59 protein-coding genes (2 of these 59 only partly in view) are annotated in these 57,671 nt (G+C 35.1%); 10 read left to right on the forward strand and 49 right to left on the reverse strand.

The window, feature by feature from the left end; all coding sequences use genetic code 11:
- From KWG70_RS15750 to KWG70_RS15760, 3 genes are all read left to right on the forward strand, one after another.
- Positions 1 to 706 carry the 3' end of a urocanate hydratase gene (locus KWG70_RS15750; RefSeq protein ID WP_230936997.1) on the forward strand. Its footprint begins 1,295 nt before the window's first position, so only the last 706 of its 2,001 coding nucleotides appear in the window; its start codon lies off the left edge, out of view; it ends in the stop codon at positions 704 to 706.
- 22 nt (positions 707 to 728) lie between these two features.
- A complete protein-coding gene (locus KWG70_RS15755; protein WP_230936998.1) occupies positions 729 to 1,289 on the forward strand; it encodes a DUF4136 domain-containing protein in 561 nt (186 codons plus the stop codon).
- Positions 1,290 to 1,416: 127 nt separating this feature from the next.
- Positions 1,417 to 3,096 (forward strand): SulP family inorganic anion transporter, encoded by a 1,680-nt coding sequence (locus KWG70_RS15760; RefSeq protein ID WP_230936999.1) that lies wholly within the window; start codon positions 1,417 to 1,419, stop codon positions 3,094 to 3,096.
- Positions 3,097 to 3,150: 54 nt separating this feature from the next.
- Here KWG70_RS15760 and KWG70_RS15765 read toward each other — a convergent pair whose 3' ends face one another.
- The 20 genes from KWG70_RS15765 to KWG70_RS15860 form a co-directional block, all read right to left on the reverse strand.
- A complete protein-coding gene (locus KWG70_RS15765; RefSeq protein WP_230937000.1) occupies positions 3,151 to 3,522 on the reverse strand; it encodes a hypothetical protein in 372 nt (123 codons plus the stop codon).
- 60 nt (positions 3,523 to 3,582) lie between these two features.
- On the reverse strand, positions 3,583 to 5,649 hold the full coding sequence (locus KWG70_RS15770; RefSeq protein ID WP_230937001.1) for an alpha-ketoacid dehydrogenase subunit alpha/beta: 2,067 nt from the start codon (positions 5,647 to 5,649) through the stop codon (positions 3,583 to 3,585).
- A gap of 149 nt (positions 5,650 to 5,798) precedes the next feature.
- A complete protein-coding gene (locus KWG70_RS15775; RefSeq protein ID WP_230937002.1) occupies positions 5,799 to 5,990 on the reverse strand; it encodes a hypothetical protein in 192 nt (63 codons plus the stop codon).
- Positions 5,991 to 7,298, reverse strand: coding sequence for a dihydrolipoamide acetyltransferase family protein (locus KWG70_RS15780; protein ID WP_230937003.1), 1,308 nt, complete (start codon positions 7,296 to 7,298; stop codon positions 5,991 to 5,993). It lies immediately after the preceding gene.
- A gap of 2 nt (positions 7,299 to 7,300) precedes the next feature.
- Positions 7,301 to 7,897 (reverse strand): acyltransferase, encoded by a 597-nt coding sequence (locus KWG70_RS15785; protein WP_230937004.1) that lies wholly within the window; start codon positions 7,895 to 7,897, stop codon positions 7,301 to 7,303.
- Positions 7,894 to 8,244 (reverse strand): hypothetical protein, encoded by a 351-nt coding sequence (locus KWG70_RS15790; RefSeq protein ID WP_230937005.1) that lies wholly within the window; start codon positions 8,242 to 8,244, stop codon positions 7,894 to 7,896. Before KWG70_RS15790 ends, KWG70_RS15785 begins: the two co-directional genes overlap by 4 nt.
- Positions 8,245 to 8,247: 3 nt before the next feature.
- Positions 8,248 to 9,000 carry an enoyl-CoA hydratase/isomerase family protein gene (locus tag KWG70_RS15795; RefSeq protein WP_230937006.1) on the reverse strand — a complete coding sequence of 251 codons (753 nt, stop codon included), beginning with the start codon at positions 8,998 to 9,000 and terminating at the stop codon, positions 8,248 to 8,250.
- A gap of 3 nt (positions 9,001 to 9,003) precedes the next feature.
- Positions 9,004 to 11,541 (reverse strand): phenylacetic acid degradation bifunctional protein PaaZ, encoded by a 2,538-nt coding sequence (gene paaZ, locus KWG70_RS15800; protein WP_230937007.1) that lies wholly within the window; start codon positions 11,539 to 11,541, stop codon positions 9,004 to 9,006.
- 9 nt (positions 11,542 to 11,550) lie between these two features.
- Complete coding sequence (locus tag KWG70_RS15805) at positions 11,551 to 12,153, reverse strand: short chain dehydrogenase (RefSeq protein WP_230937008.1); 603 nt, start codon at positions 12,151 to 12,153, stop codon at positions 11,551 to 11,553.
- Positions 12,154 to 13,362 carry a 3-oxoadipyl-CoA thiolase gene (pcaF, locus tag KWG70_RS15810; protein WP_230937009.1) on the reverse strand — a complete coding sequence of 403 codons (1,209 nt, stop codon included), beginning with the start codon at positions 13,360 to 13,362 and terminating at the stop codon, positions 12,154 to 12,156. It abuts the gene before it with no gap.
- A gap of 13 nt (positions 13,363 to 13,375) precedes the next feature.
- A complete protein-coding gene (locus KWG70_RS15815) occupies positions 13,376 to 13,900 on the reverse strand; it encodes a hypothetical protein (protein ID WP_230937010.1) in 525 nt (174 codons plus the stop codon).
- Positions 13,893 to 14,303: a PaaI family thioesterase gene (locus KWG70_RS15820; RefSeq protein WP_230937011.1), complete on the reverse strand. Its 411-nt coding sequence runs from the start codon at positions 14,301 to 14,303 to the stop codon at positions 13,893 to 13,895. Before KWG70_RS15820 ends, KWG70_RS15815 begins: the two co-directional genes overlap by 8 nt.
- A complete protein-coding gene (locus tag KWG70_RS15825; RefSeq protein WP_230937012.1) occupies positions 14,304 to 15,479 on the reverse strand; it encodes a 3-hydroxyacyl-CoA dehydrogenase NAD-binding domain-containing protein in 1,176 nt (391 codons plus the stop codon).
- Position 15,480: 1 nt separating this feature from the next.
- The gene (locus KWG70_RS15830; protein WP_230937013.1) at positions 15,481 to 16,263 is read right to left on the reverse strand and encodes an enoyl-CoA hydratase-related protein; all 783 of its coding nucleotides are present in this window, start codon (positions 16,261 to 16,263) and stop codon (positions 15,481 to 15,483) included.
- A gap of 325 nt (positions 16,264 to 16,588) precedes the next feature.
- Positions 16,589 to 17,089, reverse strand: a complete 501-nt coding sequence (paaD, locus tag KWG70_RS15835) for a 1,2-phenylacetyl-CoA epoxidase subunit PaaD (protein WP_230937014.1) — start codon at positions 17,087 to 17,089, stop codon at positions 16,589 to 16,591.
- A 14-nt stretch (positions 17,090 to 17,103) separates the two neighbouring features.
- Entirely contained in the window at positions 17,104 to 17,859 is a 756-nt protein-coding gene (gene paaC, locus KWG70_RS15840; RefSeq protein WP_230937015.1) for a 1,2-phenylacetyl-CoA epoxidase subunit PaaC, read from the reverse strand.
- Between the two features lie 52 nt (positions 17,860 to 17,911).
- The gene (paaB, locus tag KWG70_RS15845; protein ID WP_230937016.1) at positions 17,912 to 18,199 is read right to left on the reverse strand and encodes a 1,2-phenylacetyl-CoA epoxidase subunit PaaB; all 288 of its coding nucleotides are present in this window, start codon (positions 18,197 to 18,199) and stop codon (positions 17,912 to 17,914) included.
- Between the two features lie 11 nt (positions 18,200 to 18,210).
- Positions 18,211 to 19,167, reverse strand: a complete 957-nt coding sequence (gene paaA, locus KWG70_RS15850; protein WP_230937017.1) for a 1,2-phenylacetyl-CoA epoxidase subunit PaaA — start codon at positions 19,165 to 19,167, stop codon at positions 18,211 to 18,213.
- A 70-nt stretch (positions 19,168 to 19,237) separates the two neighbouring features.
- Positions 19,238 to 20,311: a 1,2-phenylacetyl-CoA epoxidase subunit PaaE gene (gene paaE / locus KWG70_RS15855; RefSeq protein WP_230937018.1), complete on the reverse strand. Its 1,074-nt coding sequence runs from the start codon at positions 20,309 to 20,311 to the stop codon at positions 19,238 to 19,240.
- A gap of 69 nt (positions 20,312 to 20,380) precedes the next feature.
- Complete coding sequence (locus KWG70_RS15860) at positions 20,381 to 20,950, reverse strand: TetR/AcrR family transcriptional regulator (protein ID WP_230937019.1); 570 nt, start codon at positions 20,948 to 20,950, stop codon at positions 20,381 to 20,383.
- A 117-nt stretch (positions 20,951 to 21,067) separates the two neighbouring features.
- Here KWG70_RS15860 and KWG70_RS15865 point away from each other — a divergent pair, with 117 nt between their 5' ends.
- Positions 21,068 to 22,813, forward strand: coding sequence for an aromatic amino acid hydroxylase (locus KWG70_RS15865; RefSeq protein ID WP_230937020.1), 1,746 nt, complete (start codon positions 21,068 to 21,070; stop codon positions 22,811 to 22,813).
- Between the two features lie 10 nt (positions 22,814 to 22,823).
- Positions 22,824 to 23,129, forward strand: coding sequence for a rhodanese-like domain-containing protein (locus tag KWG70_RS15870; protein WP_230937021.1), 306 nt, complete (start codon positions 22,824 to 22,826; stop codon positions 23,127 to 23,129).
- Here KWG70_RS15870 and KWG70_RS15875 read toward each other — a convergent pair.
- The 3 genes from KWG70_RS15875 to gldB all read right to left on the reverse strand — a co-directional run bounded on the left by KWG70_RS15875 (position 23,124) and on the right by gldB (position 25,179).
- Positions 23,124 to 23,738 carry a DUF4230 domain-containing protein gene (locus tag KWG70_RS15875; protein ID WP_230937022.1) on the reverse strand — a complete coding sequence of 205 codons (615 nt, stop codon included), beginning with the start codon at positions 23,736 to 23,738 and terminating at the stop codon, positions 23,124 to 23,126. The genes KWG70_RS15870 and KWG70_RS15875 overlap by 6 nt on opposite strands.
- A gap of 143 nt (positions 23,739 to 23,881) precedes the next feature.
- Complete coding sequence (gene gldC, locus KWG70_RS15880) at positions 23,882 to 24,220, reverse strand: gliding motility protein GldC (RefSeq protein WP_230937023.1); 339 nt, start codon at positions 24,218 to 24,220, stop codon at positions 23,882 to 23,884.
- Positions 24,220 to 25,179, reverse strand: coding sequence for a gliding motility lipoprotein GldB (gldB, locus tag KWG70_RS15885; protein WP_230937024.1), 960 nt, complete (start codon positions 25,177 to 25,179; stop codon positions 24,220 to 24,222). The genes gldC and gldB overlap by 1 nt, the downstream gene beginning before the upstream one ends.
- A gap of 105 nt (positions 25,180 to 25,284) precedes the next feature.
- Between gldB and nadE the strand changes: the two genes are divergently transcribed.
- Positions 25,285 to 26,073 (forward strand): NAD(+) synthase, encoded by a 789-nt coding sequence (nadE, locus tag KWG70_RS15890; protein ID WP_230937025.1) that lies wholly within the window; start codon positions 25,285 to 25,287, stop codon positions 26,071 to 26,073.
- A gap of 137 nt (positions 26,074 to 26,210) precedes the next feature.
- Complete coding sequence (locus KWG70_RS15895; protein WP_230937026.1) at positions 26,211 to 26,840, forward strand: response regulator; 630 nt, start codon at positions 26,211 to 26,213, stop codon at positions 26,838 to 26,840.
- On the opposite strand, the gene dnaG is transcribed toward KWG70_RS15895, so the two are convergent.
- The 5 genes from dnaG to KWG70_RS15920 form a co-directional block, all read right to left on the reverse strand.
- Positions 26,837 to 28,804 carry a DNA primase gene (gene dnaG / locus KWG70_RS15900; RefSeq protein WP_230937027.1) on the reverse strand — a complete coding sequence of 656 codons (1,968 nt, stop codon included), beginning with the start codon at positions 28,802 to 28,804 and terminating at the stop codon, positions 26,837 to 26,839. The two genes, KWG70_RS15895 and dnaG, sit on opposite strands and share 4 nt — an antisense overlap.
- A gap of 88 nt (positions 28,805 to 28,892) precedes the next feature.
- The gene (locus KWG70_RS15905) at positions 28,893 to 29,966 is read right to left on the reverse strand and encodes a hypothetical protein (RefSeq protein WP_230937028.1); all 1,074 of its coding nucleotides are present in this window, start codon (positions 29,964 to 29,966) and stop codon (positions 28,893 to 28,895) included.
- 26 nt (positions 29,967 to 29,992) lie between these two features.
- A complete protein-coding gene (locus KWG70_RS15910; RefSeq protein ID WP_230937029.1) occupies positions 29,993 to 30,826 on the reverse strand; it encodes a hypothetical protein in 834 nt (277 codons plus the stop codon).
- Positions 30,813 to 31,379: an RNA polymerase sigma factor gene (locus tag KWG70_RS15915; RefSeq protein ID WP_230937030.1), complete on the reverse strand. Its 567-nt coding sequence runs from the start codon at positions 31,377 to 31,379 to the stop codon at positions 30,813 to 30,815. Before KWG70_RS15915 ends, KWG70_RS15910 begins: the two co-directional genes overlap by 14 nt.
- 106 nt (positions 31,380 to 31,485) lie before the next feature.
- Positions 31,486 to 32,463, reverse strand: coding sequence for a polyprenyl synthetase family protein (locus KWG70_RS15920; RefSeq protein ID WP_230937031.1), 978 nt, complete (start codon positions 32,461 to 32,463; stop codon positions 31,486 to 31,488).
- A 157-nt stretch (positions 32,464 to 32,620) separates the two neighbouring features.
- On the opposite strand from KWG70_RS15920, the gene KWG70_RS15925 reads away from it, so the two are divergent.
- Entirely contained in the window at positions 32,621 to 34,273 is a 1,653-nt protein-coding gene (locus tag KWG70_RS15925) for a T9SS-dependent choice-of-anchor J family protein (protein WP_230937032.1), read from the forward strand.
- A gap of 49 nt (positions 34,274 to 34,322) precedes the next feature.
- Here the strand turns inward: KWG70_RS15925 and rlmN are convergent, their stop codons facing one another.
- The 15 genes from rlmN to KWG70_RS16000 all read right to left on the reverse strand — a co-directional run bounded on the left by rlmN (position 34,323) and on the right by KWG70_RS16000 (position 49,388).
- Positions 34,323 to 35,363, reverse strand: coding sequence for a 23S rRNA (adenine(2503)-C(2))-methyltransferase RlmN (gene rlmN / locus KWG70_RS15930; RefSeq protein ID WP_230937033.1), 1,041 nt, complete (start codon positions 35,361 to 35,363; stop codon positions 34,323 to 34,325).
- A 206-nt stretch (positions 35,364 to 35,569) separates the two neighbouring features.
- Entirely contained in the window at positions 35,570 to 36,619 is a 1,050-nt protein-coding gene (gene queA / locus KWG70_RS15935) for a tRNA preQ1(34) S-adenosylmethionine ribosyltransferase-isomerase QueA (protein ID WP_230937034.1), read from the reverse strand.
- A gap of 136 nt (positions 36,620 to 36,755) precedes the next feature.
- Positions 36,756 to 37,982 (reverse strand): 3-phosphoshikimate 1-carboxyvinyltransferase, encoded by a 1,227-nt coding sequence (locus KWG70_RS15940; protein WP_230937035.1) that lies wholly within the window; start codon positions 37,980 to 37,982, stop codon positions 36,756 to 36,758.
- A gap of 29 nt (positions 37,983 to 38,011) precedes the next feature.
- Entirely contained in the window at positions 38,012 to 38,338 is a 327-nt protein-coding gene (locus tag KWG70_RS15945; protein WP_230937036.1) for a nucleotide pyrophosphohydrolase, read from the reverse strand.
- A 1-nt stretch (position 38,339) separates the two neighbouring features.
- Positions 38,340 to 40,358 (reverse strand): DUF3857 and transglutaminase domain-containing protein, encoded by a 2,019-nt coding sequence (locus KWG70_RS15950; protein WP_230937037.1) that lies wholly within the window; start codon positions 40,356 to 40,358, stop codon positions 38,340 to 38,342.
- A 16-nt stretch (positions 40,359 to 40,374) separates the two neighbouring features.
- Positions 40,375 to 42,276, reverse strand: a complete 1,902-nt coding sequence (locus KWG70_RS15955) for a DUF3857 domain-containing protein (protein WP_230937038.1) — start codon at positions 42,274 to 42,276, stop codon at positions 40,375 to 40,377.
- 86 nt (positions 42,277 to 42,362) lie between these two features.
- Positions 42,363 to 42,890: a metal-dependent hydrolase gene (locus tag KWG70_RS15960; protein WP_230937039.1), complete on the reverse strand. Its 528-nt coding sequence runs from the start codon at positions 42,888 to 42,890 to the stop codon at positions 42,363 to 42,365.
- Positions 42,890 to 43,342, reverse strand: coding sequence for a D-aminoacyl-tRNA deacylase (dtd, locus tag KWG70_RS15965; RefSeq protein ID WP_230937040.1), 453 nt, complete (start codon positions 43,340 to 43,342; stop codon positions 42,890 to 42,892). The genes KWG70_RS15960 and dtd overlap by 1 nt, the downstream gene beginning before the upstream one ends.
- Positions 43,343 to 43,362: 20 nt before the next feature.
- A complete protein-coding gene (locus KWG70_RS15970) occupies positions 43,363 to 43,674 on the reverse strand; it encodes a hypothetical protein (protein ID WP_230937041.1) in 312 nt (103 codons plus the stop codon).
- A complete protein-coding gene (gene rsgA, locus KWG70_RS15975) occupies positions 43,667 to 44,611 on the reverse strand; it encodes a ribosome small subunit-dependent GTPase A (protein ID WP_230937042.1) in 945 nt (314 codons plus the stop codon). Before rsgA ends, KWG70_RS15970 begins: the two co-directional genes overlap by 8 nt.
- 71 nt (positions 44,612 to 44,682) lie before the next feature.
- A complete protein-coding gene (locus KWG70_RS15980) occupies positions 44,683 to 45,339 on the reverse strand; it encodes a T9SS type A sorting domain-containing protein (protein ID WP_230937043.1) in 657 nt (218 codons plus the stop codon).
- Between the two features lie 132 nt (positions 45,340 to 45,471).
- Positions 45,472 to 46,554: a bifunctional 3-deoxy-7-phosphoheptulonate synthase/chorismate mutase type II gene (locus KWG70_RS15985; protein WP_230937044.1), complete on the reverse strand. Its 1,083-nt coding sequence runs from the start codon at positions 46,552 to 46,554 to the stop codon at positions 45,472 to 45,474.
- Between the two features lie 9 nt (positions 46,555 to 46,563).
- Complete coding sequence (locus KWG70_RS15990) at positions 46,564 to 47,415, reverse strand: prephenate dehydrogenase (protein ID WP_230937045.1); 852 nt, start codon at positions 47,413 to 47,415, stop codon at positions 46,564 to 46,566.
- A gap of 3 nt (positions 47,416 to 47,418) precedes the next feature.
- Positions 47,419 to 48,564 carry a pyridoxal phosphate-dependent aminotransferase gene (locus KWG70_RS15995; RefSeq protein WP_230937046.1) on the reverse strand — a complete coding sequence of 382 codons (1,146 nt, stop codon included), beginning with the start codon at positions 48,562 to 48,564 and terminating at the stop codon, positions 47,419 to 47,421.
- Positions 48,561 to 49,388: a prephenate dehydratase gene (locus KWG70_RS16000; RefSeq protein WP_230937047.1), complete on the reverse strand. Its 828-nt coding sequence runs from the start codon at positions 49,386 to 49,388 to the stop codon at positions 48,561 to 48,563. Before KWG70_RS16000 ends, KWG70_RS15995 begins: the two co-directional genes overlap by 4 nt.
- 293 nt (positions 49,389 to 49,681) lie before the next feature.
- Here KWG70_RS16000 and gldA point away from each other — a divergent pair, with 293 nt between their 5' ends.
- Both gldA and KWG70_RS16010 read left to right on the forward strand, forming a co-directional pair.
- Positions 49,682 to 50,563: a gliding motility-associated ABC transporter ATP-binding subunit GldA gene (gene gldA, locus KWG70_RS16005; RefSeq protein ID WP_230937048.1), complete on the forward strand. Its 882-nt coding sequence runs from the start codon at positions 49,682 to 49,684 to the stop codon at positions 50,561 to 50,563.
- Positions 50,564 to 50,576: 13 nt separating this feature from the next.
- Entirely contained in the window at positions 50,577 to 50,783 is a 207-nt protein-coding gene (locus KWG70_RS16010; protein WP_230937049.1) for a hypothetical protein, read from the forward strand.
- Here the strand turns inward: KWG70_RS16010 and KWG70_RS16015 are convergent, their stop codons facing one another.
- From KWG70_RS16015 to KWG70_RS16040, 6 genes are all read right to left on the reverse strand, one after another.
- Positions 50,784 to 51,536, reverse strand: coding sequence for a head GIN domain-containing protein (locus tag KWG70_RS16015; RefSeq protein ID WP_230937050.1), 753 nt, complete (start codon positions 51,534 to 51,536; stop codon positions 50,784 to 50,786).
- A complete protein-coding gene (locus KWG70_RS16020; RefSeq protein WP_230937051.1) occupies positions 51,533 to 52,630 on the reverse strand; it encodes an acyloxyacyl hydrolase in 1,098 nt (365 codons plus the stop codon). Before KWG70_RS16020 ends, KWG70_RS16015 begins: the two co-directional genes overlap by 4 nt.
- Positions 52,631 to 52,664: 34 nt before the next feature.
- Positions 52,665 to 53,621, reverse strand: coding sequence for a methylenetetrahydrofolate reductase [NAD(P)H] (metF, locus tag KWG70_RS16025; protein WP_230937052.1), 957 nt, complete (start codon positions 53,619 to 53,621; stop codon positions 52,665 to 52,667).
- A gap of 172 nt (positions 53,622 to 53,793) precedes the next feature.
- Entirely contained in the window at positions 53,794 to 56,472 is a 2,679-nt protein-coding gene (gene metH / locus KWG70_RS16030) for a methionine synthase (protein ID WP_230937053.1), read from the reverse strand.
- Positions 56,472 to 57,473, reverse strand: coding sequence for a homocysteine S-methyltransferase family protein (locus tag KWG70_RS16035; protein WP_230937054.1), 1,002 nt, complete (start codon positions 57,471 to 57,473; stop codon positions 56,472 to 56,474). Before KWG70_RS16035 ends, metH begins: the two co-directional genes overlap by 1 nt.
- 5 nt (positions 57,474 to 57,478) lie before the next feature.
- Positions 57,479 to 57,671, reverse strand: the end of a protein-coding gene (locus KWG70_RS16040) for a homoserine dehydrogenase family protein (RefSeq protein WP_230937055.1). The gene runs 890 nt beyond the window's last position; the window shows 193 of its 1,083 coding nt (coding positions 891-1,083); the start codon falls outside the window, past its right edge; it ends in the stop codon at positions 57,479 to 57,481.

Raw genomic sequence — 57,671 nt, forward strand, 5'->3', positions numbered from 1 at the left:
TATGGGACCTATGTGCTTTGACTATGGCTTTGGACCATTTAGATGGGTTTGCGCTTCAGGTAAACCTGAAGACTTAGCAAAAACAGATGCCATTGCGTGTAAAGTTCTTGAAGACATTAAGAGAAATTCTCCAGAAGAAATACAACAACAAATGGCCGACAATATCCAATGGATTAAAGGCGCCCAAGAGAATAAACTTGTCGTAGGTTCTCAAGCTCGAATTCTATATGCTGATGCCGAAGGACGTATGAAAATAGCTGAAGCGTTTAACGATGCAATTTCTAAAGGAGATATAGGAACAGTTATCTTAGGTCGTGATCACCATGATGTCTCTGGAACGGATTCGCCATATCGTGAAACAAGTAATATTTACGATGGTTCGCGATTTACGGCAGATATGGCCATTCACAATGTTATAGGAGATAGCTTTAGAGGAGCAACTTGGGTGAGTATTCACAATGGTGGAGGCGTTGGATGGGGAGAAGTTATCAATGGAGGATTTGGTATGGTTCTTGATGGTACTAAAGAAGCATCAACGCGTTTAAAACGCATGCTTTTTTGGGATGTTAATAATGGAATTGCTAGACGAAGCTGGGCAAGAAATGACGAAGCTATTTTTGCCATTAAACGTGCAATGCAATCTGAACCAAATTTAAAAGTAACATTGCCTAACAAAGTTGATGATGATCTATTAAACTCGTTATAACCATTTAATAAAAAAAAGAATTATGAAAAAACTACTCAAATTATTACCAATCGTGATGGTAACATTGGTTATCACATCTTGTAGCACAGTAAGAGTTGCATCAGATTACGATAAAAATGCAGATTTCAATAATTACAAAACATTCGCGTTTTTTAAAACTGGAATTGATAAAGCAGAAATTAGTGATTTAGATAAACGTAGAATCCTGAGAGCGATTGAAACAGAATTATTAGCACAAGGCTACACCAAATCTGAAAATCCAGATCTATTGGTAAGTATTTTCACCAAATCTGAACAGCGTATCAATGTTTACAATAATGCCTGGGGCTGGGGAGCTTGGGGCTGGGGAGGCTGGGGAGGCTTCGGACCTGGTTGGGGCTGGGGTTGGAACCAACCATCAGTATCTACTAGAACGCAAGGTGCTCTATATGTCGATCTAATAGATGCCAACAAAAAGGAATTAGTATGGCAAGGAAAAGGAACTGGACTTTTAACACAAAGAAGTGTTGAAAAGAAAGAAGAAAAAATCAAAGAATTTGTGACAAAGATTATGCAAGCATATCCGCCACAAATTGCACAATAAATCTTATCTTAATAAGACTATAAAGCACCAGTAGATTTCTCTGGTGCTTTTTTTATGTGTTTATACCAGTACATTTTCTGCTTCATTTCTAAAAGCCTATCTTTGCCGACTTTTAAGTGCAAGAATTATGATATTAGGTCAAACAACTCGAAAAAACTTTACGCAAAACCCAAAGAATGATATTCTTTCAGGTTTAACAGTAGCTCTAGCCTTAGTACCAGAAGCTGTTGCCTTTGCCTTTGTTGCTGGTGTCGACCCATTGGTTGGACTATATGGTGCCTTTATGATGGGAATCGTGACCGCTCTTTTTGGTGGTAGACCAGGTATGATTTCTGGCGCAACTGGAGCCATGGCTGTTGTAATGGTGCATCTTATACAAAAAGGAAATGAAACTGGTCTCAGTCTAGAAACACCTATTGAAAATCTTGGTTTACAATGGCTTTTCATCACGCTACTCTTCGTTGGAGGTATCCAAATACTGGCTGGTATTTTTAAGCTTGGAAAGTTTGTTCGTCTTATCCCACATCCCGTAATGATGGGATTCGTGAATGGTTTAGCCATCGTGATTTTTATGTCTCAGCTAGGCCTGTTTCCAAATGCAGTACCCAAGGATATTTCAATTTGGAATAACACATCTGAATGGTTCTCACACCTATTCTCTAACCTTACTCTATGGAAAATGTTAGGTTTTATAGGACTTACAATGGGTATTATGTATGGCTTACCAAAGCTCACTAAAAAAATTCCTGCAGCTCTCATTGCTATTATTGTAGTGGCTTGTATTACCATTTTTGGTGGCATCGAAATGAGTACAGTAGGCTCTTTTATCCAAGAAGGTGGAGGAAAAGGTTTAGAAGGTAGCTTACCGACATTTCAAGATCAAATTTTTGGTTTATTTGGCACACTTGATGGTCATTTCCTAAGTACAATTCTACCAACGGCATTTATATTGGCAGCTATCGGACTTATAGAATCACTAATGACATTGAACCTCATAGATGAAATCACTGAAACAAGAGGAAATGGCAATAGAGAATGTATCGCTCAAGGAGGTGCTAATATGCTCAACGGACTCTTTGGAGGTATGGGAGGATGTGCCATGATCGGACAATCTATAATAAATGTCGATTCTGGTGGACGTGGTCGTCTATCAGGAGCTATTGCAGCCATCGCCTTATTGTGCTTTGTATTGTTTGGAGCACCTTTAATTGAACAAATCCCAATTGCTGCTCTAGTTGGTGTCATGTTTATGGTTGTTATTGGAACCTTCGCTTGGAGTAGTTTTAGAATTATTAGAAAAATCCCACTTTCTGATGCCATTGTTTTAATTGCTGTATCGGCCATTACTGTATGGAAAGATTTAGCTGTTGCTGTTATTGCAGGTGTCATTATTTCTGCTTTAGTATTTGCCTGGAAAAATGCCACAATGATTAGAGCACGTAAGCGCATTCAAGCAAATGGCACAAAAACATACGAAATTTGGGGGCCATTATTCTTTGGTTCGATTCAAAACTTTAATGCCAAATTTGATGTTAAAAACGACCCTGAACATATTGAAATTGATTTTGTAGAATCTAGAGTGAGTGATCATTCTGCTATTGAGGCCATTTTCAATTTAGTAAACAAGTATAAAGCTGAAGGTAAATCGATCAAATTAAAACATTTAAGTTCAGATTGTAAAATATTATTACACAAAGCTAGTCCGATTTTTCAAGACGTCATTATAGAAGATATTGATGATCCGAGATATCATTTGGCAGCAGATCCTGAAAAGTTCACTAAACCACTTTCTGAATATAAGATGTAACAAAAAAAAGCGACCAACATTGGTCGCTTTTCATTTATTTATAAAAGACGTTAACTATTTTGCAGCAGTCTTCTTTTTGTAAATATCGTATTGCGCAGGCGTGAATATTTGTTGTAATTTTTTGTCAATATAAGCACGCATTTTTTTCTTCTTAGCTTGACGCTCTGTAGCATCTTCTATACTAGCAATACCATTCATTTTTTTCTCTACTGCAGTAAACACATCGTGTAACTTTTCTTTTTGAGTTGCATCTAATTTTGCTTCTCGCTCCAATAAGTTAATCACTTTCTGGGCACTTTTCTCAGCAGAATAATCAGAATTGGTTATAACTGTATTTTGTTTCTTCGTTGTAGTTTGAGCAAATGACAATTGGCTACCAGCAAATAAAAAACAGGCAAAGCACAATAAAAGTAGTTGTTTTTTCATGATATTAGTTAATAAATTAAAGGTTCAATATACGAAGAATTTATTTGAAATTAATTCGTTTTAATAATTTAACAAGGCTTCTATTTTAGCCTTTACCTTTTCTGTAGAAGGAATCATAGTTTGTTCCAAAGTCGAGTTTAATGGTATAGCTGGCATGTTTTCACTACCAATAGTCATGACTGGCGCATCTAAATATTTGAAGCATTCTTCTTGTATTTTTCCCGTAAGTGCTCTGGCAAAACTATTATTAGACGGTTCTTCTGTAACAACCAAACACTTTCCTGTTTTCTTAACAGAAGCCATTATTGCATCTTCATCTAAAGGATATAGAGTTCTTAGATCGATAATTTCTATTTGATCTCGCATATCTAATTCCCCTGAAGCGTTATAAGCCCAATGCACACCCATTCCGTAGGTAACAATCGTACAAGTTTCAACGTCTTCCTGTTTCCATATTTCTTGTAGGACCCAAGCTTTTCCAAACGGTAATACATAATCTTCTGAAGGCTCTACAGAAGTCGCTGTTAACGTACCTGGTACTTTAGACCAATATAGACCTTTATGTTCTAGGATTACTACAGGATTAGGATCGTAATAGGCTGCTTTCATCAAGCCCTTTAAATCGGCTCCATTACTAGGATAAGCTATTTTAATACCACGTATGTTTGTGATTACACTTTCTACAGAAGACGAATGATAAGGGCCTCCACTACCATAAGCACCAATAGGCACACGTAAAATCATACTTACAGGCCATTTTCCGTTAGAAAGATAACAGCTACGGCTAACTTCTGTAAACAATTGATTTAATCCTGGCCAAATATAATCTGCAAACTGAACCTCAACAATAGGCTTCAAACCTACAGCACTCATTCCAACTGTAGATCCTACAATAAAAGCTTCTTGAATTGGCGTATTAAATACACGATCATCACCAAATTTTTGTGCAAGTGTCGCGGCTTCTCTAAACACACCTCCTAATCGTCCACCTACATCTTGTCCATAAAGCAAGCATTCTTTATGCTTTCTCATCAATTCTTCAACAGCAAACAACGCACAATCTACCATAACCACTTTATCAGCACCTTCTGGTGTACGTTCACCTTTTTCTTCGGAAATTGGCGTAGGCGCAAAATCATGCGTAAACAAATCCTCAGGCTTTGGATCTTCAGCTTGTAGTGCTTTTTCAAAATCGGATTGCACTTTTGCTTTTGCAGCGTTTTCTATTGCATCGATCTCTTTAGCTGTAAACCCTTGATCTTCAAGTTGTTTCTTTAACACTGGATAAGGATCACGAGATCGAGCCTCTTCTAAGTCATCACGATACCATTCCATTCGTACACCTGATGTATGGTGATTTAGTAATGGAACTTTAGCGTGAACTAAAAATGGTCGACGTTCTTTACGTATGGTCTTGATTACTTTTTCTATAGCCTCATAGCTTTCGGTAAAATTAGCACCATCTATAGAAATGGCATCCAAACCATGAAACCCTTGTGCATACTCATAGGCATTTTGTGCTCTAGTCTCAGCAGCATTAGCCGAAATATCCCAACCATTATCCTGAACTAGATACAAAATTGGCATTTGCTTGAGCGCTGCCATTTGAAAGGCTTCGGCAATTTCACCTTCGGTAACAGAAGCATCTCCCAAACTACACACCACTAGTGGTGATTCTATTATCTCACTCTTATTGGAATTGTTGTGAGGTATACCTTGAAGTTCTTTATACTGCATTCCCATAGCAACACCTGTAGCAGGAATTGCCTGCATACCAGTCGCAGAAGACTGATGCGGAATCTTAGGCTTATCATCATCTTTTAAACTTGGATGTGAATAATAGGTACGTCCTCCAGAAAATGGATCCTCTTTTTTTGCTAGCAACTGTAGCATGACATCATATGGTTCTAAACCAAATGACAGCAACATGGCATCATCTCGATAATAAGGAAAGGCATAATCTTGAGGTAATAACTGCATACCTAAAGCTGTCTGAACAGCTTCATGCCCTCTTGATGTAGCATGCACATACTTAGACACTTGTTTGAAATTAGCCTCGTATAATTCTGTCATTGCTTTCGCAGTACACAGATTTAAAAATCCTTTATATAATATGTCTTTATTCATCAACTTATTTACTTGAATTAAATAACTTTTTAAACCAAGATTCTTTTTTCTCTGTTTCAATTTTAGGTTTCTTTCCTCTTTTAAATATTCCAAAACTTCAGAAGTAACCCTATGTTTATATTTATTTATTTCCCTTTTATATCTGTCGACTAGTTTTTTGAATCGGTGTTAGCATTAATTAAAAAGTAGTAATACTCTAAAGCGGATAAAACTTCAATTTCTTCTTGACTAATCTCCTTTAAAACCTTTTTAGCGTTAACAAAACGCGGATCGTACATCAACTCAAAATCGTCGTAATACTTCCAAAACGCTTTCAACTTATCAATTCCTATAAGTTCCATTTAGATTTTTCTATCTACATCAAATTGCTCAAAATAATCAGCAACACGACGTACAAAACTTCCGCCTAAAAATCCATCAACGACGCGATGATCAAACGATAATGACAAGTACATCATACTTCGAATAGCGATTTCATCACCTTTTTCTGTAGTAATCACTTCTGGACGTTTTTTAATAATTCCTAGAGCAAGAATAGCCACTTCAGGTTGATTAATAATAGGTGTTCCCATGACACTTCCAAAAGTTCCTACATTAGAAATAGTGAAGGTACTTCCTTGAATATCGTCAGCCTTTAGGTTATTTTCTCTGGCTTTATTAGCCAATTCATTAACATTTTCGGCTAATGCTTTCAAATCTTTTGTATCTGCATTTTTGACCACAGGAACAATTAAGTTCCCACTTGGTAATGCTGTGGCCATTCCAATGTTGATATTCTCTTTAACGATAATAGTGTTACCATCGACAGAGGCATTAATATTTGGAAAATCTTTAACAGCTTTAGCAACAGCTTCTACAAATAATGGTGTAAACGTAAGGCGTTCGCCATATTTTTCCTGAAATGCTTTTTTATTAGCATTTCGCCAGTTTACCATAGTAGTCATATCGGCCTCAACATAAGCCGTAACATGAGGAGAAGTATGTTTTGAATACACCATATGATCTGCAATCATTTGACGCATACGATCCATTTCTATCACTTTTCCTTTTCCTTTATCAAAACTTAGTTGTGGAATACGATACGCTGTTGGATCTTGTTGAGCAACTGGCTGTGCGAACTTATAAGGTCGCCCCTCTTCTATATACTGAAACACATCACTTTTACGTAATCGTCCCTCATGACCTGTTGCAGGGATTCTAGCTAATTCTTCAAAACTGATATGATGTTCCTTTGCTATTTTTATAATTAAAGGTGAGAAGAACGTATTCGAATTAGACACACTAAATTGCTCGGAAGAAGCTGCTGGATTAAGTTTTGGTCGCTTTGGTGCTTTAGGTCTCTCTGTTTTCCTTTGTTCAGGCTTCCGATCTTCTTTTTTAGATTGTTTTTTCGATACAGTAACATCTCCATCAGCCTTAATAATTGCAATAGTCTCCCCTATTTTAATGACCTCATTGGCATCAAATAAAATCTCTTCAATAACTCCAGAAACATTTGAAGGCACTTCAGAATCAACTTTATCTGTCGCAACTTCTAGAAGCATTTCATCTTCTTCAATAGTATCACCAACATTTTTGAACCATGTGATGATAGCCGCTTCTGTAATACTTTCACCCAATTTGGGCATTTTAAATTCTACTTTTGACATCTTTATTTTTTCATAAAATCACGAAGTGTTTTATACACATCTTCCTGTATTTTCATATGTTTTGGAACCTCTCTTAAAGGCTCGACTTCTTTCAAGCTCTCATGGCAATCTGCTGGTAATTGCTGATATAATTGAGTGCCTTTTGTTTTCCAGGCTATCATATCATCATTTATCTCTTTGATTACTTTTGCTGGATTACCAACTACTAAACTTCGCTTTGGAATTTTAGTTTCAGCCTTTACAAATGCCATGGCACCAACAATACATTCATCTCCAATTTCAGCATCATCCATAATAACAGTATTCATACCAATGAGGCAATTTCTACCTAAGTTTGCACCATGAATAATAGCGCCATGACCAACATGCGCACTTTCTTTAAGGGTAATAGATTTTCCAGGAAACATATGTACAGTACAGTTTTCTTGCACATTAACACCATCTTCTAAAATGATCTGTCCCCAATCACCTCGAATGGCAGCTCCAGGACCTATATAACAGTTTTTACCAATAATCACATTACCTGTAACGGCAGCCAAAGGATGCACAAAACTACTTTCGTGGACCACTGGTATAAATCCTTTAAAACTGTAAATCATAATTCTAAATATTCATCCTTAACATCATCATCAACAATGACTCCTTGATTACCACCATAAAGCCTGTCATTTTTATCTTTTCTAGGTCCAGAAATCCAAAATTCATCTCCATTTTCAATATCCTGATAGTTTGATTTATAACCGTTTCCTTTCAAACTTCTAAACATTCTACCATGATAATAAAGTGTTTTTCCCGTTTTTGAAAAATAGACTCTTCCTATTCGAGCATCACCTTCTAATCCACCAGATTTATCTTCTATATACATAATCCTAGAGCGTTCTAACTTAAATTCAGAAGGTAATGTTTCATTTATTTTTTGACCATATTGATTTGTCCTAGAATCCATAAATCACTTAAACCCTTTTAGTTTTTCTTTTGTAAAATCACTCAAGACTAAACGACCACTTGTTTGTGCGCGTTCTGCTAAAAGTTCATCCCAGTCATCAGTACCTTTCCAAAATACTTTCTTCATTTCCGTCATAGCTTCAGTATTGTAAGTACATAAATGCTCAGCAGTAGCTTTAACAGCTTCATCAAGTGCTTCGGTACTTTCAAATACGTGCGTAAAAAGGCCTTTTTGTTTAGCCCATTCCGCAGGATAAAACGAATTGGCGTCAATAGCAATTTGAGACATTGCGCTCAATCCCATTTTACGTTCTATGGCTGGGCCAACTACAAATGGTCCAATACCTATATTCAATTCACTTAGCTTAATAGCGGCGAATTTTGTTCCCATGCAATAATCGGTCGAAGCCGCTAAACCAACACCACCTCCAACAGTTTTACCTTGGATTCGTCCTATAATAAACTTTGGACATTTTCTCATGGCATTAATCACATTGGCAAAACCTGAGAAAAATACTTTCCCAGTTGCAGCATCATTAATATTGATAAGCTCTTTAAAGCTTGCTCCTGCGCAAAACGTTCTATCTCCTCCACTTTTTAGAACAATAACTTTAATAGCGTCATTTTGGCCAGCATCAGTAATTGTTTTCGCTAGTTTTGCTAATATATCTCCAGGTAGAGAATTGTGAGCAGGATGAAAAAATTCGATATATCCTACTTCGTTTTCTATAGTTTGCTTAACGTATGGTTGTGTCATAATTTATAGTAATCCAAATTGTTCAAAGTGGTGATTTAAATGTTTACGTTCCATTAAATACCACTCATATTTATTTAATTCTCCAAATACCATATTGTTTAATTTGGCTTCTGGGTTCTCTTTGAAATAATTTAAATAGGCCTCTCTTTGTGTATTAAAGCTTTCAATTGCTGTTGCTAGATCTTCATGCTTCAATTCATCAAGCGTATCTTTTTCTAGCAATGGAAACTGTGAATTTTGTGGAAATTTCCTGTAATTATATAAACTGTTCTTTACTTTCTCAAGAATTTTTTCAGGTGTAGAAATTTCAAAATCTTGAATCTCGCCAGCTGCAATTTTGTAGGTATACTCTAAATGCTCAATCATGTGTTGAGGCGTCATAATTCCCCATTGTGGTTTTGTATCTTCAGAAAGCTTACTCAAACATTCAGCTATTTTGTCATCAGTCATTTCAACAAAGGTTTCTTGTTTTTTCTGAACCATAGTTAAAATAGTTGCAACGGCAACTAAAGGACTATCTTTTTCGTTTTTTTGACTTTCAGGTCTATTTTCAAAATTGGCATCAAACACTTCAACATGCCACTTTACAATACCACTTGGGTGTTCTGCTGAAGCGACATCACGATCTACTTTTTCCTTACAAGTTAATCGCACATAGATAGTATCATTATGATACAACGGTCGTAAAAACCGAATACTATCTAAACCATAATTTGCTGCAACTGGTCCTTTATTTGGATATACAAAAAGTCCTGCTGCTGCAGAAATGATAAAATAGCCATGAGCGGTTCTTTTTTCAAAAATACTTCCATCTAAAGACGTAATATCTGTATGCGCATAAAAATGATCCCAAGTAAGGTTTGCGAAGTTGATAATATCAGTATCGGTGAAGGTACGCTTATGCGTTTTAAGCGACATTCCAGGCTGGATATCTTCCCAATGGTACTTAAACGGATGCTGTTCTGCTTCCTTATACTTTGCATTTTGCTGATAAATTCCTGTGATTTCTGTTATTGTTGTTGGCGAACCTTGAATAGCAGTACGTTGTAAATAGTGTTTAATACCTCGCATTCCTCCCATTTCTTCACCGCCTCCTGCGCGTCCAGGACCTCCATGAACTAAATATGGTAATGGCGAACCATGACCAGTACTTTCTTTAGCACTTTCACGATTGAGCACTAATATTCTTCCATGGTGACTTGCCGCATTTACAACATAGTCTTTTGCAATTTTATCATCATTAGTAGCGATTGAAGACACTAAAGATCCTTTACCCATTTGAGCTAGTGTAATTGCTTCATCTAAATTCTTATATGGCATGATGGTACTTACTGGTCCGAAGGCCTCACGCTCATGAATAATTGTATTTTGAAACGGATGATCTGTTCTTAGTAAAATAGGGCTAATGAAAGCACCTTTTTCAGCATCAGCACCAACAGTTTCGATAGTATCCAAATCACCATAAACAATTTGTGCTTCTTTAACCAAATCGTTTACAGAATCTCTTACGGCTTGGACTTGTTGTCGACTCACAAGTGACCCCATTCTCACTTCTTTCAACCTCGGATCTCCAATAGTGACTTTATCTAATGCTTTTCCTAATGAAATTTGAACATCTTCAACTAAATTCTCTGGCACAATAATTCGTCTAATCGCCGTACATTTTTGTCCAGCTTTCACTGTCATTTCCTTACGAACTTCTTTAATAAACAAGTCGAATTCTGGTGTTCCAGGAATAGCATCTTCACCTAAAATAGAAGCATTCAATGAATCGGCTTCCATAGTGAATGGCACAGATTCTTGTATTAATCTTGGATGTGCTTTAAGCAAACGTCCTGTAGCTGCTGAACCTGTAAATGTAACAACATCTTGAGATTCGACGGTATCTAAAATAGTTTTTACAGTGCCATTAATAATTTGAAGGGCTCCTTCAGGTAAAATTCCTGAATTAATAATTTCTCTAGCGACAGCTTCAGCTAAATAAGACGATGAAGGTGCAGGTAATACAACTGCTGGCACTCCTGCCATCCAATTCACTGCGCACTTTTCTAACATACCCCAAACTGGGAAGTTAAAAGCATTAATATGTACAGCTACACCTTTTTTAGGTACCATGATATGGTGTGCCATAAAGCGTCCGCCACGTGAAAGATCTATTGGATCACCTTCAACATGATACGGCTGATTAGGAAACAATTTTCTTAAAGATGCATTAGCAAATAAGTTTCCAAACCCTCCTTCTATATCTATCCAACTATCTACTTTTGTTGCTCCAGTACGATAACTTAACTCATAAAATGCTTCTTTTCTTTTAGTAAGATACAATGCTAATTTTTTCAGCATATTTCCGCGTTCTTGAAAGGTCATTTTACGAAGTTGTTCACCTCCTTTGGTTCTTCCGTAATTTAGAATTTCTGGGATATCTAATCCTTCAATTGCAACGCTAGTGAATGCCTCACCAGTAATAGCATCGCGAATTGGCGTACCTTCTTCTTTTCCTGTTGTCCAAGTGCCTTGAACATAATGTTGTATTTTTTCCATTATAACTCGTTAAGCCATTATTCTTAATATTCTTCCTGTAATTTTACCTTCTATAGATTTCACATAACCATCTACAATTTTGCGCATTGGAACTGGTGTGTTTCCTGGAAAATAGTCCTTATATTTTTCAAATGAATCTTCTACCAAATCAGAGCATACGACATTGATACGCTTTCCTTGATCCAACTCTAAAGCCACAGCTTTAACAAAACTATTGATAGCACCATTTACCATTGCAGCACTAGTGGTCATATCTACGGGATCATCGGCTAGAATTCCCGTAGACAAGGTTATAGACCCATTTGAATTCAAATAGTCCTTGCCAATTCTTACCACATTAACCTGTCCCATCATTTTGCTTTTGATTCCTATGTAAAAATCGTCTTCGGAAAGGTTATCTAACTTATCCCACTTAGCATCTCCAGCAATAGCTACGATAGCATCTAATCGTCCTACAGATTCAAACATAGCTTTTATGGATCCTGAATCTGAAAAATCGACAGTTACATCACCTGAAGTTCTACCAGCGATTAATACTTCATGTTTTTGAGCTAAGCGTTCACTTACCTTTTTACCAATTGTTCCGTTTCCTCCTATAATTAAAATTTTCATCTAAACTCGTTCTATAATAGCGGCATACCCTTGACCAACACCAATACACATCGTAATTAGAGCATATTTCTTTTGTTGTTCATGCAATTCTAAAGCTGCTGAGTAAGCAATTCTTGCCCCTGTAACTCCAAGCGGGTGCCCAATAGCAATCGAACCTCCATTTGGATTTAATCGCGGATCATCATCTGCCAATCCCCATGCTCTTGTGCATGCGAGGGCTTGAGCCGCAAAGGCTTCATTTAGTTCTATAACATCTATATCATCCATGGTTAATCCAGCTTTTTCCAACGCCTTGTTTGACGCTTGCACTGGACCAATACCCATAATTCTTGGTTCTACACCTACCACAGCAGAACTTACAATTCTTGCCAATGGTTTTAGATTATATTTTTTAACAGCATCTTCAGAAGCAATAATTGTAGCGGCTGCGCCATCGTTTAATCCTGAAGAGTTTCCAGCGGTTACACTTCCACCTTCTTTTTTAAAGGCCGCTCTTAATTTTCCTAAAACGTCCAGTGATGTATTTGGTTTCACAAATTCATCCTTTGAAAATTGGATTGGATCTTTTTTTCGCTGTGGAATTTCTACTGTTACAATTTCTTTTGCTAATCGACCGTTTTCTTGAGCCTTTGATGCTTTCATCTGGCTCCAGTATGCAAATTGATCTTGATCTTCACGTGAAATATTATATTTTTCTACAAGGTTTTCAGCGGTATTCCCCATACCATCTGTTCCGTACATTTTATGCATTTTAGGATTGATAAAACGCCATCCAAACGTAGAATCATACATTTTAGAATCACCTCCAAATCCAGTTGATGGTTTTGCAATTACGTATGGACCACGAGTCATATTTTCGACACCACCTGAAATAAATAAATCGCCATCGCCAGCTTTTATAGCGCGATTGGCGTGAATAATGGCAGACAATCCAGAACTGCATAAACGATTAACTGTTTCTCCTGGAACTGTAAATGGTAATCCTGCTAATAATGATGCCATTCGTGCCACGTTACGATTATCTTCTCCTGCTTGGTTGGCACATCCCATAATCACATCGTCATAAGCTTCTTTGGGAATATTAGGATTACGTTTAACGACTTCTGAAATCACTAAAGCTCCTAAATCGTCTGTTCGAACAGCAGATAGAGTACCTTTATAATTTCCTATTGGTGTACGAACACCATCAATGATATATGCGTCTTTCATATAATATTATCTTTTATTCTTTCTCGACAAGTTTAGCCGATTTTATTGCTTTTTCACCATATTTCTTAAAGGCCTCATCCTGATTTTTTTCATAAAATGCAGTCACCATAATACTAGCTTCATCAGTATGTTCCTTGGCAAACATGAGCATATAGTAAGTCTTACCTTCACGCTCTATGGATTGTTTTAAAAATAAAATACGTTTGCCGTCATTTTTAAGTTCGCCTTTATCAAGTATATCTGTATCCTTATCTTCTGTGAGTTCGTTTTTTAAATCCTGCTCCAACTTTTCAAAAGATGATGGTACAAGCATAGCTACAATACCTGATTTTTGATCTTCAGTAAAATGAGAATTGCCTTGAGACATCGTAAATATACTTTTATCGATATCCATCTCTATGACAGAATTGAATAACATATTAAAGTCTTCTTTAATCTCGATTTCTTCTTCTACAACGTCATCTTCTTGTGTAAATCCGATACTTGTAAATAACATTGAAACAAATACAATGAGGTACTTTGCGTTTAATTTAATCATGTGTCCAATCTTTTTGAGTTCTATATACAATGCCTTTAAATAAGGCTACTAATTCTTCTCCACGTTTTACTTCTATAATATTGAAGCCTAATTTATTGTTTACTTTTTCTATAACCGATTCTGCTACCAAATAATCCCCTTCATCTAAGGCTTCTATGTGGTTAATACTCGTTTCAATAGATACGGCATACTTACCATGGGTATTCGCTGCAAAACCAAATGCAGTATCTGCTAATGAATAGCTAATACCTCCATGTGCTTTGTTCATACTATTGAGCATTTCTTTACGAATAGTCATTGCAACTTTACAGCGGCCAATTTCACATTCTAAAATCTCAATACCTAACCATTGACTGTAGGCATCTTGACTTAGCATTTTATATGGGATTTGTTCTCCTTTCATTTAAAAGAACGTTTTATTCTCTCTATTCATTTTACGCAACAACGGGCTACAACGATAGCGATCTTCATGGTACTCATCGTACAATTCATCTAGTTTTGACACACACCAATCGATTCCTTTTTCGTCTGCCCAAGCCAATAAACCTTTAGGATAATTCACTCCTTTTGTCATCGCATTATCTATATCTTCTGCTGATGCAATATTTAAAAACAAAGCATCTGCGGCTTCGTTAATTAACATGACTAACACACGATTAAAAATTTTCTCTGATAGCTCATTATTCTGGGATTCTGAAACAAGTTCAGGATGACGCTGAATCAATTTGCCATTATCGTCATAGTCATAATACCCTTTACCAGATTTTCTACCTAAATAGCCTGCTTCAGCAAATCGTTTTTGTGTGAACGCTGGTTTATATCTTGGATCAAAATAGAACGCTGTAAACACAGTTTCTGTCACTGTATAGTTAACATCATTTCCAATAAAATCCATGAGTTCAAATGGTCCCATTCTGAAGCCACCTAAAGTCTTTAAACTCCGGTCAATCGTTGCAAAATCGGCTATACCTTCTTCATAAATCCTCAAAGACTCACCATAAAACGGTCTCGCCACTCTATTTACAATAAATCCTGGTGTATCCTTAGCCACAGCGACTACTTTTTTCCAATCGGCAATCATCTGTACTGAAGTCTCTAAAACTTCTTTAGAGGTTTGAATCGCTGGAATAACTTCAACTAATTTCATTAAAGGCGCTGGATTAAAAAAGTGAATACCTATACAGCGCTCAGGCTTCTCTAAAGATGCTGCAATTGAAGCAATTGATAAACTAGAGGTATTTGATGCAATGATACAATCATTGGCCACATAACTTTCTAATTCTGAAAACACCTTTTTCTTGATCTCCAAGTTTTCGATAATGGCTTCGATTGTTAAATTTGAATCTGATAATGCTTTTAAACTATCTACATAAGAGATATTAGATTGAATTCGTTCTTTTTCAACAGTATCGATACGTCCTTTTTCGATGAGACGTGATAATATTTTTTCTAGAGCGGCTTTGGCTTTATCTAAAGCGGCTTGATTGGTATCGTATAATTTAACGTGACAACCAGCAGTGGCAGCAACTTGTGCGATGCCGCTTCCCATGGTTCCACTTCCAATGATTCCTACGTTCATATTATTTCCCTTTGAATTCTGGTTTACGTTTTTCGATAAATGCGGCTACACCTTCTGCATAATCTTCACTCTGTGCCGCTTCTATTTGTAATTTTGACTCAAGCGCTAGTTGTTCTTTTAATGTATTGGTCATGGATTGATTAAATAATTCTTTAATAAACCCTAAAGCTTTAGTTGGCATATGAGCTAGTTTATAAGCCAGTTTATTTACGTCATCTTCAAAGCTCTCTAAAGGCATAACTTTGTAAATCATCCCTAAACGTTCGGCCTCTTTGGCAGACACTTTATCGCCTAGCATAGCCAAAGCTGATGCTTTCTGGAATCCGATTAATCGTGGTAAAAAGAAAGTTCCTGCGCTATCAGGAACCAAACCAATTAAACTAAATGCTTGAATAAAACTTACGTTCTCATGGGCTACAACAATATCACAGGCTAAAGCAATATTTGCTCCTGCTCCTGCTGCCACACCATTTACTGCAGCAATAATTGGTTTTTTAATTTCACGTATTCTAGTAATGATTGGGTTATAATGTTCTTCGAGGATCTTTTTAAACCCAGGGTTTAATTCGGGATCTGTGACTTCTTTTAGATCTTGACCTGCACAAAATGCTTTTCCGTTACCAGAAAGTACAATGGCTCTCACTTGGTCATTAGTTTCACAATCGTCCATTATAGATTGCAGGCTCAATGCCATCTCTCGATTAAAACTATTAAATACTTCTGGTCTATTGAGCGTGATGTACGCAACCATGTTTTCAATTCTTAGTTGTATTGAATTACTCATACCTTATATTTTTCTCTCTTTTCTTTTTTCCATTGATGAAAAAAGAAACAAAAAAATCTAGACTGACTAAACCTTGACTAAATTTTTCTTTTGAATTCTAAATCTTCCGACCTTTTCAGCTAAAAAGCTGAATTCGAACAAGCGGAAGCTTCTAACGAATTCTTCAATTCAAATTTCAAGTCAACCTTTAGTAGGTCAATTATTATATTTCTGACCATTCTCGCGTTAGCAATTGAACGGTTTGTTTGAGCTCCTTGCAAAGAGCGAGTAGTGAAAGCGCGACCTTTGGGTAACGCCATAAATAAACTTTCACTATTTCTTGCTGTCATTTTAAACATTTAAAATAGTCGAATGGCTCTTGGCAATCCTCACACTGAAATTGTGCTTTACATGCTGTAGAACCAAACTGACTGACCAATCGTGTATTTTGTGAACCACAATTGGTGCATTTTACAATTCGTTTTCCATGGAGCAAGACATCTTTATCGGCTTCGGCTTCTAAAGGTGCTGCTATACCATAGTCTTCTAGTGCTTTTCGTCCTCTTGGTGTAATCCAGTCGGTCGTCCAAGCAGGATGTAAAATCAAATCAACTTGAGATTCGTAACCTGCCTCTTTTAATACTTTTTTAATATCATCACCAATGACATCCATTGCAGGACAGCCACTGTAAGTTGGTGTGATTTCTACTTTTACACTATTATTAACAATCACAGCAGAACGCACAACTCCCATATCCATAATAGATAATACTGGAATTTCAGGATCTGACACCTGTTCCAGTATTGGGATTAACGTTTCGTCTATATGTTGTTCTGTTGCGGTCATGTTTTTGAACTATGTCACCATTCCATATTTGGATAGGTACGTTGCATATATTGCAAATCACTTAATAAGTATCCTAAATGTTCTGTATGAACTCCTTGCTTTCCTCCTTTTTGAAACCATTTGGATTCGGGCGTTTGAAGTCTTGCTTCTGTTAATAGATTACTTACGCTTTTGTAATAATTATCTTTTAATTTTGTGACATCAACACCTATACCTTCAGCGACCGTAGCTTTATCGGCCTCGGTAAGATGGAATAATTCATCGGTATAAGTCCATAAATCATTTATAGCATCTTGCATTTTTTGGTTACTTTCTTCAGTACCATCTCCTAAACGTTTTACCCAGTCTGAAGAAAAGCGTTCATGATAGCTTACTTCTTTTATACACTTGTTTGCGATTGCCGAAAGTGTTAAGTCTGAACTTTTTTGTAGCTCAGCTAAAAAGGCTAAATGATAGACATCGAATAAGAATTGTCGTCCAATGGTATAGGCAAAATTGGTATTAGGTTGCTCAACCAATAGTACATTTTTGTACTCACGTTCTTTACGAAGCATAGCAATATCGTCTTCAGTTCTTCCATCTCCAGCTATTTTACCAGCATATTGGAAATAACTACGTACTTGTCCGAATAAATCCAACGAAATATTCGTGCAGGCAATATCTGTTTCTAAACTTGGTCCGTGACCACAGAGTTCTCCCATGCGTTGGCCAAGGATAAGGCTATTATCTGCAATACCAAGAATGTAGTTATATAAATTTTCGTTTTTCATCTTAAAAATTTGTTTGATGAGATTCCGAAACATGTTCGGAATGACGCAAGCGTCACATATGTTTTACTTCGTCTGGTAAATCGTAAAATGTTGGATGGCGGTAGACCTTATCTTGAGCTGGTTCGAATAATTCACCATTGTTCTCAGGATTGGATGCTGTGATATGCTTTGATTCTACAACCCATATACTTACACCTTCATTTCGTCTAGTATAGACATCACGTGCATTTTCTAGAGCCATTTCAGCATCTGCAGCATGAAGGCTTCCAAAATGCCTGTGTTCTAATCCGTTTTTACTTCTTACGAAGATTTCCCAAAGTGGCCAGTTTTTTGTTGACATAACTTTATATTTTAAACTGCTTGTTTTTCTTTTCTTTGTCTTTTCTTTTCTGCATGAGCCATGGCAGCATCGCGCACCCATTCTCCACGCTCCCAAGCACCAACTCTTGCTTTCATTCGTTCTTTGTTCATTGGCCCATGACCTTTGACAACTTGCCAAAATTCATCCCAATCGATTTCTCCAAAATCATAGCTTTGACGTTCTTCATTCCATTTTAAATCTGGATCTGGAATTGTTAGTCCTATCAAATCGGCCTGAGGTACAGTTTGATCAATAAACTGTTGGCGTAATTCATCATTTGTTTTACGCTTTAATTTCCATTTCATAGATTGAGCGGTATGCACCGATTTGTCATCTGTAGGACCTAACATCATTAAGCTTGGCCACCACCAACGGTTCAATGCGTCTTGAGCCATTTCCTTTTGTTCAGGTGTTCCATTGGCTAATTTGATCATAATCTCATAGCCTTGACGTTGATGAAAGCTTTCTTCTTTACACACACGAATCATTGCTCTGGCATAAGGACCGTAAGATGTATTGCACAATGGTACTTGATTAATTATAGCCGCACCATCTACCAACCATCCAATCGCTCCCATATCTGCCCATGTTAAAGTAGGATAATTGAAAATACTAGAGTATTTAGCTTTACCAGTATGTAACTGTTCATACAACTCATCTCTAGAGATACCTAAGGTTTCTGTAGCCGAATACAAGTACAATCCATGACCTGCTTCATCTTGCACTTTCGCAAGTAACGCGACCTTACGTCTTAATGAAGGCGCCCTAGTAATCCAGTTGCCCTCTGGAAGCATTCCTACAATTTCAGAATGTGCATGTTGGGACATTTGTCTGATGTGCGTTTGACGATACTTTTCAGGCATCCAATCTTTTGGTTCGATTTTTTCGTCCCTAGCGATACGCTCATCAAATTGTTTTTCTAAGCTTTTAATTTGCTCTTCACTCATAACTTTTGTTTTTAGTGACTCAATTTTTCCTTTTCAATATATGGTTGGTTTGATGTTTAATTATTGGGAATTACACATCAAAATCTACGACTACTTTTTCAGTTGTTGGCACAGCTTGGCAACTCAATACATAATTTTGCGCCACTTCCTTATCTTCTAATGCGTAGTTTATTTTCATTTCTACTTCACCATCAACAACCTGACATTTACAAGTACTGCACACACCTCCTTTACAAGCAAAAGGTAAATCGGCGCCAGCGCCTAAAGCTGCATCTAAAATATTATCATATTCTTTAGTCATGGTGAATGCAAATTCTTTTCCTCCATCAACTATTGTAATTTCTATACCTTCTACATTTTGTTGAGCCAGACGTTCAGCTCTCTTGATGTCTTCCTCAGAAAGTCCTGTAACAAATAGCTCGAAATGAACAAGGTCTTTTGATAAACCTTTATTTACCAGATAGTCGCTTACATAATTTACCATTTGCTCTGGACCACATAAGAACACTTCACTCGTATCTGGAATATCAATAAATGTTTTGGTAAGCACTTCCATTTTTTCATCGTCAAAACGTCCATTAAACAATTCGATATCTCGACGTTCTTTAGTTAAGAAATAATAGATTTCCAGTCGTCCAAAATAAGTGTTTCTGAGTTGCTCCAGTTCTTCTTTAAAGATAATGGATTTTGCGGTTTTATTCACATAAAATAACTTGCAAGTTGAATTAGGTTCAGATGCAAGATGCGTTTTTATCATTGAAAGGACAGGTGTAATTCCACTACCAGCAGCAAAAAATAAATAATTCTTTGAGCTTTCAGGCATGACGTCTACTCCAAATGTTCCACTTGGTGCCATGACCTCAATTTCATCTCCAATTTTTAGTTCTTCATTGACGTAAGTTGAGAATTTACCTCCTGGAATTTGCTTCACGGCAACTCGCCATTGTTTTTCAAATGGACTTGAGCACAAAGAGTATGAACGACGTACATCCTCTCCATTGATGTCTGCCTTGAGTGTTAAATGCTGACCTTGATTAAATTTGAATTCGTCATGCAATTCTGATGGAATTTCAAAAGCCACTACTGAAGTATCTTCTGTTTCCTTATAAATATCTGCAATCTTTAGGTTATGAAATTCTGCCATAGGTATAACTTAAACATTAAACTAACACTTGTTAGTTTGGAGAACAAAGATACAAAATATTATTCTTAATTAGTTGTTAATTCCTTCAATGAGAACCTCATTTAAATTTTGAGCTAAATCGTTTGCGTTAAGGTCCTCTTTTTTAGGAATCCACAGATATAATGATCGCAATGTAGTTAACATAGAAAACATAATAATTTCGGGATTGCTCTGTTTCATTTCATTAGCTATAATCCCTTGTTTAATAATCTCAAGAAAATTGTTCTCATAATCATTTCTCAATTGTAAGTAGTACTCTAATTGATCTTCGAGATGCATCCAATCATTATTTAGAGAAGCCATACCATTGGTATTATTAGCAGTAATATTCACATGAAGTGCTACGATTTGTTTCAGCTTTGAGATATTAGAAATCTTAGCATTTATAATAATATCCATTCCTCTGGTAAACTCTTCGGCTATGGCAATAATAATTGCTTTTAGTATCTCTTGTTTGGATGTGATGTGATTATAAAGACTGGCTGCCTTGATACCCATTGCAGTCGCCAAATCCCTCATAGTAACAGCGCTATATCCTCTTTCTTTAAAAAGTTTTGCAGCGGTATTTATGATTTCTTCTTTGCGTGTTTCGGCTTTCATTGGCACTAAGATACATATTCAATTTAAACTAAAAGATAAACTCGTATGTAACAGAAAGGGCATTTTTTTAATTCATAACTTTGTAAGGCTTTACAAAAAAAAGCATCTAAATACATTATGGACAAACAAATAGAAACTAACCCTTTAATTGATAGATTACCTCCACATTTAAAACAATTTATCAAACCTCAAAACTACAATGATTATTCTCCAATTAATCAAGCAGTTTGGAGATATGTAATGAGAAAAAATGTATCCTATTTGAGTCGTGTTGCACATAATTCTTATTTAAAAGGGTTGGATATGACTGGGATTTCTATTGACACCATTCCCAGCATGTATGGCATGAATCGTATTTTGAAAAATATTGGCTGGGCTGCCGTAGCTGTAGATGGTTTTATACCTCCAAATGCATTTATGGAATTTCAAGCCTATAAAGTTTTGGTGATTGCTTCCGATATCAGACAATTAGAAAACATTGAATACACACCTGCTCCTGATATTATTCATGAAGCTGCTGGTCATGCACCCATTATTGCAAATCCAGATTATGCCGAATATTTAAGACGTTTTGGAGAAATTGGCGCCAAGGCTATTCTTTCTGCACATGATAACGATATGTATGAAGCTGTGCGATCACTTTCAATTTTAAAAGAGGCCACATCTTCAACTCCAGAAGACATCAAAAAAGCTGAAGCTTTGGTTAATGAACTTCAAAATAAAAAAGTTCCACTTTCTGAAATCGCAAAGATTAGAAATTTACATTGGTGGACTGTAGAGTATGGACTTATTGGAACCGTTGAGCAACCAAAAATTTATGGAGCGGGTCTTCTATCATCTATTGGAGAAAGCAAGTGGTGCATGACAGATGCAGTTGAAAAACGACAGTATAGTATAGATGCAGCAGATATTGAATTTGATATCACTCAACCTCAGCCACAACTTTTTGTAACGCCTGATTTTGCATATCTCATGGAAGTTCTTGAAGAATTCTCGGGCACCATGGCACTGAGAAAAGGTGGTTTTAGAGGGTTGCAAAAACTCATAGATTCAAAAAAAATAGGTAGTATCGAATTAAATACTGGTTTACAAATTTCTGGTGTTTTTACTGAAATGATTACAGATGAAGACAACAATGTCGTTTTCTTTAAAACTGAAGGACCAACTGCTTTAGCTAATAGAGAAAAAGAACTAATAGGGCATGGTACAGAAGCAAACCCAAATGGGTTTAGCTCACCTATTGGAAAACTTAAAGGGATTAGCCTAGCTATTGAAGATATGAGACCTAGAGATTTAAAGGCTTATAATTTTTACGACGGAAAACGAATTTCCATAGAATATGAAAGCGGCATCACCATTGAAGGTTTAAACGTCACCGGAATAAGAAACGTCTTTGGTAAATTAATTCTTATCGAATTTGAAGACTGTACTGTTCAATACAAAGACAAACTTTTATTTTCTCCAGACCAAGGTACATTTAAATTAGCTGTAGGATCATCAATTATTTCTGCATTTGCTGGAGCGGCAGATTACAGGTCGTTTGATAACCTATATCATATTTCAGAAACAAGAACAGTACAAAAACCTAAAAGTAAAACCACACTAGAGCTAGAATCACTTTATAAAAATGTAAGCGATATAAGACAGTCGACTTACGATACTATAGCTATTCATAATATCTTTAGTACAATTTTAGACAACCACAAAAACGATTGGCTTTTATCATTAGAGTTGTATGAATTAACAACTAAACACGACAAAAACTTAAGTCAAACGATTTTAAATCACTTAGAAGATTTAAAAACCAAACGACCAGAAGTAGCGCATTTGATTACAAACGGATTAGAATTAATTACAAATTAGACTTTTTATTATGGGGTTATTAGGATTTATTTTTGGTGCAAAAAAACGTCAGGTTAAACGTTATTTAGAACATGGAGCTGTTATATTAGATGTGAGAACGCAACGAGAATGGGATAAAGGGCATATAGAAAACTCGGTTCATATACCTTTAAACGAATTAAATGCCAGAGTTGATGAAGTTAAGCAGCTTAACAAACCGATAATTGCTTGTTGCGAAAGCGGTGTTCGTTCTGCCAAGGCGGCAAAGTTTTTAAACCTTAACAACATTGATGCTATTAATGGTGGTGGTTGGGTTAGTGTACAATACAAGTTATAACTTGATATCGTATAATTTTTCTGAAGAATCTATAGGATTTTCATTGTATTGCAATGTCCACCCTAAAGAATTGGTAAGAATATAGAACTTGGCCAATTCACTAATTAATCTATTTTGCGCATTTGATTTTAAATCTGAAGCTTCAATTTTTTTCATCAACGACCTTTTAACTATCTCCTTAATATCATTATAATCTTTTGCTTCAAACTGATTCAAGAAATCTGCTTGAATATCGTAATATTCGAAATCGGGATTTATTTTGATCTCTTCTTTTGGAATCTTAATAATACGTAAGGTTTTGGTCAACTCATCAATTTCGTATTCTATCAAACTCAAATCGTAACCAATAGTCACATCGGCATTAACAATCACTATAGCTTGCTTTTTGGCTTCTAAGAGATCGGCAAAAACGGCTTTAGAATTCTTATAGGTAAATACTTCACTAAAATGTCCTTCGGTAACAACTAGCTTACCAACATTTTTAACTTGTTCTTTTATGAGTGCCGTATGCTCTTGAAGTACAATTTCGTCTTCCCTCTTATCTCCACAATATTTGAATGTGAAGAGTACGATGAGTGTAATAATAACTCCGAATAGAATTTTTCGCATATGCTAATTTACACAAAAAAACATTAGTTTTCTTCGACAGTAAAGCCTAAACTAATGTTAATTCAAATTGATTAATAGCATTACAAATCTAGTTAATTGGTAATACTGTTCTGTTATCTAATCTTTAAGCAAGAATTAAATAATTATGTTTTCTTCAATTCTAGTTTTTCAGCAAAATAATCACAAAAATCTTTCATTGTTGCTGTCATCTTTTCATCTTGAGTCGCTCTGTGAAATGTATTACTCATTTCCACTAAAGTTTGATGAAAAAACTGTTTCATTTCGTCAACTGGCATATCTTTAGTCCAAAGATCTATACGCAAGGTTTCCTTAGCTTTAGCATCCCAAACCGCAAGCATCATTGCTTTAGCTTCTTCGTTAGAAATGCCTCCATCTTCGGCTGTCCAATGCAGCTTTTCAGGCACTCTGTTTTCGTCAAGTTCAACACTAAGTTCTATTTTTGAAGTATGATTATTTGCCATTATTTTGGTGGTTTATAATTAGATTTATTAAATATCTCAGCTGCATCTGTCTGCAACATTTGTTGTAAGGACACATCATTATTTTTCATGTAGGCTCTCACGATTTGCCATCCAATGTATTGTCCGAGTCTACCAGGTGTTTGACTATCCAGTTCTAAATAAAATTTAGAAAAAGGCGCATCAGCAATAAAACGTGCTGGCAAGCTACTATCAGTATTATATAGCATTTCTTTTTCAACAAACTCGGTCCAGATTACATTTTCATTGAGTTTAGCAAATTCTAATTGATCAGGTCTATAGCCAATTTTTTCGGCATCAGTTTTGAACGGAATCATTTTATCTTTGAAGTACAATTGCTTTCCAAAGAACACCATTTCGTCTAGCAATGTTCTTTTTTGAGATTGAAAGATTTGCTTTTCACTGTAGGCTTTAGCCAAATCAACAACAATTTGAGATGGCCTCATATTCTCTGCTAAATATTTTGGTATACCCGAATAAAACTCATGATTACTTCCCAAGTAGTTGTCAATCGCAATTAAAACGATTGTATCTGTGACTATCAATTTTTCACGATACTTTACAAAATTGGTTAAGGTTACAACCTTTGGCTCTGAAAACGCCTTATCATAATACTTTAAATGTTGGAATAGCGCTTCAATTTCATTACTTACCGTTTTAAAATCACCAAACGTATCGTGAGTCGCTTGGTGCAACTCTTTTTGAATGGTGTCGTTCATTCTATTAATCCAAATTGAATCTGGTGTTCGTTTTGAAAATAAAAACGGAAAGGCCTTTTTCAGGGTTCCTAATTCATCTGATTTTGTAGTAGCAAAGGCACGATCAAAACGCTCAATAACAATATTGGTTTCTATTTTAGAAATCTCATTTTCTAAAGCATCTTCATTTTTACAACTAAAAAACGAGATGAGAATAAGACATAATACAGGTATTCTTTTCATCTATCTTGATTACAAAAACTTAATTCAGCTAAATTTTTATTACTAACGTGATTACGCTATTTTTGTTACACAAAGGTACTACTATTACATAAAAAACACATTAAAATGCAGACAGAAAAAGTTGTTGATCATATTGTAAACTGGCTTAAAGATTATGCTACAAATGCTAGAGTAAAAGGATTTGTTATAGGAATTTCTGGCGGAATTGATTCTGCTGTCACATCAACACTTTGTGCAAAAACCGGATTAGAACTACTCTGCATTGAAATGCCTATCCATCAGGCTGCTAGTCATGTGAGCAGAGCACAAGAACATATAGAACAATTGAAACAACGTTTCCCAAATGTTAGGGACAGTAGAGTTGATTTAACACCAGTATTTGAAGAGTTTAAAACTGAAGTACCCCTTGATGGTAAACAGGCTACCGTAGATATGGCATTAGCTAATACGAGAGCACGATTACGAATGACAACCTTATATTATCATGCTGGACTTTTAGGACTATTGGTTGCTGGAACTGGTAATAAAGTCGAAGATTTTGGAGTTGGGTTTTACACGAAGTATGGCGACGGTGGCGTTGATTTAAGTCCGATTGCAGATTTATTAAAATCTGAGGTATATGAGATTGGAGAATACCTCAAAGTTCCAGATTCGATCATGAAAGCAGCGCCTAGTGATGGTCTTTTTGGTGATTCGCGGAGTGATGAAGACCAAATTGGAGCCTCCTATCCAGAATTAGAATGGGCTATGAAAATGAAAGATGAAGGGAAGACTGAAAACGACTTTGATGGACGCCAAAAGCAAGTGTTTCAAATATTTATGAGATATAATCGTTCGAATACACATAAAATGATTCCTATACCAATTTGCGAAATTCCCAAAGAATTTAAATAATTGTTAGGTTTCTCGTTAAAAAAAAGCGATTATATTGATTTTTTTTAGTAATTTTGCAATGCAAATCTCCACATTCTTGAATTTATTTTTATAAGTTCTGGCACTCTATACTAACTAACCAATTAATTTATTGTATTATGATCAAGGTATTAGTCGTTGACAACCATCCTATCGTAACTACTGGCTTTCAACTTTTATTTGAAAATCACGACGAAATCCAAATAGTTGGAACCGTTGGAAGTGGAGTGGAAATATTTGAATTTGTGCGTCGCCATGATGTAGATGTCATTGTTTCTGAAATTGAACTTCCTGAACTTAATGGTATAACTGCGCTTAGAGCCATTAAAAAAGAACACAGCCACATTAACATTATTATGTTTAGCTATCATCCTGAAGAGATTTATGCTATAAGTACTATTAAGGCAGGAGCATCTGGTTATGTGTCAAAGTCTGAACCAACAGATGTCATTGTAAAAGCAATAAAGTTGGCGCATCAAGGGGAAATTCATCTCAGCAATAAGATGTCTAAACATCTTAATTACAATGATACTAGACAAACAAAAAGCAGAATCTACAAGCGCTTATCTACTAGAGAAGTTGAAGTTTTGAAACTATTATCTTCAGGTAAGAAAAACAAAGAAATAGCTCAAGAACTCGACATTAATGAAAAAACGGTAAGCACTTATAAAGCGCGACTATTTAAGAAACTAAATGTGACCAACCTTATTGATCTTGTAAATCAAGGAAAGCAGTTAGATATCACTTAAATCTTTCCACCAACTACCTTACCAAGTTTTCTAGAAAGAAGCATTTTTAGACCAACATAATCTTTAACATCTTCAAGGATATTGCGGTTATTTACGTCTTCACGTAAGGTATCATTCTGGTATTCTGCTACTTTTTTATCTATTAAGTAACAACGTAGTGTTAAAATAGTTTGCGTGACATGTTGAGCAATACTGTGCTTTTTTTCTTTAGGAATGATATGATTGCGCTCCCAATCGTGTAAGCTATAGCGTTCATCATTCATCAAAATTGTAGTTACAGCACTAGCCAATTCTTGATCAAGCTTATTAACAAAATTCTTGGTAGAGAATTCTGGTTCTTGGTTTAAGGTATCTATAATAGTATAATACAATAATTTAAAATTGGAGTTAGAAAATTGCATCTCGTCTTCTTGCAAATCGAGGTATATTTTTTCAAATACCTTGGCATTATGTATAACAGGCTCTAACTGTAATTCACCATCTTCAGATTCTTTTAGAACTAAATCTTCAAAATCCTCAGTTTCTGTTCCATAGAGCAACAAAATTTCAATAATCTTACGCTCTAACTCATATTGAAGATCAACTTTCGGTGCTTTAGCCTGAGGTTTAACAACATCAAATGCTTTTTGTTGGGTCTTAATCGTTTTATTGGCTTCCTGCACCTCTTTTTTTGTAATCTGAGCCAAAGTACTAAACAGTACATCTTCACTTATATCCATGATACGTGAGCACTCTTGAATATAAATTTCCTTTTTTATTTGATCTGGAATCTTAGAAATACTATTTACAATATCTCTAATGGTCTCTGCTTTTTTTATAGGATCATTATTAGCTTCTTTGATAAGCAAAGACGCTTTGAACTGAATAAAATCTTTCGAATTGTCGTTAAGGTACGTTGTCAATTCTTCCAACGTATTTTGTTTTGCAAAGCTGTCGGGATCCTCACCTTCTGGGAAACCACAAACTTTGACATTCATACCTTGTTCTAGAATCAAATCTATACCTCTAATAGAAGCTCTTATTCCTGCAGCATCACCATCAAAGAGAACAGTGATATTATTAGTTAATCGATTAACTAATCGAATCTGTTCTGGTGTTAAGGCCGTACCAGAAGATGCCACAACATTTTTAATTCCAGTTTGGTAAAACTGTATGACATCGGTATATCCCTCAACTAAATAACAGTTGTCTTCTTTTGCTATAGATTGCTTAGCATGATAAATTCCATAGAGGATTTTACTTTTATGGTAGACCTCACTTTCAGGAGAGTTTAGATACTTGGCTGCTTTTTTATCTGAAGTTAATATACGTCCGCCAAATCCTAAAACGCGTCCGCTCATACTATGAATTGGGAACATCACACGCCCTTTAAAACGATCGAATTTCTTTTCAGGTTTCACGATAGTTAACCCTGTTTTTTCTAAAAATTCTAATTGGTAGCCTTTTTTTAAAGCTTCATCTGTGAAGGCTTGCCATTCATCTAACGAGTATCCTAAGTTAAATTGTTTTATTGTTTCATTTGTAAAACCTCGCTCTTTAAAATAACTTAAACCAATAGCTTGACCTTGATCTGTTTTAAACATAATGCGTTCAAAATAATCTTTGGCAAACTCATTAACTAGATACAAACTTTCACGCTCATTGGCTTCCTGCTTCTGTTCATCGGTTTGCTCAGTTTCTTCAATTTCAATATTGTATTTCTTGGCCAGATATTTTATAGCTTCCGGATAGGTAAAATGTTCATGCTCCATCAAAAATGTGACAGCATTCCCTCCTTTTCCGCTAGAGAAATCTTTCCAAATTTGTTTTACGGGAGATACCATAAAACTTGGAGAACGCTCATCACTAAAAGGGCTAAGGCCTTTAAAATTACTTCCTGCCTTTTTTAGTTGAACAAAATCACCAATTACCTCCTCTACTCGGGCGGTGTCAAATACTTGTTCTATGGTGGATTTTGAGATCAATTTCAGAAATAATAATAGAACCGTAAATTTAACAAAAAAGCTCCATTACTAAAGTAAATGGAGCTTTTTAATTGCATATATAGCTAGACTAATCCAAATCAAATCTAAATCCTATGGACAGATTATGCTGATCAAATGTTTGATCTTTAAACAGTGGGCTTAGGTCATACTTTGCATAAATTCCTAAAGTTCCATAGCCAACATAAGCGCTTAATCCATACACAAAAGGTGAAGCGTTATAACTACGTCTTATTTTTTCCTTCACGCGATCTCCATCTTCTTTAAATCGTAGTTTTTGTTGCGTTCCTATGTTAAATCCTGCATAACCACCTAAACCTATTTTGAAATGTCTTGCGGTGCTGTATCTAAAATAGCCCTTACGTTCTATTTTTTTTGAAGGCCCAAATTCAAAATGCAACGGAAACACCAAGTTTGTAATTCTAAATTCAGACTCTTTTAACTCACTAGGGAACGTTTCTAAAGTTGTTGTATTTCCATTTTGAACAAAATACCTATCATCTTTAGGTGTTAATTTATTCCACATAAATGAGAAACCATATTTTAAACGCACGGCGTTATTATCTTCAAATAGTCTTGTTTTCCATGCAATACCTAATTCTACAAATCCAGATTGCATAAAGGTATACTCATCTCCAATTTTTTGCCCATCTCCAATGGCATTGTTAAATCCAGCTGCAAATACGAGATCACTTGTTGTTCGCTTATCATACTTTCTTGGCTTCCGTCTTGAACTAACGTTAAGACCACCAAGCTTACTCAAACTAAAATTAAAGTGAACTTCGTCATCATCTCTATCATCATAATAGGCATCATTTCGCTTTAATAATTCAATTTTATTATCAATAATTGCAAGTCGGTTTTCAATATTAAGAGCACGTCTCTTTGCAGCTTCTTTTTTGAGTTGCTCTGCTTTGGTTTCTGTAATCTCACCTTTAGATAGACGTTCATTAATAACCTCTACCTCTGCTTTTAAGAATTCTCGCTCTTCATCTTGAATTTTTGTTTTTAGTCGTTCCAACGCGCTAATCTTGAAATTTACTTCTTTCAACAACGTTGTGTCTTTTTCTGTTTCTTGTGCACTCAAATTCGCTGTAATTAGGCATAGAGAGAGTAGCACTACGTACTTAGTAATAGTGTTCATAATGTTTGTTTTTAATTGATGATTATTTAATTGTTACGCTCGGCGACTGCAGTTTTTACCGTATTGTAACTGGATCTTAAAGCCTCAAATACTTTGGTTCTAAACGATTGTTCGAGATCGGCTTCAACGTCTTGAAGTAATGCATCTGCATCGACCGTTCGCGTTGTTTCGTTATAGATTCGTTGCTTTAAAATGTCTTTTTCTGCTTGTTTTAAAAGATCTTCTATTTCTTGACTGGTTACTGTTGTACCATCTGTGTCTAAAGCTTTTATTTGATTAACAACTTGAAGTACTTTTGCATCTTCAGGAGTTAATGTGTTTGTCGCAATAGCCTTCTTTTCGAAACTGTTTTCTTCATTCGCAATGGCAACAACAGCATTCAGGGATTTATGATCATTTACAATCTTGTCTTGTTTTACAACTGACGTTCTCTTTTGTTCGGAAACTTGAACTATTTGAGTATGGTCTTCTTGAATTAACTTCACTGAAGAGACATCCATTTTAGTCTCATTAGTTGTCTCAATAGCGTCTTCGTTTAAAATTTCAACAATCGCGTCTTTACGTTCTAGAGTTTCAGTAGGCTTAGGCATCTCTTTATTCTCAAGGTTTTCTTTAATCTCAGTATCTACAAGTATTGGTGAAACTGATTGTTCTTCTGAAGACTTGAAAAATAAGGTCGTTACAAAAAGTACGCCTACAATGCTCGCAGCAATACCTATATATAAAAACCAACTTCTTGAGTTTTTCTTATCATGAGTATCAAGCTGATTTGAAAGCTTATTCCAAGCATCAGTTGATGGCTGAATCGATCGCTTTTCTAACTTGTCTTTTATATTTTCTTCAAATTTAATTGGTGCCATAACTTGTTGTATTTATGTCCTTAATTTTTTTCTGAAGCATTTGTCTCGCTTTAAATAATTGTGATTTTGAAGTCCCTTGAGATATATTTAGTATCTCTGCAATTTCATAATGTTTGTAGCCTTCAATAGCATACATGACAAATACCATTTTATAACCTTCGGGAAGCTCATCTATGATTTGTTGAATTTGTGCCACTTCAATTTGAGATTCTACATTATTGTATTGCTCTTGAGTGAACGGTTCATCTTCAACTGAGAATTCGATATGCTTTTGTTGTCTTAAAAACGAAATTGATTCTCTTACCATAATACGCCTTAACCAACCTTCAAAACTTCCTTCATTTTTAAAATTCTTCAGATTTGTAAACGCTTTAAAAAAACCATTCAACATTACAGACTCTGCATTTTGCATATCTTTTACATAATATCTACATATACTTAACATTTTAGGCGCATGAATTTCAAACAATGTATGCTGTGCATCTCGCTTACCTTTAGCCGCTTTTTTTATTAGCGTAGTATTGTTTTTATGATGTAATTGAATGACTTTCAAAATAGCTTTCGTTTGGTCTTCTATTTATAAAGACGCAATAATGATGCAAATGGTTGCCCAATGCTTAAAAAAATTTACAATATATTGATTTTCAGATATATAAAATTTATTTTTTCCTATCAATAACATAGTTTACCATCAACTCAAGTGCAGTTTTATACTCAGATTCAGGGTATGATTTTAAGATTTGTAAGGCTTCAGCTTGGAACTCTTTCATTTTATTAACGGCATATTCGAGTCCGTTATTCGTTTTCACAAAAGCAATAACCTCTTTAACTCTCTTTTTATCTTTATTGTGGTTTTTAATTGAATTGATGAGCCAAGACTTTTCTTTCTTCGAGCAATTATTGAGTACATGAATAAGTGGCAACGTCATTTTTTGTTCTTTAATGTCAATCCCTGTTGGCTTTCCTATAGCTTCTTCACCATAATCAAATAAATCATCCTTTATTTGAAATGCCATACCGATAAGTTCTCCAAATTTTCTCATAGACTCCACATGATCTGAATTGGGTTTTACCGAGGCGGCTCCCAAACTGCAGCAAGCAGCAATCAATGTTGCTGTTTTTTGTCTGATAATATCGTAGTAGACTTCTTCGGTGATATCTAATTGCCTTGCCTTTTCAATCTGAAGTAATTCTCCTTCGCTCATTTCTCTAACGGCAACCGAAATAATTTTAAGCAAATCGAAATCATTATTATCAATAGACAACAATAGACCTTTAGATAATAGGTAATCTCCAATGAGTACGGCTATTTTATTTTTCCATAGGGCATTAATGGAGAAAAAACCACGTCTACGATTACTATCATCGACCACATCATCATGAACCAAGGTGGCTGTATGAATAAGTTCTATAACCGAAGCTCCTCTGTATGTACGTTCACTTACCTGACCATTATCAACCATTTTTGCTACTAAAAATACAAACATGGGACGCATTTGTTTTCCTTTTCGGTTAACAATGTAATGCGTAATTCGATTTAACAAGGCCACTTTACTCGACATAGAAAGTAGAAACTTTTGTTCAAAAAGTTCCATTTCATATGTAATGGGTTGTTTTATTTGTTCGGTAATCTTCAATTAGAGTGGCTATTCTTATCTGTGTTTTACAAAATTACTAATAAAGTAGGTATTGAAATTAAATACTGGTAATAATTCGTTAAAATTTAAATGTCAGAAATAGGCTATAACTTTATTTTGTATATTTAATAGTTAATTAATTAAAAATCCGAACTTTATGAAAAAAATTACTTTATTACTGTTATTATGTTTATGCACTCATTTGAGTTATTCTCAAATTCTTTTTGAAGATGACTTTGATGGCTCAGGTCCAGGTATCGCAGGTTGGACTGTAACTGATGTCGATGGACAAACACCTAATGCTGCTGTAAGTGAGTTTACAGCCGCTTGGATAGAAGTTGACAAGGATGCGAGTGGTTCAGGTGGCCCTAACTATGGTGGTCCTGCTGGAGATTTTGCTGTAGCCAGCACTTCTTGGTATACACCTGCAGGTACTTCTGATGACTGGCTAATTACGCCTCAAATTAATTTAACCTCTGATGCCACATTATATTGGGATGCAAAGGCGCAAGATGACGGTTTTCCTGATGGATACGAAGTTAGGTTATCAACGTCTGGAACGAATACGGCAACAGATTTTACCGAATTATTGTTTTCTATTGTGGCTGAAGATGCAGCATATCAATCAAGACAAGTTGATCTTTCTGCCTATACAGGACAAAATGTATACATCGCTTTTAGAAACAATTCTACCGATCAATTTGTATTACTAGTAGATAATGTTGAAGTTTCGGTAACACCTTCGTGTGTTGTACCAACAGATTTTACTGCTGGAACTGTAACTGCTACAACGTATGAAGTTACTTGGATGGATACCAATGCTGGTACGCCAAACTGGGAAATAGAATGGGGAGCAGATGGATTTACACAAGGCACAGGAACATCAGTAACTGGCTTAACATCAACGTCGTATACATTTCCTGGCTTAATGCCTGAAACAACATACAATTTCTTCATCAGAACAAATTGTGGTGGTGCCGAAGGTGATAGTGATTGGGTTGGACCAGTAGCATTTACAACCTTATTTGATTGTTCTACAATTGTATTACCACTTGATGAGAACTTTGTTAGTGAAAGCTCATTTAATTCTTGCTATGGTGTTGAAGATATAGATGCTAATGGTACAGCATGGATACAACAGGCATTAGACTTAGATGGTGATTTAACTGATGAAACGTTTGCTACTAATGGATCAAACGGACTTAACCCTAAAGATGATTGGCTAGTTTCTCCAGCATTTCCTATGACAATGGATGCGACTTATACAGTTGACTTCTCATTTAACGGAGCAAATACAGCAACTAACAATGCCAATGAAAGTTTAGAGGTTCTTATTTTAGACGGTCCTACATCATCAGCAAACGTTCTGGCTACACTTTACACTAATACTGGTATTGTACAAACTGGTGCTTTTGCAGAATTGGAAAACATGGCTACAAATATCGTTCAAGATTTTGATGCTACTGCAGATGGAACATTCCATGTGGCATTCCGTACAACGTCTCCAGCAAATAGTGGATTCTTATTATTGTTTAACTACAATATCGTAGAAACATTAAGTGTTGATGAATTTGACAGAAACAATTTTAGTTACATCTACAATAAAGACACAGATCAATTAACTCTTGAATCTACAAGTTTACCACTTGACAGCATGGAGTTATATAGTATCTTAGGTCAAAAGGTTGTGTCGAGAGAATTATCTCAAAATCGTGAGGTAGTTGACATGTCTCGTTTAACAGATGGTGTTTATCTAGCTACTGTAACCATTAATGGTAGTAGTAAAACATTTAAAATCGTTAAACAATAAATATAGATTCAACATCAAACAAAAAGAGCTGCAAATTGTAGCTCTTTTTTTATGTTTTATTTGCGAGTTGACCACATGCAGCATCAATGTCCTTTCCACGGGAACGCCTTACTGTAACTGTAATATTATGAGCTTCCAGCATAGATACATACATGTCTATAGCTTTGGAATCAGCCTGCTGAAACTCGCCATCATCTATAGGATTATATTCGATTAAATTGACCTTGCTAGGTGCGAATTTGCAAAATTTAATAAGAGCATCCACATCTTTTTTAGAATCGTTTATACCATCCCAAACCACATATTCATAAGTGATTCTATTTTTTGTTTTGGCATACCAATACTCTAATGCTTCCCTCAAGTCCTCCAACGGAAATGTAGCATTAAAAGGCATTATTGATGTTCGGGTTTCATTAATAGCTGAATGCAATGACACTGCCAGTTTAAATTTCACCTCATCATCGGCCATTTTCTTGATCATTTTAGGCACGCCTGACGTTGATACTACGATGCGTTTTGGTGACATTCCCAAACCTTCTGGAGATGTAATCTTATCAATAGCCTTGAGTACGTTTTTATAATTCATGAGTGGCTCTCCCATTCCCATAAACACAATATTACTCAAAGGTCTATTGTGATACAATCGGCTTTCTTTGTCGATTGCCACAACTTGATCATAGATCTCATCTGGATTTAGATTACGCATACGTTTTAATCGTGCAGTAGCACAAAATTTACAATCTAAACTACAACCTACTTGGCTTGACACACAAGCTGTTGTTCTATTTTTTGCTGGTATTAAAACCGACTCTACAATTAGACCGTCGTGTAAACGTACTGCATTTTTTATAGTACCATCGGCACTTTTTTGCATTTGGTCTACCTTAATATGATTGATTACAAAATGGGTTTCGAGTTTTTGACGTGTCTCTTTAGAGATATTAGTCATATCCTCAAAAGCATGAGCACCTTTACTCCATAACCATTCATAAACTTGGTTTCCTCGGAATGCCTTATCGCCTTCTCTTACGAAAAAATCCCGAAGTTGCTCCTTCGTTAATGCGCGTATGTCTCTTTTTTTAATTTCCATTTCTGGTGCAAAAGTAATGAAAGGAATAACGATATTCGATATTCGATTTATGATTTTATAGTGCCTTAACTCGCATTAGTGATGGAAGCGGCATCCTTTTGCCTCTTTTTGGCAAAAGATATAGCTGAGAGCACGACCCTTTTGGGAATGCCCAAATAAAAAGCCTCATGAAAACATAAGGCTTTAAATAGTATCATATTGTGCTATTAAATAATGAGCATCGCATCACCATAGGTGTAAAAACGGTACTTCTCTTTAACAGCTTCTTCATAAGCTTTTTTCATAAAATCGTGACCTGCAAACGCAGATACCATCATCAATAATGTTGACTTAGGTGTATGGAAATTAGTAATCATACTGTTGGCAATACTAAAGTCGTAAGGTGGAAAAATAAATTTGTTGGTCCATCCCGAAAACTCATTAAGTGTACCACTAGATGACACCGAACTTTCAATGGCTCGCATAGCTGTCGTACCAACTGCACATACACGCCTTTTTTCTGCAATTCCTCTATTGATAATATCTGTAGCTGGTTTAGTAATATAAATTTCTTCGCTGTCCATTTTATGCTTAGAAAGATCTTCCACCTCAACTGGATTGAAGGTTCCTAATCCAACATGCAATGTTACTTCAGGCAACTCAATACCTTTAATTTCTAAACGTTTAAGCAAATGTTTCGAAAAGTGTAAACCTGCTGTTGGAGCTGCTACAGCACCTTCATTTTTAGCAAAAATAGTTTGGTAACGCTCTTCATCTTCTGGCTCTACATCTCTTTTGATGTACTTAGGAAGTGGTGTTTCTCCAAGCTCTGTAAGCTTTCTTCTAAATTCACTGTAAGACCCATCATATAAGAAACGTAAAGTTCTACCTCTTGACGTTGTGTTATCAATAACTTCGGCAACTAATGTTTCGTCATCACCAAAGTAAAGTTTATTACCAATTCTAATCTTACGAGCTGGATCTACCAACACATCCCAAAGACGTTGTTCTTCATTTAATTCTCTTAATAAGAAGACTTCAATTCTAGCACCAGTTTTTTCTTTGTTGCCATATAAACGTGCTGGAAATACTTTGGTGTTATTTAAGATCATCACATCTCCTTCGTCAAAATAATCGATGATATCCTTAAATAGTTTATGTTCGATTGTTTGATTTTTTCTATCCAAAACCATTAATCTAGATTCGTCTCTTATGTCTGAAGGACGCTCTGCTAATAATTCTTCTGGAAGGTCAAAATTGAAGTGTGATAATTTCATGTGCTATTGTTTTATTTATTTTGATAAGTCTCGCGATAGTTTCAGCATTATCTTTTGCTGACTTCAAGAGTCTTATTTTTTTACAAGTTGCAAATATACAATCTCAAGATAGGGGTTGTCAAGTAAAACGCTGTATTTATTTGGAAAATTTAAATCCGAGCGTTTTTAAATCGTCCCAAAACGTTGGATACGATTTAGAAACTACCATGTGATCTTCGATATTTAAATTAGTTTTTAAGGCCAAAGGGGCAAAAGCCATAGCCATTCTATGATCATTATAGGTTGCGATAGTGACATTGTTTTTAATCAATGAAGGTATATAGAGATCAAGTGCATCTTCGGAAATATCAACTTTAGCATTTAACTTTTCTAGTTCATTTTGAAGTGCTACCAACCGATCGGTTTCTTTTATTTTAAGTGTATGCAATCCTGAAAGATGACAATTTACACCTAATCCGAGGCAGGTTACAGCAATTGTTTGAGCTATGTCTGGAGCGTTATTTAGTTGAAATTCTACAGCTTTTTCTTGAATGATCTCTACTTTTTTTAAAGTGATGGTATGATCTCCAAATACAGTGTCTACACCAAATGTTTTATAAATTTCTGCTAACACAGAATCGCCTTGTAACGAGTCTTGTTTATAGGATGACAATTTAATCTCTGTCCCTAAAGGACTCAATGCAATAATGCTATAAAAATAAGACGCCGAAGACCAATCTGACTCCACTACTAAAAGATCACATGATAGGTTTGAATGCTTAGGTTCTACCTTGATAACTTGATTTTCAAATGTTGTTTTGACTCCCACTTGATTGAGCAAATCTAATGTCATATTGATATAAGGAATAGACGTGATTTTTCCTTCTAAGGTCAATTCTAGTCCGTTTTCCAAACTTGAAGCAATAAGTAATAATGCAGAAATATATTGACTACTCACATTAGCCTTTAATGTTACTTTATCTTTTACTAGATAAGTCCCTTTAATTTTCAGTGGTGGACAACCATGTGCTTCGAGGTATGTAATTTGAGCACCTAATTGGTTTAAAGCATCCACTAATATTTCGATAGGTCGCTCTTTCATTCGGTCTGAACCAGTGAGTACCACCTCTCTACCTATTTGTTGGGCAAAGTAAGCCGTAAGAAAACGCATTGCAGTTCCTGCATGATGTACATCGATCACATCATCTACAGATATCAAGGCCTTTTGCATGACTTTGGAATCATCAGAATTTGAAATATTCTCTATGCTTAATTCTGGGTAGAGTGCCTGTAATAATAGTAATCTATTGGATTCGCTTTTAGAGCCCGTGACTATAATTTCGGATATGTTTCCGATTTGAGATTTGTAAAGCTGTAGTGTCATAAAAAAATTCCTGCTTGCGCAGGAATGGTTTATTTTAGTTTGTCGTTATTGTGATGTCTATCGTGATCTCGTTTGGCTTTTTTATCCATTTTTTTATCGAAAGCACTTTGCAGATCTATTCCTGTTTGATTTGCTAGACACAAAACTACAAAAACTACGTCTGCTAATTCCTCTCCTAAGTCCTTATCTTTATCACTTTCTTTTTCACTCTGCTCACCATAACGTCTCGCAATTATTCTAGCCACTTCGCCAACCTCTTCAGTAAGTTGCGCCATATTAGTGAGCTCGTCAAAATATCTTACGCCATGTGTTTTAATCCAATTATCAACATCCAGTTGAGCATTTTTAATATTCATGTTACACTTTTTTAAGTACGACTTGTTCCGATTGCTTTTCAACAATCTTTTCATAAAAATCTTTGAACACTTTATAATCGTCAGAATTTATAAAAGACGCATTCATCTCCAAAGAAATATTTAATTGAAGAAATTTACCACTTTCTTTAATGATATATGTAAACTTAGCATCATTATCTTTAAACTCATACGCTCCATTTTCTGGTAAGGATTCAACTTGATACCCATCTGGAATCATAATATTGATAACATACTTATCTTCAAATGGAAAGCTAAAATCGATTGGATATTGTCGCTCTTCTAATTTAAACGGACTCTCTTTTGTTGCCATAAAAAACATTGGTGAAAAATATAAATTTCCGCCGATATCATCTATCCCGTCGCTTAGCGTATAATCATACGACAATCTTATGGGCTGAGTAATATCCGTATCATTTTTATAGTCGATATTAGAAACCTCGATATCACCTTTGTTTTTTTCAAGACGTTTTCTGTGTTCATCTGTACTAATTCCGGTGTTACTCTTTCTATAAGATAAAGCCAAATGATCTGAAATGTTGCGTCTTACTTTTCCGTTAATAGTAAAATCTTCATTGATTTTTACGTTTAATGATGTAGATTCTGTTGATTTTCCTGATGGTCTTAAAGATACCCAACCTGAAGTTCCATCATCTTTTATTACACGGCCTTGCCAATTTAATGCACGTTGCGGCAATACATTAACCATACTATACATTTCGGTAGCATCAAATAAGGCATAACTATCTTGATTCTCCACCATACAAATCACATAATTAAAACCTTTACGTGTAGGAAACAAAGGAATACCGTTATTTTTTGTACTTACCAATACTGGGTTAGCATTCACGCCTTGGGAGCGCAACATTGCAATCAATAAAAGGTTGATGTCTGCTACATTACCTTCACCTTCTTTATATGCTTTACGTATACCTTTTTGTGCTCTAAAACCATATAATCCATTCCACTTTACCTTAGATTTTACAAAGGTTTGCAAGGCAAAACCTTTTTGAAAATCATCATTAACAGAGGCAACAAGTGATTGTATATCTTCTTTAAAAAAGCCAGATCTATTAAGCTGATTTCCAAAATCGGACTCGTCATATATGGATTTTGACACATTTTCCCAATTAGATGAAAATGATTTTTCTACAGCGCCATAATTGTTTAAAATTGCCGACAGTTCTAAACTCATTTTAGCTCTATAATTATTCATATTACCTGCGTAGGCCTCTCCTTTTAATGACGGAATATTTGTTTCGTTAGCCGAAAGCACATTGACTTTATATTCAAATGTACCGCTCGAATAATTTTTAACACTTCTAGATGCCTGATTGTTTTGAACTGTTCTTTTATAGGTAGCCGATTTGTTTTCAACAGTACTTTTGATATTCGGATAATAAAATGCTCTTGGATTCACTTTCTTATTATAGACATAATATTCTGGGCTTGCTATTCTCAAATCCAATTTATCAACGGGAATATTATATTGAAATACAATATCATCTATAGTCAAAAATGGAGAAATTACATCATAGGTGAATTCAATGACACAACCTTCATTAACATTAGGCATTGTAATAGTATTAATCTCTATAAAATCAGTGGCATCTTCTTCAAAAATACCCTCTTTTTTTAGTTTGTCTTTTTCAATCTTTCCGTTTACAAGATTATAAGTATACCCCTTTAATCCTGTCAATTTCTCTTTACTTCCTGCCCCAGCTTGGTACAAGAAAATCTTCTCGGTAGCAAAGTCAAAGCCATCTTTATTATATATTTTGATGCGTTCATGTATTTGTCGTCGTTGTACAAAACCTCTTTCATCAGTAAACTCGAAATAAATATTTTCATTCTTATATAATACAGCAGCGCTAGCGCTCGAATCTATTGGATGTTGCTTTTGAGCTAATTCTTCTTTAGACACTTTTCCAAATTTGTAATTTTGAGCCTTACTAGACATCGTAACTGCTACAAGCAGAATTAGTATTAATAGTTGTTTCATAGTTAGGTATATTGATTTAGTTAGTAGTTAGTACAACTTTAGTTTTATCATACTTCACAATAGTTGACATAAAAGAGCGGAAATCGTCGTACTCTTCTTTAGGATAATAGCCTTTATTTAAAATGTGTGTTCGTTTATAGACCAATTCATGTTCTGAGCGTTTTTCAATAGAGAACTTGTAAGTCCCAAATTTGTTGACTATTTCTATTGGATTTGGCATAGCTTCAACCTTAAGATCTGGAGCTATTTTAATAACAAACTCATCCACATCTTTATAGCCTCTTTCAATTTCAAAATCTAAAGTTCTGTTTTCGTAGCGCGTTGGAATACTTTTAATTCTGTTAAAAGCATTAGGTTGAAACAATAGACGTTTTCCAGTTTTGGTAACAAAACTAGATGAAGATACATTTACTTTTTCTGTAAACTCAACATGATCTTTATCGTTATTAAACTCTATATTTTCTACCGAAAGATTATTGATATAATCCCAATACTCTTTAAAATATAATTCTTGTTCTCGCAAAGGTCTTTTTTGAATACCTTCATGCTTTGCATATTGATAACCATAAGTTTTTATGGTAACGCTTCCAGAAATTTCTCCGTTTATCATAAGGTTAACATCTGCATTAGTCAACTGTAGGTTATCTTCTGTTTTATATGTTGTGGTGTGTACTATTTTACCACCTTCTGGTGTAATTAATAAAGCGTCTCGATCATCTGTAAAGCTTGCAATAAAACCAAACGGATTGGTTTGACTTGTACATTCTAACCAAATATCTTTCTCTTCATTAGGAACGCATAATACAACATGATTTCCTTCGGTAGCCGAAAATTCTTTATCTATACTCACCAAATCTTCATCACCATAAATCACTGCATAATGTGCTTCGACACCTACTTCTTTTAGTAATGCTTTGGTATAGTTTGATAATCCTTTGCAATCGGCATAACCCAAGCGCTCAACATCTTCTGCCAACATAGGTTTCCAACCACCAATACCTACTTGAACACTTATATAGCGTGTTTTTTCTTGCATATAGTTGTATACAATTCTAGCTTTTTCAATATCAGAAGTTGCATTTTTTGTGAGTGCTTTTATTTCAGTTTTTACAGCATCTGGTAGGGCTTCTGTTCCCGATAAAAGTTCGTCATGCATCCATTTCCCAAAATCTTGCCAGTTGTTATTAATACCTCGTACACCTTCCATTTCAAATTCGGTTAATGCAACTCTCAAAACGGGAGCAAATGTCCTAAAAGAAGGACTATACGCTTCAGGCTTTAAGGACGTTAAATTTTTGGCTGTGTAATGATGGTCACTATGCTTTTCGATATTATAATTTTCAAGGTTGATGGCTTTAGTTTTCAACTCAACACCCGAGTTATTAGTGATTTTATATTCTGAATTCTGAGCACTGACATAAAATCCGTTTATGGGACTCCAACTAGGAAAAAATGCTGTACTCGTATACTCAACTTCTACTTCATAAGATACTGTATATGGATAACTAATTGGTGTATATTCCAGATACTTCACTCGACTATCAGAATATAATGTACCTCCACTTACGGCACTAACATCTTCAAAGTCCTTTTCCTTGAACTTTTTGATTTCATTCCCGTTTTTATCATATATCCTAGCTTCTAATGTTTTAATTTTTATGCGTTTATCGTAAGACTCTACAGTTCCCTGATGTCTTATTCCGCCTTCATTAAATACTGTGACAATACGTTTTCTTTTGTATATAAATTTATTGTAAGCCTTGACTTCAATATCTGTTTTGTCATACCTGATGACCGCATTTGATTTGATTTTTAATTCAAATGGAATCGTTGATGATTTATATAAGTCGGCCTCTTGGGCAAACGACATTGAAGACAGTGATGTTAAGAATAACATCACTAAAATTTTGAAGGGCATTCTTTAGAGTTTTTATTAATAGCTAATTCAAATATAATTGTTTTACTTTAACAAAATGTGTAAAAAACGGAAAAGCAATTACACAACTACAATATAGACTTTTTTCTCTTTTTAAACACATATAACGTAATTAAAATAATACAACATGGAATGCCTATATATTTAAATTCACTAACAATAACACGAAGACCCCATTCTGAAAAAAACCGTTCAATACCTAATGGCGATACTTCAATCACTCTATATGGAAAAAAATGTCTGGAATTTTCAAAAGGAATAAAAAATCCAACGCCTCTTCCTCCCGTAGTCATAGCATCTAATATTCCATGAGATATGGTCGATAAAAAAATAACTATAGCGAAGATTAGTTTTCTTGTTTTTCCGAAGATAACAGCTAGTAAAACGCTCCAAGTCAATGCAAACACAATAGAATGTGTAAACCCTCGATGCCCTAATGGATGCATATAATCTATGCCAAATCTAAAAGATAGCACGTCCAAATCTGGAAGTATTGCAGAACCAATAGCTAGAAATACCAATAATGTATTAGATTTTGAATCTAAAACTTTTGCTGTAGTATAGGCTACCAATCCATGACCAAAAACCGATGCCATTATGTTTTGTTTTTTGTATCAATAATTATAGTCACAGGACCATCATTAAGTAGTTCTACTTTCATATCTGCGCCAAACTCGCCTGTCTGAACCACTTTACCCAAATCGCTTTCTAATTGTTTTACAAAAGCTTCATATAACGGAACAGCAATATCTGGCTTAGCGGCATAAATATAGCTAGGTCTATTGCCTTTTTTGGTACTGGCATGAAGCGTAAATTGGCTTACAACGATAGCCTCTCCATCAATTTGAAGTATTGACTTATTCATGACACCATTATCATCTGAAAAAATTCGGAGATTGGTAATTTTGTTAGATAGCCATTTAATATCTTCTTGTGTATCGTCATTGACTATCCCTAGAAGAATAAGTAAACCCGATTGGATATTGGCCACTTTTTGCCCATCAATGGTGACTGAAGCTTGAGATACGCGCTGGATGACTGCTTTCATTACTCTTTTACTTCGTTTTCTTAGTTTATGATAAATTGTAAATTAAGTGCATTGGCTTTTCTTAACTCATATTTTATATCTGAAACGATTCCCATTGTAGTGTCTTCATCAATCTTTAATTTGATATAAAACTGAGACCTTTGAACAGAGTCTAAGTGCTTTGTTTTGCTTTGAACGGCAGGAATAATATCTGATATTTCAGCAGCTTTCCCATCAATTGTTATAGCATCTGGATTGGAGGTTGTCTCAATGGTTAAAAAAATTGATTTGTCAACAATCGTACAAGACCATAATATTAAGCTCAAAATAATAACAGCAGACTTTTTATTCATAATTATCGGTTCGGTAATGTTCCTCTTCGCCTTCTAAAATTTGGAGATAACTTCTATATCTGGAATAGGCGACTTCATCTTTATCTAATGCATCTTTCACAGCACATTTGGGTTCTTCGATATGCAAACAATTATTAAACTTACAGTCTTGCTTGAGTTCAAAGAATTCTGGGAAATAATCACCTACTTCTTCTTTATCCATGTCTACGACACCAAAGCCTTTAATTCCTGGTGTATCAATAATTTTAGCATCAAAGCTCAAATCAAACATTTCGGCAAATGTTGTGGTATGCTGTCCTTGACTGTGTTGGGTTGAAATGGATTTAGTTTTGAGATCTAAACCAGGTTCTATAGCGTTAACCAATGTTGATTTCCCAACACCTGAATGACCTGCAAACATACTCACTTTACCAACCATAAGTGATTTTACTTTGTCGACATTCTTTCCTGTTTCTGCTGAAATTCCAATACATTCATAACCAATCTTTCGATACACATGAGCCAGATAGCGTACCTCATCTAGCGTCTCTTCATTATAGGTATCAATCTTATTAAACAACAGAATTGTTTTTACTGAATACGCTTCGGCTGTGACCAAAAATCGATCAATAAAACTGGTAAATGTTGGTGGATTATCAATCGTAATTAGTAAAAATACCTGATCTACATTTGAAGCAATAATATGCGTTTGCTTAGACAGGTTAACAGATTTACGAACAATATAATTGACACGATCATGAATGTTATGAATCACGCCTGTAGTTTCATCGTTATTGGTTTCTAATTCGAAATCGACATGATCACCAACCGCAATCGGATTGGTACTTTTAATGCCTTTAAGACGAAACTTTCCTTTAATTCTACATAGGTATGTAGCACCCAAATCGGTTTTAACGGTGTACCAGCTTCCAGTTGATTTATAAACAATTCCTGTCATTACAACAAAGATGCTAATAATTAGCCTTTAAACCAATAAAAAAAGACTGACGCTTGTCAGTCTTTTGTCGACTAAACCCGTATTGCTTTTTTTGAAGCTATCGTTTTTCCGTTGGATTGTAAATTGATAATATAAATACCTGAAGGTTGATTTGATAAATCGACACTCACATTGGAGTCGAGGTTTTTATATGTTGAACTTAAAATAATTCGACCTGTGAGATCGGCTACAACTACTTTTACATCAGAAAAGTCATCATTGGATTTGATATTGAATATACCATCTTTTGATGGGTTTGGATACAACATTATTTCGTTTTGTTCTTTATCTTTAATGTACCTAGGCTTAATCAAAACTCCTACTGAACTGCATCTGTAACGTTCTCCACAGATGTAAGATTTACTACAATAATGTGGCGCATAAGCAACTACGACAACTTCTGCCAATTCCTCATAATCTTTTAGAGTAATATTCAATTTCTTTTGCTTGCCAACAACAATCTCTTGTGTGCGATATCCTAAATTTGATATTTGCAATGTATCAGTTGATTTTGCCTCAATACTAAAGCGTCCTTTTTCATCTGCTAAAACACCTTTGCTTGAATGCTTAATCATAATGTTTGAAAATGGGACGTCGTCGTTTCCATCTGAAATGGTTCCTTTAATGGTTGTTTGTGCAAAAGAAGACAAGCTTAAAAATGTTGTCAATGCTAGTACTATCTGTTTCATGATTCAATTTATTTGGTTGATACATCAAACCTAATTGAAATAGAAATCAACTGAAACCGATAATGAGTGAACACTACATTTTGATTAGTAAACGTGCAAAAAAAAGCCTCAATATGTTTGAGGCTTTTAAGTTTATCCGTTAATAATCTTTTCTTGGTGATTGATAGATTCTTGGTGAATGGCTTTAAACACGCGTAAGATAAATTCTTCGCTCAAGTTCTTCTCTTCGCCTTGCAGGATCATTTTACCAAGAATTTCATTCCAACGTTTGGTTTGTAAAACAGCAACGTTTCTAGACTTCTTTAACTCTCCAATACCATCTGCAACGATCATACGTTTGCCTAACATTTCAATTAATTGATGATCTATCACATCAATCTTTGTACGAAGCGTATTCAATGCATTCTTGAATTCTGCTTCATTATCTGTTTCCTTTCTAATACGTAAATCTTCGGTATACTTGATTAATGTATCTGGTGTAATCTGTTGAGCAGCATCACTCCAAGCTTTATCTGGATCGTAATGCGTTTCTATCATTAAGCCATCATAATTAAGATCAAGGGCTGTTTGACAGAGATCGAAAATAATATCTCGACGACCAGCAATGTGTGATGGATCCAAAATTAAAGGTAAATCAGGAAAACGGTTTTGAAGGTCAACTGCAATTTGCCATTCTGGATTATTTCTGTAACGTGTTTTTTCATAAGTTGAAAAGCCTCTGTGGATGACACCTAGATTTTTTACATCTGCCGTATGAAACCGTTCTACAGCACCTAACCACAATGCCAAATCTGGATTTACAGGATTTTTAATCAATACTGTTTTATCGGTTCCTTTTAAAGCATCTGCGATGTCTTGCACAATAAACGGACTCACAGTGGTACGAGCGCCAATCCATAAAATATCAACATCGTGCTTTAAGGCTAAATCAACATGATGTGCATTAGCAACTTCGGTTGTGATCATCATGCCTGTTTCCTCTTTTGCCTTTTGTAGCCATTTCAAACCCAATGCACCTACGCCTTCAAAATTTCCAGGACGTGTTCGAGGTTTCCAGATACCAGCTCTTAATACTGTAGCATCACTATCTTTTAATTGGTGCGCAATTTTTAAAACCTGCTGCTCAGTTTCGGCACTACATGGTCCTGCAATAACAAGCGGATGTTCTAATCCGAACTTATCTAACCATGCTCTCAACGCTTTCTTATTCTCCATAATTTTCTATTAAGCAATTCCTTTTAATATCTCTTTTATATGATTTGTATTTTTCATTTCGTTATAAATCTCATCAAAATCATCGGCTTCCATCAACGCTTTAAATTGTTTCAAATTGGCGATGTATTCTTCTAATGTTTCAATAACATGCTCTCTATTTTGTTTAAAAATTGGCGTCCACATTTCAGGAGAACTTTTAGCCAAACGTACAGTACTCTCAAAACCACTTCCAGCCATATCAAAAATATCGCGCTCGTTCTTTTCTTTTTCTATGACTGTTTTACCCAACATAAATGAACTGATGTGCGATAAATGAGACACATAAGCAATATGTTTGTCATGAGCTTCCGGATTCATATATCGAATACGCATACCTAAGTCTGAAAATAACTGCAAAGCTTTCTCTTGTAATTTAAATGTGGTTTTCTCAACCTCACAAATAATGTTCGTTTTCTTCTGAAACAAATCTCTTATAGCTGCTTTAGGTCCAGAAAATTCGGTTCCGGCAATAGGATGTGTCGCCAAAAAATTACGACGTCTTTTATGATCTTCAATAGCTTTACAAACAGGAAGCTTGGTTGAACCAACATCAATCACCAATGTTTGATCTGAAATAACATCTAATATTTTTGGTAACTCAAGAACTGCCTTATCAACTGGAATAGCGAGCACTACCATATCGGCATTATGCAAATCATCATACGATGCTTCATCTTCAATAATATTGAGCGCAATAGCTTGCTGTAAGTGATCGTTATTAGCATCAATTCCAAAAACGCTTGCCTTGTTGTAATTAGATTTAATATCTAATGCCAAACTCCCGCCAATTAATCCTACACCAATTATGTAAATGTTATTCATATGCTATGTCAATCTTGCTAGTGCTTCTTCCAACTCATCTTGAGGCGCACATAATGAAATTCTTATATATCCATTTCCATTACTTCCAAAAATAGTTCCTGGTGTAATAAAAACAGACCTCTCTTTCAGTATTAAATCTATATACTCTTCGGCATCTAAATAGTCGGGCAATTTTGCCCAAACAAATAAGCCTGTCGAACCTTTATCATAGGTACAATTAAGTGCCTCGGCTATCTGCCATGCAATTTTTCTACGTTGCTCATAAACACTATTGAGACTTAAAAACCAAATATCAGAGCAGTTTAAAGCTTCTATTGCGCCTTTTTGAATCCCTAAAAACATTCCAGAATCCATGTTACTTTTTACGCGTAATACAGCGTTGATGTACTCACTTTTCCCTAACAACATACCTACACGCCAACCTGCCATATTAAAGGTTTTACTTAGTGAATTTAATTCCAAACACACCTCAGAAGCTCCGTTATATTTAAGAATACTTCTTGGGTATTTATTCAATACAAAGCTGTATGGATTATCATTAACAATCAAAATATCATTTCGCTTTGCGAATGTTATCAAATCTTCAAATAATTTATTTGTAGCGACAGCTCCAGTTGGCATATGGGGATAATTCACCCACATGAGTTTTACCTTTTCAAGGCCTCTTTTTTCTAAAGCAATAAGATCTGGCAACCAATTATTATCTTCGGTAAGATCATAATGCACAGGCGTTGCTCCTACCAAATTAGTCACCGATTGATATGTTGGATACCCTGGATTTGGAATCAATACCTCATCGCCTTCATTTAAAAAGGCCATAGATATATGCAAAATCCCCTCTTTGCTTCCCATAAGTGGAAGGATTTCGGTCAACGGACTTAACGGTACATTGAAGTGTCTTTTATAAAAATTGGCAATAGCCTCCCTTAATTCTGGTATCCCTTGATAACTTTGATATTTATGTGCTCCTTCTTCATTAAACGTCTCCACTAATGCATTGAGTACGCGCTCTGGCGGATTTAAATCTGGGCTACCAATACCTAAATTGATAATTGGTTTCCCTTGAGATTTAAGTAACCTCACTTCTCTTAATTTTTTTGAGAAGTAATATTCTTCAACGTTTTGTAATCGGTTAGCAATCTGAATCATTGTCTTGCATTTTTATATTCTCCCAATACTTTAAACTCTTGAGCCATTATGTTCATTACAGACTTAGCTTTTTCGAAATCTTTATAAGAGTCAAAAGTTAAATCTACAAAAAAAGCATACTTCCAAGGTGTTTCAATTTTTGGGAGTGATTGTATCTTGGTTAAATTTAACTTACAATCACTTAATACGTTTAAAATAGTCGCCAAACTTCCTCTTTTATGGTCTAATTCAAATTTAACTGAGGCTTTGTTGATTTCATCTTCAGAAATTTCAGAGTTTTTTGTCTTAACAACTACAAATCGTGTTTCATTGTGCTTAATGGTTTGAATGCTTTCTGAAATAATCTTTAATTCAAACAATCGTGCTGCTAATTGAGATGCTATTGCTGCAACGTTTTTAATTTGATGTTTCTGAATGCGTTGTGCTACTTCAGCTGTATCTTTATCTTCAATGAGCTTAATATGTGGATATTGCTTAAAAAATTCTTTGCATTGTAACAGTGCCATTGGATGCGAATATACTTCTTCAATATCGTTAATAGTTTGGTTTGGCAATGCCATTAAATGATGTTGAATATCTAAATAATGCTCACCAACAATGTGTAACCCTTTTGTGTCTATTAAGGCATAATTTGGAATGATCGAACCTGCAATCGAATTTTCAATTGCCATAATTGCAGCATCACTCGTACGTGTCAATAAACTATCGACTGTTTTATCAAACGTCAAATACTCATTAACATCAACCAATTGATTAAAAAACTGCTGTGATACAATGTGATGAAATGATCCTTTTATTCCTTGTATGGCTACTGATTTTATCATAAAAAAAGTCCCGATTTTCATCGAGACTCATATTAAATTTATTCTTAATAAATTATACATATAACGTCTCTTTCTTTTCGTTAAAAAAGAAATAAAACCAGTTATAATATGTGTAATTTAAAGTGTTCATGCGTTATTGAGTTGCTAATGTAATTATTATTTTAAGAAATCAAAATTGTTATAACATATTTTTGAGTTTTTCGTTTCAGTTTTAAAGAATTCATAATTTAAAGGTAGCCATTGGTTATAATTACTATTTTTGACTAAATAATTTTGGTATATGTCTATAGAAGTTGAAAAACATCTCTAAAGTTTACGGTGAGCAAAAAGCACTTGACAGTATTTCTTTTTCTGTCAACACGGGTGAAATTGTAGGTTTTTTAGGTCCGAATGGCGCTGGAAAATCGACACTTATGAAAATCTTAACCACCTATATCAATGCGACTGAAGGTGTTGCCACAGTAAGTGGCTTTAACGTTGAAGTTGATAAAAAAGACGTACAAACTAGCGTAGGTTATTTACCAGAGCATAATCCATTGTACCTAGACATGTACGTTAAAGAATATTTGACCTTTAACGCTGGGATTTATAAAACACCAAAATCTAGAATTAATGATGTCATTGAATTAACTGGTCTTACTCCAGAAGCACATAAAAAGATAGGACAATTATCAAAAGGTTACAGACAACGAGTAGGTCTAGCCAATGCTCTTTTGCATGATCCGTCGGTTTTAATTTTAGATGAACCAACAACAGGTCTTGATCCAAACCAATTGGTAGACATTAGACATCTTATTAAAAATATTGGCAAAGACAAAACCGTATTCTTATCTACTCATATTATGCAGGAAGTAGAAGCCATATGTGATCGTGTGATTATCATAAATAAAGGACAAATCGTTGCCGATAAAAAATTAAAAGAGTTAAGAGATGACAAGGAGCAAACCGTTATCGTAGAGTTTGACTATCGTGTAGAAGATGCTTTTTTACTTAAACTTCCAAATGCTAAACATGTTAAGAACACACATGATTTTATTTACGAAATCACATTCGCAACAGGAGATGACATGCGTTCTCATGTATTTGATTTTGCACATGACAATGAATTGAAGATTCTTCAGCTTAATCAAAAAAATGCTAGTTTAGAAAGTTTGTTTAGAGAGCTTACCTCTTAATCGAATAATTAATATGGGCGAATTCTTGATAGAACTCATTGCACAATTCTTTGCAGAATTTATACCAAATTTATTAAAACCAATTGGTGCTGCTATCAAATGGTTTGTTTATCTGGGTAAAAGAAAATATAATGATATATTAGAAGAACGATGGAATACTATATTAGGCTTCTTCGGATTTATGTTTCTCCTATTCTTGCTCATATATTGTATAATTTAATTACTCAAAAATAAGCTGCCCTGTATAGAATTGTTCTACATCAACAACTAAAGGCGTGTTGACCAGAATAACATCACCAGTACTTCGTATTTCTCCAGTTATCGATTGTTGTGCATTAATGATCATATCATTACTACTTCGTTGAAATATATCAACATCTTGGGCTATCAAATGACGCCCTTCAAATCTAGCATCTCCAGAGAAAAATCGTATGTTGGCCGTATCTACTTCCCCTGAAATAAAACATGTTGAGAGGTTATTTACAATAACTGTAAATGTGTTGCAATCAATTTCTAAAATAAAGTTACCATCGGTATTTACAGCATCTTCTTCTTCAAAATCTTCAGAAATCAATTCTAAATTAGTGTAGCTCAATACACCGTTGCTACGAACTGGCAAACCAGATCCATTTCTAATTTGAGTAATATTTGGTGCACTCACAAACACTTTAGTAACGCCATAATCTCGAGTTAAATTACAGGCATTATTATTGTGAAGCTCCAGTCTGCCATTAATGACTTTTACCTCAATATCATTAAGTAAATACTCTCCAGTTTGAACAGTTACCTTTTGAGTCGCCGCATCTGTAAGTATTAACTCTACACGCGGAAAAATCGTAATTTGAGTAAACGTATCTACATTAAATTCTTGCTCTACAATATCACCAGTATTTTGAAAACAATCAGGTACATTTTCACCATTGCAAGAGAATAATAAAAGCATAAAGCATGCGATGTAAACTAGTTTTTTCATAATCGTATTCCTATTCCAAATTCAACAGCCTCGGCCTTAGCTCCATGAGATTTTAACGTTATAGCTCCAAATATTTTATCTCCAAAATAACGCTTTAAACCAATCCTATTATAAACACGTCCTTCAAAATCATAAGGATAATATACGTAATAACCCAATTGTGAAATAAACGACATTTTATTAATAAATAGTTCGTGTCCAATAAAAACACCAACACGTTTCCAATCTTCATCACCACTGACATTTAGTTCAGGAAACGCTACAGAATAGAAGTAAATGAGCTCTTTTAAAAATTTAGAGAAAAAGACATCAGTTCCAACTTGTATGGCGCTTTTTCGGTTTAAGCGCTTATCGGCATAAGCTGAGACTATATAAAATGGATATTGCCCAATATTGATAATATCACTTTCATTGACACCACTTCTAAAGGCTATATTATATTTGATTGGTTCTTTATATGTTTTCTCTTCGGAAGACGGGATGTAGTCCTGTTTTTTTTCATAATCGAACAGATAATTAGCTCCAACATTAAACACAAAGGTATTTGTTGAATTGTTTGGTGCTCTAAAATTGGCATTAGAATAATGAATTACAGAAATACCAGCCTGAACTCCAAAACCTTTAAAGATATTCTCCTTTTTATAATTAAGCATGGCATAGGTTGTACTCATTAAATCTGAACCATATGCATTATTTATAAAGTTGGTTTCTTTGTCGTACGGATTTGTGGTATACGCTATTCCTTGACCTATTCTAAAGTTTAAGTTCCGTTTTAAAAAATAAAAATTATAGTGAGCGTATAATCCATAATTCTCACCAAGAAAGCGGTTTTTCATATCTTGGTATACAAACGAAAATCCCCAATCTGGATAATTATATCGGCTTTCCCAATCTTTAAATCCGAACGTTTTTCTATTATAACTTAAAATGAACCCTGTTGGATGATCTGTAATCAAATGAGAAATATCTGGGTTATGCTCCAGAATAGTTCCGTAGAAGGTGTTTATATCTAGAGTAAACAGCTTAGGGTCTTCCTCTTGAGCAGATACAGCTATAAAAAGCAAACAAAAAACGCAGTTAAAAAAACGCTTCATTCAATTTAGTTATGCCACAAAAATAACAGAATAATCAAAACACCTGCGAAGCAACCGCTTTAATATTATCACTTTTCCCCATTGAATAATAATGTAAGACAGGAATCCCTGCTTTTTGAAGTTCTTTAGATTGTTGTATACACCATTCAATTCCAACTTGACGTACAGCTTTATTATCCTTGCATTTCACAATTTCTATAATAAGATCTTCAGGAAGATCTACATGAAAACGATGTGGAATTAAATTAAGTTGCTTCTTTGTGGCTATAGGTTTTAATCCAGGAATTATAGGAACAGTAATCCCTTCGTTTCTACATTTTTCAACAAATTTGAAGTATTTATCATTATCAAAAAACATTTGCGTCACAATATAAGTAGCGCCTTTTTTTATTTTCTTTTTGAGGAAATGAATATCGCTATCCAAACTAGGTGCTTCAGCATGTTTTTCGGGATAGGCAGCAACGCCAATACAAAAGTTAGTTGGTGAGGAGTTTTCCAATTCTTCATCAAGATAATTGCCTTGATTTAAGTCGGAAATTTGAGTTACCAAACCACTCGCATATTCATGACCATCTTTTTCTGGTTTAAAATAGGTTTCGGTCTTTACGGCATCACCGCGAAGTGCCATAACATTATCAATCCCTAGAAAATCAAGATCAATAAGGAAATTTTCGGTGTCTTCTTTTGTAAATCCGCCACATAAAATATGAGGAATCGCATCGACACCATATTTATTTTGGATCGCTGCACAAATTCCAACAGTTCCGGGACGTTTTTTTACAATTTGCTTTTTGAGTAATCCATTACCAGCATCTTTAAAGGTATACTCTTCACGATGATAGGTCACATCAATAAAAGGTGGTTTAAACTCCATTAACGGATCTATATTATCAAAAATGGATTGAATATGCTGCCCTTTTAAAGGTGGTAAAATCTCAAAGGAAAATTGTGTATTTCCGTTGGCATTTTTTATGTGTTCGGTAACTTTCATACTATGGTGTTGATGTGAGATATGCTATGAGCAAAGACACTGTGGTTAACACTAATAATTGCAATGCAAATCTTATTTCTAGTTTATATTTTTTCATCATCTTGACTGTTTTGTTCAATACAAGATTAGGTTTTAGTTGCTATCTTATAGTAAGCTTAGTTCTAAGAAATTGTTAAGTTTCTGCCAGATTCGGATTGAGCCATTTTCTTGCTTGATCTTCACTAATCTGTCTACGTTTTGCATAATCCTTTAATTGGTTTTCAGTTATTTTTCCCAATCCAAAATATTTAGCTTCGGGATGTCCAAAGTAATAACCACTTACACTAGCAGCTGGCCACATCGCTAAACTCTCGGTAAGCTTAACACCTATGTGTTCTTCTACATCCAATAAGCGCCATAAAGTTGTTTTTTCTAAATGATCTGGGCATGCTGGATAACCAGGTGCTGGTCGAATGCCCTTATAACTTTCTTTGATTAATTCTTCATTACTAAGATGTTCGTCTAAGGCATAAGCCCAAACATCTTTTCTTACATGCTCATGCAAGTACTCTGCAAAAGCTTCTGCCAATCGATCAGCTAATGCTTTAATCATAATAGAATTATAGTCATCATTAGCGGCTTCAAACTGTTCAGCTAATTCATGAGTACCAAAACCTGTAGTAACGCAAAAACCACCAATATAATCCTGTATTCCTGAAGTTTTTGGCGCGATAAAATCAGCCAGTGCTATATTTGGAACACCGTCTCTTTTTTTAAGCTGTTGACGAAGCGTTAAGAAGGTGGCTTGTACATTTCCGTTATCATCATACACTTCAATATCATCATCATTAATCGTATTGGCAGGAAATAGCCCAAAAATAGCTTTTGCTTTTAGGAGTTGTTCTTCCAAGATTCGTTTCAGTAAGTCCTGTGCATCTTTAAACAAATCTTGCGCTTGCTGTCCAACAACAGAATCATTTAAAATATCTGGAAATTTCCCATGGAGATCCCAGCTTCTAAAAAACGGACTCCAATCTATGTATGCTTCTAATTGTGCCAGATCAAAATGGTCTATAACTTGAATTCCTAATTGTTTTGGCTTTACAATTTCCGAAGTCGCCCAATCAATTTGATATTTACGTTGTCGTGCGACATCTATTGAGATATATTCTTTTCGTTTTCCTCGCGTTAAAAACTGTTCTCGAAATTTGTCATACTCCTCACGAATTTGAGCTTTGTAAGCTTTATTATCCTTTTGCAATAAATTACCAACAACAGTAACTGCTCTTGATGCATCATTAATATGCACAACCGTATGGTTATAATGAGGTGCGATTTTTACAGATGTATGTGCTTTGGATGTGGTAGCACCACCAATGATTAATGGAATCGTTAAATTCTCCTTTTTCATAGCTTTAGAGAGATAAACCATTTCATCAAGTGATGGCGTTATTAATCCACTTAATCCTATAACATCTACATTTTCTTTGACTGCTGTTTCTATAATTTTTTCAGGAGGGACCATAACTCCTAAATCGATAATTTCATAATTATTACAACCCAAAACCACACTCACAATATTCTTTCCTATATCGTGTACGTCTCCTTTTACAGTAGCCATTAATATTTTACCTGCAAACGCTTGTTTCCCATCTTTTTCAGCTTCAATAAAAGGTTGTAAATAAGCCACTGCTTTTTTCATGACACGTGCAGATTTTACGACTTGAGGCAAAAACATTTTTCCGCTACCAAAGAGATCACCAACCACATTCATTCCTATCATCAAATGACCTTCAATAACCTGAATAGGTTTAACAGATAATACACGAGCCTCTTCAACATCCTCAACAATAAAAGCGTCGATCCCTTTAACTAAAGCATGTGTAATACGTTCTTGTAAAGGTGCGTTTCGCCATTCTAAAACCTTAGTATCGTCTTCTTTTTTTTGTCCTTTTACAGTTTCGGCAAAATCTAGTAAACGTTCGGTAGCATCTTCATGCCTATCAAACAACACATCTTCAACATGCTGTAATAAATCCTTCGGAATTTCATCATAGACCTCTAATAGTGTTGGATTCACAATGCCCAGAGTCATACCATGTTGAATAGCATGATATAAAAATGCAGAGTTGATTGCTTCACGAACAATTGTATTTCCTCTAAATGAGAATGAAACATTACTCACGCCTCCCGACACATTTGCATGAGGTAAATGTTCACGAATCCATTTTGTGGCTTTAAAAAAATCTAAAGCATTTAAACGATGCTCATCCATACCAGTAGCTACGGGGAAAATATTAGGATCGAAAATAATGTCTTGTGGTGGGAAATTGACCTGATTAACCAAAACATCATAAGAACGCTTACAAATATCAATACGTCTCTGATATGTATCTGCTTGACCAACCTCATCAAAAGCCATAACAATCACCGCTGCTCCATAGCGTTTGATTAATTTTGCCTGACGAATAAATTCATCTTCACCTTCTTTTAAGCTAATTGAATTAACCACACATTTACCTTGAACCACCTGTAATCCAGCTTCAATAATATCCCATTTTGAGCTATCTATCATAATTGGAATGCGTGCAATATCAGGTTCTGAAGCGATAAGGTTTAAAAACTTAATCATGGCATACTTCCCATCGAGCATGCCTTCATCCATATTAACATCTAAAATTTGGGCGCCTCCTTCAACTTGATCTCTAGCAACATCGAGAGCTTCATCATATTTCTCTTCTTTAATCAATCTGAGAAACTTTCGAGATCCCGTCACATTGGTACGTTCTCCAACATTGATGAAATTACTTTCAGGAGTCACCACCAAAGGTTCAAGACCAGATAAGGTTAAATATGTGTTACGTCTTGCCATTATACTTCAATATTAATCTGTCTAGGTTTATAATTTTTAGCGACTTCTGCAATAGCTTGAATATGTTTTGGGTTTGTCCCACAACAACCACCAATGATATTTATCAAACCATCGTTTAGATAATCTTCTATTAATTCCTGCATTTGCATCGCAGACTGATCGTATTCCCCAAAAGCATTTGGTAATCCTGCATTGGGATGTGCCGAGGTATAAAATTCGGTTTCATAAGACAATCGCTGCAAATAAGGCTTGAGCTGTTCTGCGCCTAGGGCACAATTAAAACCAACACTCAATAAAGGCACGTGTGAAATAGAGGTTAAAAATGCTTCAACGGTTTGACCAGATAAGGTTCGCCCTGAAGCATCAGTAATAGTTCCAGATACCATAATTGGTATATCGATTTGACGCTCTTCCTTAACTTCTTCAATTGCAAATAAGGCCGCTTTAGCATTGAGTGTATCAAAAATGGTCTCAACCAATAATACATCTACACCGCCATCAATCAACGCTTCTACCTGTTCTTTGTAAGCAATACGCAACTCTTCAAAAGTTATGGCTCTATATTCTGGCTTATTAACATCTGGCGACATACTCGCTGTCTTATTTGTTGGTCCGATGCTTCCAGCTACAAATCGAGGTTTTTCAGGATTTGCTTTTGTAAACTCATTGGCAACTTGTTTTGCGATTTTAGCCGACTCATAATTGAGTTCGTAAACCAAATCTTCCATTTGGTAATCTGCCATGGCAATTGTTGTTCCAGAGAACGTATTGGTTTCTACAATATCTGCTCCAGCCTCAAAATATAAACGATGTACTTCGGCTATAGCTTGCGGTTGTGTTATCGACAATAAATCATTATTTCCTTTTAGAGATGAAGGGTAATCTTTAAATCGCTCGCCTCTAAAATCTTCTTCAGAAAAATCATAACGTTGCAGCATAGTTCCCATGGCACCATCTAGTACTAAAATTCGTTTTTCTATTTCTTCTCTGATATCACTCATAGACTTTAATTTATATGGTTTGAAAGCTTCACTATATCTGATAAGACGCCTCTAGCTGTAACCTCTTTACCTGCTCCTGCACCTTGAATTACTATAGGCTGTGTACCATAGGATTTTGTAAAGATTTCAAAAATGGCATCAGAACCTTTTAATTGACCTAAAGCAGATTGTTTCTCTTCGGAAATGAGCTTGACTTCT

Origin of the sequence: Psychroserpens luteolus (assembly GCF_021032705.1) — a bacterium.
GTDB classification, from domain to species: domain Bacteria; phylum Bacteroidota; class Bacteroidia; order Flavobacteriales; family Flavobacteriaceae; genus Psychroserpens; species Psychroserpens luteolus.

Bases quoted from the DNA above. Each gene is read 5' to 3' on its own strand.
- paaE (WP_230937018.1), bottom strand. From the start codon at position 20,311: ATGGCAGAATTTCATAACCTAAAGATTGCAGATATTTATAAGGAAACA.
- KWG70_RS15980 (WP_230937043.1), bottom strand. From the start codon at position 45,339: ATGAAACAGATAGTACTAGCATTGACAACATTTTTAAGCTTGTCTTCT.
- paaB (WP_230937016.1), bottom strand. From the start codon at position 18,199: ATGTCAACAAAAAACTGGCCACTTTGGGAAATCTTCGTAAGAAGTAAA.
- KWG70_RS16010 (WP_230937049.1), top strand. From the start codon at position 50,577: ATGGGCGAATTCTTGATAGAACTCATTGCACAATTCTTTGCAGAATTT.
- KWG70_RS16015 (WP_230937050.1), bottom strand. From the start codon at position 51,536: ATGAAAAAACTAGTTTACATCGCATGCTTTATGCTTTTATTATTCTCT.
- KWG70_RS15830 (WP_230937013.1), bottom strand. From the start codon at position 16,263: ATGAGTAATTCAATACAACTAAGAATTGAAAACATGGTTGCGTACATC.
- paaZ (WP_230937007.1), bottom strand. From the start codon at position 11,541: ATGGAAAAAATACAACATTATGTTCAAGGCACTTGGACAACAGGAAAA.
- rlmN (WP_230937033.1), bottom strand. From the start codon at position 35,363: ATGGAAATTAAAAAAAGAGACATACGCGCATTAACGAAGGAGCAACTT.
- gldC (WP_230937023.1), bottom strand. From the start codon at position 24,220: ATGGCAAATAATCATACTTCAAAAATAGAACTTAGTGTTGAACTTGAC.
- KWG70_RS15780 (WP_230937003.1), bottom strand. From the start codon at position 7,298: ATGTCAAAAGTAGAATTTAAAATGCCCAAATTGGGTGAAAGTATTACA.
- metH (WP_230937053.1), bottom strand. From the start codon at position 56,472: ATGGCAAGACGTAACACATATTTAACCTTATCTGGTCTTGAACCTTTG.
- KWG70_RS15960 (WP_230937039.1), bottom strand. From the start codon at position 42,890: ATGGCATCGGTTTTTGGTCATGGATTGGTAGCCTATACTACAGCAAAA.
- rsgA (WP_230937042.1), bottom strand. From the start codon at position 44,611: ATGACAGGAATTGTTTATAAATCAACTGGAAGCTGGTACACCGTTAAA.
- KWG70_RS15755 (WP_230936998.1), top strand. From the start codon at position 729: ATGAAAAAACTACTCAAATTATTACCAATCGTGATGGTAACATTGGTT.
- paaC (WP_230937015.1), bottom strand. From the start codon at position 17,859: ATGAAAAACGAAAATTTATATAACTACATTCTTGGTATTGCAGATAAT.
- queA (WP_230937034.1), bottom strand. From the start codon at position 36,619: ATGAAATTATCACACTTCAATTTTGACCTTCCAGAAGAATTATTAGCA.
- KWG70_RS15770 (WP_230937001.1), bottom strand. From the start codon at position 5,649: ATGAATAAAGACATATTATATAAAGGATTTTTAAATCTGTGTACTGCG.
- KWG70_RS15925 (WP_230937032.1), top strand. From the start codon at position 32,621: ATGAAAAAAATTACTTTATTACTGTTATTATGTTTATGCACTCATTTG.
- KWG70_RS15825 (WP_230937012.1), bottom strand. From the start codon at position 15,479: ATGAACGTAGGAATCATTGGAAGTGGAACCATGGGAAGCGGCATCGCA.
- KWG70_RS15945 (WP_230937036.1), bottom strand. From the start codon at position 38,338: ATGAATATTAAAAATGCTCAACTGGATGTTGATAATTGGATTAAAACA.
- KWG70_RS15970 (WP_230937041.1), bottom strand. From the start codon at position 43,674: ATGAATAAAAAGTCTGCTGTTATTATTTTGAGCTTAATATTATGGTCT.
- dtd (WP_230937040.1), bottom strand. From the start codon at position 43,342: ATGAAAGCAGTCATCCAGCGCGTATCTCAAGCTTCAGTCACCATTGAT.
- KWG70_RS15985 (WP_230937044.1), bottom strand. From the start codon at position 46,554: ATGGAGAATAAGAAAGCGTTGAGAGCATGGTTAGATAAGTTCGGATTA.
- KWG70_RS15895 (WP_230937026.1), top strand. From the start codon at position 26,211: ATGATCAAGGTATTAGTCGTTGACAACCATCCTATCGTAACTACTGGC.
- KWG70_RS15775 (WP_230937002.1), bottom strand. From the start codon at position 5,990: ATGGAACTTATAGGAATTGATAAGTTGAAAGCGTTTTGGAAGTATTAC.
- KWG70_RS15860 (WP_230937019.1), bottom strand. From the start codon at position 20,950: ATGAAAGCCGAAACACGCAAAGAAGAAATCATAAATACCGCTGCAAAA.
- KWG70_RS16020 (WP_230937051.1), bottom strand. From the start codon at position 52,630: ATGAAGCGTTTTTTTAACTGCGTTTTTTGTTTGCTTTTTATAGCTGTA.
- KWG70_RS15795 (WP_230937006.1), bottom strand. From the start codon at position 9,000: ATGACACAACCATACGTTAAGCAAACTATAGAAAACGAAGTAGGATAT.
- KWG70_RS15790 (WP_230937005.1), bottom strand. From the start codon at position 8,244: ATGGATTCTAGGACAAATCAATATGGTCAAAAAATAAATGAAACATTA.
- KWG70_RS15765 (WP_230937000.1), bottom strand. From the start codon at position 3,522: ATGAAAAAACAACTACTTTTATTGTGCTTTGCCTGTTTTTTATTTGCT.
- KWG70_RS15785 (WP_230937004.1), bottom strand. From the start codon at position 7,897: ATGATTTACAGTTTTAAAGGATTTATACCAGTGGTCCACGAAAGTAGT.
- KWG70_RS16035 (WP_230937054.1), bottom strand. From the start codon at position 57,473: ATGAGTGATATCAGAGAAGAAATAGAAAAACGAATTTTAGTACTAGAT.
- KWG70_RS15865 (WP_230937020.1), top strand. From the start codon at position 21,068: ATGGACAAACAAATAGAAACTAACCCTTTAATTGATAGATTACCTCCA.
- KWG70_RS15950 (WP_230937037.1), bottom strand. From the start codon at position 40,358: ATGAAACAACTATTAATACTAATTCTGCTTGTAGCAGTTACGATGTCT.
- nadE (WP_230937025.1), top strand. From the start codon at position 25,285: ATGCAGACAGAAAAAGTTGTTGATCATATTGTAAACTGGCTTAAAGAT.
- KWG70_RS15995 (WP_230937046.1), bottom strand. From the start codon at position 48,564: ATGATTCAGATTGCTAACCGATTACAAAACGTTGAAGAATATTACTTC.
- paaD (WP_230937014.1), bottom strand. From the start codon at position 17,089: ATGACCGCAACAGAACAACATATAGACGAAACGTTAATCCCAATACTG.
- KWG70_RS16000 (WP_230937047.1), bottom strand. From the start codon at position 49,388: ATGATAAAATCAGTAGCCATACAAGGAATAAAAGGATCATTTCATCAC.
- KWG70_RS15815 (WP_230937010.1), bottom strand. From the start codon at position 13,900: ATGATTAAATTAAACGCAAAGTACCTCATTGTATTTGTTTCAATGTTA.
- KWG70_RS15905 (WP_230937028.1), bottom strand. From the start codon at position 29,966: ATGAACACTATTACTAAGTACGTAGTGCTACTCTCTCTATGCCTAATT.
- KWG70_RS15760 (WP_230936999.1), top strand. From the start codon at position 1,417: ATGATATTAGGTCAAACAACTCGAAAAAACTTTACGCAAAACCCAAAG.
- KWG70_RS15820 (WP_230937011.1), bottom strand. From the start codon at position 14,303: ATGAAAGGAGAACAAATCCCATATAAAATGCTAAGTCAAGATGCCTAC.
- KWG70_RS15875 (WP_230937022.1), bottom strand. From the start codon at position 23,738: ATGCGAAAAATTCTATTCGGAGTTATTATTACACTCATCGTACTCTTC.
- paaA (WP_230937017.1), bottom strand. From the start codon at position 19,167: ATGAGTGAAGAGCAAATTAAAAGCTTAGAAAAACAATTTGATGAGCGT.
- gldB (WP_230937024.1), bottom strand. From the start codon at position 25,179: ATGAAAAGAATACCTGTATTATGTCTTATTCTCATCTCGTTTTTTAGT.
- KWG70_RS15870 (WP_230937021.1), top strand. From the start codon at position 22,824: ATGGGGTTATTAGGATTTATTTTTGGTGCAAAAAAACGTCAGGTTAAA.
- KWG70_RS15940 (WP_230937035.1), bottom strand. From the start codon at position 37,982: ATGACACTACAGCTTTACAAATCTCAAATCGGAAACATATCCGAAATT.
- KWG70_RS15805 (WP_230937008.1), bottom strand. From the start codon at position 12,153: ATGAAAATTTTAATTATAGGAGGAAACGGAACAATTGGTAAAAAGGTA.
- KWG70_RS15910 (WP_230937029.1), bottom strand. From the start codon at position 30,826: ATGGCACCAATTAAATTTGAAGAAAATATAAAAGACAAGTTAGAAAAG.
- KWG70_RS15955 (WP_230937038.1), bottom strand. From the start codon at position 42,276: ATGCCCTTCAAAATTTTAGTGATGTTATTCTTAACATCACTGTCTTCA.
- KWG70_RS15990 (WP_230937045.1), bottom strand. From the start codon at position 47,415: ATGAATAACATTTACATAATTGGTGTAGGATTAATTGGCGGGAGTTTG.
- pcaF (WP_230937009.1), bottom strand. From the start codon at position 13,362: ATGAAAGACGCATATATCATTGATGGTGTTCGTACACCAATAGGAAAT.
- metF (WP_230937052.1), bottom strand. From the start codon at position 53,621: ATGAAAGTTACCGAACACATAAAAAATGCCAACGGAAATACACAATTT.